Source organism: Enterococcus lemanii (assembly GCF_016909125.1).
In the GTDB taxonomy this organism is placed as follows: Bacteria; Bacillota; Bacilli; order Lactobacillales; family Enterococcaceae; genus Enterococcus_I; species Enterococcus_I lemanii.
In genome coordinates this window covers 1-55,703 of the sequence record NZ_JAFBFD010000017.1, presented here as the reverse complement: position 1 = coordinate 55,703, position 55,703 = coordinate 1, and the positions used below count along the sequence as shown (strand labels likewise).

At 38.6% G+C, this 55,703-nt stretch carries 43 protein-coding genes, 1 pseudogene and 1 other annotated feature; of the genes and pseudogenes, 30 read left to right on the top strand and 14 right to left on the bottom strand.

The window, feature by feature from the left end; translation table 11 throughout:
* Positions 1-90: 90 nt before the first annotated feature.
* The 3 genes from JOD14_RS06405 (at position 91) to lacC (ending at position 3,524) form a co-directional block, all read left to right on the top strand.
* The gene (locus tag JOD14_RS06405) at positions 91-1,452 is read left to right on the top strand and encodes an IS4 family transposase (protein ID WP_420827552.1); all 1,362 of its coding nucleotides are present in this window, start codon (positions 91-93) and stop codon (positions 1,450-1,452) included.
* Between the two features lie 376 nt (positions 1,453-1,828).
* Positions 1,829-2,569: a GntR family transcriptional regulator gene (locus JOD14_RS06400; RefSeq protein WP_204654012.1), complete on the top strand. Its 741-nt coding sequence runs from the start codon at positions 1,829-1,831 to the stop codon at positions 2,567-2,569.
* Between the two features lie 16 nt (positions 2,570-2,585).
* On the top strand, positions 2,586-3,524 hold the full coding sequence (gene lacC / locus JOD14_RS06395; protein ID WP_204654011.1) for a tagatose-6-phosphate kinase: 939 nt from the start codon (positions 2,586-2,588) through the stop codon (positions 3,522-3,524).
* A 167-nt stretch (positions 3,525-3,691) separates the two neighbouring features.
* On the opposite strand, the gene JOD14_RS13620 is transcribed toward lacC, so the two are convergent.
* Both JOD14_RS13620 and JOD14_RS06385 read right to left on the bottom strand, forming a co-directional pair.
* A complete protein-coding gene (locus JOD14_RS13620; protein ID WP_204654010.1) occupies positions 3,692-3,793 on the bottom strand; it encodes an IS3 family transposase in 102 nt (33 codons plus the stop codon).
* The gene (locus JOD14_RS06385) at positions 3,786-4,610 is read right to left on the bottom strand and encodes a helix-turn-helix domain-containing protein (RefSeq protein WP_204654009.1); all 825 of its coding nucleotides are present in this window, start codon (positions 4,608-4,610) and stop codon (positions 3,786-3,788) included. The genes JOD14_RS13620 and JOD14_RS06385 overlap by 8 nt, the downstream gene beginning before the upstream one ends.
* A gap of 632 nt (positions 4,611-5,242) precedes the next feature.
* Between JOD14_RS06385 and JOD14_RS06380 the strand changes: the two genes are divergently transcribed.
* A complete protein-coding gene (locus JOD14_RS06380; protein ID WP_204654008.1) occupies positions 5,243-6,025 on the top strand; it encodes a sulfite exporter TauE/SafE family protein in 783 nt (260 codons plus the stop codon).
* Positions 6,026-6,066: 41 nt separating this feature from the next.
* Here JOD14_RS06380 and JOD14_RS06375 read toward each other — a convergent pair whose 3' ends face one another.
* Complete coding sequence (locus JOD14_RS06375; protein ID WP_204654007.1) at positions 6,067-7,209, bottom strand: trans-sulfuration enzyme family protein; 1,143 nt, start codon at positions 7,207-7,209, stop codon at positions 6,067-6,069.
* Positions 7,210-7,575: 366 nt separating this feature from the next.
* On the opposite strand from JOD14_RS06375, the gene JOD14_RS06370 reads away from it, so the two are divergent.
* From JOD14_RS06370 to JOD14_RS06355, 4 genes are all read left to right on the top strand, one after another.
* Positions 7,576-7,938 carry a Rid family detoxifying hydrolase gene (locus tag JOD14_RS06370; protein ID WP_204654006.1) on the top strand — a complete coding sequence of 121 codons (363 nt, stop codon included), beginning with the start codon at positions 7,576-7,578 and terminating at the stop codon, positions 7,936-7,938.
* A gap of 63 nt (positions 7,939-8,001) precedes the next feature.
* Entirely contained in the window at positions 8,002-9,336 is a 1,335-nt protein-coding gene (locus tag JOD14_RS06365) for a CoA-disulfide reductase (RefSeq protein ID WP_204654005.1), read from the top strand.
* A 15-nt stretch (positions 9,337-9,351) separates the two neighbouring features.
* Positions 9,352-10,770, top strand: coding sequence for a cation:dicarboxylate symporter family transporter (locus JOD14_RS06360; protein WP_204654004.1), 1,419 nt, complete (start codon positions 9,352-9,354; stop codon positions 10,768-10,770).
* A 188-nt stretch (positions 10,771-10,958) separates the two neighbouring features.
* Complete coding sequence (locus JOD14_RS06355; protein WP_204654003.1) at positions 10,959-13,919, top strand: right-handed parallel beta-helix repeat-containing protein; 2,961 nt, start codon at positions 10,959-10,961, stop codon at positions 13,917-13,919.
* A gap of 66 nt (positions 13,920-13,985) precedes the next feature.
* On the opposite strand, the gene JOD14_RS06350 is transcribed toward JOD14_RS06355, so the two are convergent.
* Complete coding sequence (locus JOD14_RS06350) at positions 13,986-14,654, bottom strand: helix-turn-helix transcriptional regulator (RefSeq protein ID WP_204654002.1); 669 nt, start codon at positions 14,652-14,654, stop codon at positions 13,986-13,988.
* A gap of 469 nt (positions 14,655-15,123) precedes the next feature.
* Between JOD14_RS06350 and JOD14_RS06345 the strand changes: the two genes are divergently transcribed.
* The 4 genes from JOD14_RS06345 to JOD14_RS06330 are packed head-to-tail and all read left to right on the top strand — an operon-like array spanning position 15,124 to position 18,893.
* Entirely contained in the window at positions 15,124-16,347 is a 1,224-nt protein-coding gene (locus JOD14_RS06345; protein ID WP_338031674.1) for a sulfatase-like hydrolase/transferase, read from the top strand.
* Between the two features lie 18 nt (positions 16,348-16,365).
* Positions 16,366-17,331 carry a D-2-hydroxyacid dehydrogenase gene (locus JOD14_RS06340; protein ID WP_204654001.1) on the top strand — a complete coding sequence of 322 codons (966 nt, stop codon included), beginning with the start codon at positions 16,366-16,368 and terminating at the stop codon, positions 17,329-17,331.
* Between the two features lie 26 nt (positions 17,332-17,357).
* Positions 17,358-18,500, top strand: coding sequence for a glycerate kinase (locus JOD14_RS06335; protein ID WP_204654000.1), 1,143 nt, complete (start codon positions 17,358-17,360; stop codon positions 18,498-18,500).
* 30 nt (positions 18,501-18,530) lie between these two features.
* Positions 18,531-18,893 carry a cupin domain-containing protein gene (locus JOD14_RS06330; protein ID WP_204653999.1) on the top strand — a complete coding sequence of 121 codons (363 nt, stop codon included), beginning with the start codon at positions 18,531-18,533 and terminating at the stop codon, positions 18,891-18,893.
* 159 nt (positions 18,894-19,052) lie between these two features.
* Here JOD14_RS06330 and JOD14_RS06325 read toward each other — a convergent pair.
* Positions 19,053-20,079: pseudogene (locus JOD14_RS06325) on the bottom strand (aldehyde dehydrogenase family protein).
* Between the two features lie 197 nt (positions 20,080-20,276).
* Positions 20,277-20,444, bottom strand: coding sequence for a hypothetical protein (locus tag JOD14_RS13195; RefSeq protein ID WP_239576114.1), 168 nt, complete (start codon positions 20,442-20,444; stop codon positions 20,277-20,279).
* A 564-nt stretch (positions 20,445-21,008) separates the two neighbouring features.
* On the opposite strand from JOD14_RS13195, the gene JOD14_RS06320 reads away from it, so the two are divergent.
* Both JOD14_RS06320 and JOD14_RS06315 read left to right on the top strand, forming a co-directional pair.
* On the top strand, positions 21,009-21,218 hold the full coding sequence (locus tag JOD14_RS06320) for a heavy-metal-associated domain-containing protein (RefSeq protein ID WP_204653998.1): 210 nt from the start codon (positions 21,009-21,011) through the stop codon (positions 21,216-21,218).
* Positions 21,219-21,231: 13 nt separating this feature from the next.
* The gene (locus JOD14_RS06315; RefSeq protein ID WP_204653997.1) at positions 21,232-23,688 is read left to right on the top strand and encodes a heavy metal translocating P-type ATPase; all 2,457 of its coding nucleotides are present in this window, start codon (positions 21,232-21,234) and stop codon (positions 23,686-23,688) included.
* A 60-nt stretch (positions 23,689-23,748) separates the two neighbouring features.
* On the opposite strand, the gene JOD14_RS06310 is transcribed toward JOD14_RS06315, so the two are convergent.
* From JOD14_RS06310 to JOD14_RS06295, 4 genes are all read right to left on the bottom strand, one after another.
* Positions 23,749-24,528, bottom strand: coding sequence for an endonuclease/exonuclease/phosphatase family protein (locus tag JOD14_RS06310; RefSeq protein ID WP_204653996.1), 780 nt, complete (start codon positions 24,526-24,528; stop codon positions 23,749-23,751).
* A gap of 72 nt (positions 24,529-24,600) precedes the next feature.
* A complete protein-coding gene (mnmM, locus tag JOD14_RS06305; RefSeq protein WP_204653995.1) occupies positions 24,601-25,176 on the bottom strand; it encodes a tRNA 5-(aminomethyl)-2-thiouridylate-methyltransferase MnmM in 576 nt (191 codons plus the stop codon).
* Positions 25,177-26,142 (bottom strand): tRNA modification radical SAM protein MnmL/YtqA, encoded by a 966-nt coding sequence (mnmL, locus tag JOD14_RS06300; RefSeq protein ID WP_204653994.1) that lies wholly within the window; start codon positions 26,140-26,142, stop codon positions 25,177-25,179.
* Positions 26,143-26,158: 16 nt separating this feature from the next.
* On the bottom strand, positions 26,159-26,815 hold the full coding sequence (locus tag JOD14_RS06295; RefSeq protein WP_204653993.1) for a phosphatase PAP2 family protein: 657 nt from the start codon (positions 26,813-26,815) through the stop codon (positions 26,159-26,161).
* Positions 26,816-27,035: 220 nt separating this feature from the next.
* Here JOD14_RS06295 and JOD14_RS06290 point away from each other — a divergent pair, with 220 nt between their 5' ends.
* The gene (locus tag JOD14_RS06290) at positions 27,036-28,826 is read left to right on the top strand and encodes a LysM peptidoglycan-binding domain-containing protein (RefSeq protein WP_204653992.1); all 1,791 of its coding nucleotides are present in this window, start codon (positions 27,036-27,038) and stop codon (positions 28,824-28,826) included.
* Positions 28,827-28,877: 51 nt separating this feature from the next.
* Positions 28,878-29,095: a binding site (T-box leader), on the top strand.
* A gap of 57 nt (positions 29,096-29,152) precedes the next feature.
* Positions 29,153-31,567: a leucine--tRNA ligase gene (gene leuS, locus JOD14_RS06285; RefSeq protein WP_204653991.1), complete on the top strand. Its 2,415-nt coding sequence runs from the start codon at positions 29,153-29,155 to the stop codon at positions 31,565-31,567.
* Positions 31,568-32,498: 931 nt separating this feature from the next.
* On the opposite strand, the gene asnB is transcribed toward leuS, so the two are convergent.
* The 3 genes from asnB to murE all read right to left on the bottom strand — a co-directional run bounded on the left by asnB (position 32,499) and on the right by murE (position 36,387).
* On the bottom strand, positions 32,499-34,397 hold the full coding sequence (gene asnB, locus JOD14_RS06280) for an asparagine synthase (glutamine-hydrolyzing) (RefSeq protein WP_204653990.1): 1,899 nt from the start codon (positions 34,395-34,397) through the stop codon (positions 32,499-32,501).
* Positions 34,398-34,543: 146 nt separating this feature from the next.
* A complete protein-coding gene (locus JOD14_RS06275) occupies positions 34,544-34,774 on the bottom strand; it encodes a hypothetical protein (RefSeq protein WP_204653989.1) in 231 nt (76 codons plus the stop codon).
* A gap of 116 nt (positions 34,775-34,890) precedes the next feature.
* The gene (gene murE / locus JOD14_RS06270; protein WP_204653988.1) at positions 34,891-36,387 is read right to left on the bottom strand and encodes a UDP-N-acetylmuramyl-tripeptide synthetase; all 1,497 of its coding nucleotides are present in this window, start codon (positions 36,385-36,387) and stop codon (positions 34,891-34,893) included.
* Between the two features lie 142 nt (positions 36,388-36,529).
* Here murE and JOD14_RS06265 point away from each other — a divergent pair, with 142 nt between their 5' ends.
* The 3 genes from JOD14_RS06265 to JOD14_RS06255 all read left to right on the top strand — a co-directional run bounded on the left by JOD14_RS06265 (position 36,530) and on the right by JOD14_RS06255 (position 40,122).
* On the top strand, positions 36,530-38,176 hold the full coding sequence (locus JOD14_RS06265; protein ID WP_204653987.1) for a putative polysaccharide biosynthesis protein: 1,647 nt from the start codon (positions 36,530-36,532) through the stop codon (positions 38,174-38,176).
* Between the two features lie 65 nt (positions 38,177-38,241).
* Entirely contained in the window at positions 38,242-38,958 is a 717-nt protein-coding gene (locus JOD14_RS06260) for a pseudouridine synthase (protein WP_204653986.1), read from the top strand.
* Positions 38,959-39,129: 171 nt separating this feature from the next.
* Complete coding sequence (locus tag JOD14_RS06255) at positions 39,130-40,122, top strand: M23 family metallopeptidase (RefSeq protein ID WP_204653985.1); 993 nt, start codon at positions 39,130-39,132, stop codon at positions 40,120-40,122.
* Positions 40,123-40,177: 55 nt separating this feature from the next.
* Here the strand turns inward: JOD14_RS06255 and JOD14_RS06250 are convergent, their stop codons facing one another.
* Positions 40,178-41,038: an RluA family pseudouridine synthase gene (locus tag JOD14_RS06250; RefSeq protein ID WP_204653984.1), complete on the bottom strand. Its 861-nt coding sequence runs from the start codon at positions 41,036-41,038 to the stop codon at positions 40,178-40,180.
* A gap of 481 nt (positions 41,039-41,519) precedes the next feature.
* On the opposite strand from JOD14_RS06250, the gene JOD14_RS06245 reads away from it, so the two are divergent.
* From JOD14_RS06245 to JOD14_RS06195, 11 genes are all read left to right on the top strand, one after another.
* Positions 41,520-43,676: a PBP1A family penicillin-binding protein gene (locus JOD14_RS06245; RefSeq protein ID WP_204653983.1), complete on the top strand. Its 2,157-nt coding sequence runs from the start codon at positions 41,520-41,522 to the stop codon at positions 43,674-43,676.
* A 67-nt stretch (positions 43,677-43,743) separates the two neighbouring features.
* Positions 43,744-44,088: a YlbF/YmcA family competence regulator gene (locus tag JOD14_RS06240; RefSeq protein ID WP_204653982.1), complete on the top strand. Its 345-nt coding sequence runs from the start codon at positions 43,744-43,746 to the stop codon at positions 44,086-44,088.
* A gap of 399 nt (positions 44,089-44,487) precedes the next feature.
* Complete coding sequence (locus tag JOD14_RS06235) at positions 44,488-45,675, top strand: metallophosphoesterase family protein (RefSeq protein WP_338031673.1); 1,188 nt, start codon at positions 44,488-44,490, stop codon at positions 45,673-45,675.
* 3 nt (positions 45,676-45,678) lie between these two features.
* The gene (locus tag JOD14_RS06230) at positions 45,679-48,336 is read left to right on the top strand and encodes an ATP-binding protein (RefSeq protein WP_204653981.1); all 2,658 of its coding nucleotides are present in this window, start codon (positions 45,679-45,681) and stop codon (positions 48,334-48,336) included.
* Positions 48,337-48,383: 47 nt separating this feature from the next.
* Positions 48,384-49,328, top strand: coding sequence for a 3'-5' exoribonuclease YhaM family protein (locus tag JOD14_RS06225; RefSeq protein WP_204653980.1), 945 nt, complete (start codon positions 48,384-48,386; stop codon positions 49,326-49,328).
* Between the two features lie 160 nt (positions 49,329-49,488).
* Positions 49,489-50,256: an ABC transporter ATP-binding protein gene (locus JOD14_RS06220; RefSeq protein WP_204653979.1), complete on the top strand. Its 768-nt coding sequence runs from the start codon at positions 49,489-49,491 to the stop codon at positions 50,254-50,256.
* Entirely contained in the window at positions 50,257-51,963 is a 1,707-nt protein-coding gene (locus JOD14_RS06215) for an ABC transporter permease subunit (RefSeq protein ID WP_204653978.1), read from the top strand.
* The gene (locus JOD14_RS06210; protein ID WP_204653977.1) at positions 51,875-52,858 is read left to right on the top strand and encodes an extracellular solute-binding protein; all 984 of its coding nucleotides are present in this window, start codon (positions 51,875-51,877) and stop codon (positions 52,856-52,858) included. Before JOD14_RS06215 ends, JOD14_RS06210 begins: the two co-directional genes overlap by 89 nt.
* 6 nt (positions 52,859-52,864) lie before the next feature.
* Positions 52,865-53,962 (top strand): 2-aminoethylphosphonate--pyruvate transaminase, encoded by a 1,098-nt coding sequence (gene phnW / locus JOD14_RS06205; RefSeq protein WP_204653976.1) that lies wholly within the window; start codon positions 52,865-52,867, stop codon positions 53,960-53,962.
* Positions 53,959-54,726 carry a phosphonoacetaldehyde hydrolase gene (gene phnX / locus JOD14_RS06200; RefSeq protein WP_204653975.1) on the top strand — a complete coding sequence of 256 codons (768 nt, stop codon included), beginning with the start codon at positions 53,959-53,961 and terminating at the stop codon, positions 54,724-54,726. The genes phnW and phnX overlap by 4 nt, the downstream gene beginning before the upstream one ends.
* 160 nt (positions 54,727-54,886) lie before the next feature.
* Positions 54,887-55,477 carry a cadmium resistance transporter gene (locus JOD14_RS06195; protein ID WP_204653974.1) on the top strand — a complete coding sequence of 197 codons (591 nt, stop codon included), beginning with the start codon at positions 54,887-54,889 and terminating at the stop codon, positions 55,475-55,477.
* Positions 55,478-55,703 lie beyond the last annotated feature (226 nt).

Genomic DNA, 55,703 nt, shown 5'->3' with positions numbered 1-55,703 from the left:
GTAAAATTGTCTTTGGTCATGTCGATACACTCCTATACTTTGGTTTAGTCGCTAATAAGTATAACGTATCGACATGACTTTTTTCTATTTATTTTTGTATGCACTTCATTTTACAACTTACCTAAAAATGAAATTTCATCATCAATTGATATTTTTTTTAAACGATTTAATTTATCAATGATTGCAAAGAAATCGAATGCACAAAAATCAAAAGGAGTGCCCTTTCTCGTTCTTTTTAGCTACCTTGTGACGACCATTTTTTCGAATCGTTCTGCTTTTCGTGATTTCCAACTCCACCATGATGATTTAAGCTTTTCAGATAAGACGTTTCGTAATCTACTAAATAATGGAAAAATCAACTGGCAACGCTTTTTGATTCTTTTGTCCAAAAGTGTCATCGGTTTTATCCGCCCTTTGACAAATGAGGACCGTAAAGAAGTGTTTATTGTAGATGACTCCATGTATGAGCGATTAAACGCGAAAAATGTCGAGCTTTGCGGTTGGCAATACGATCACGCCAACCATAAAAATAAGAAAGGCTTTCGTTTTCTTCAACTTGGCTGGAGTGACGGCAATACCTTTTTACCCGTTGCTTTTAGCCTGTTATCTTCAAGTAAGAAAGTCCGTGAAGCAGGGAAAGTTGATCATCGCACCCATTCTGGAAGAAGAAAAGCGCAGGCACAACGAAAAGGTACCGATGTCCTAGTTGAGCTTCTTCAAGCGGCTCTAAAAGAAGGAATAACAGCCAACTATGTCTTGTTTGATTCTTGGTTTTCAAGTCCAAAAATGTTTCATGCGCTACACAAGATGAAGCTTCATGCCGTATGTATGCTTAAACGCTCAAAGAAAGTTTATTATCGATACCATGGTGAGTGGGTTGATGTTAAAACCATTTTTCAAACAGAGAAAAAACGAAGAGGTCGTTCAAGATATCTGCTTTCTGTTTCTGTTGAGTCTGAAATGGATGGTCAAGTACTGCCAATTAAACTTGTGTACGTAAGAAACCGGAATAAGCGCAATGATTATCTCGTCCTAGCAACCACTGATATTTCTTTGAGTGAAGATGAAATCATTCAGTTATATGGGAAACGCTGGGCAATTGAGGTTTATTTTAAAATCTGTAAACAACACCTTCGTTTGTCCAAGTATCAAGGACTTTCTTATGACGGAATTTTTGCGCATACGATTACAGTCGCCGTTAGTTACCTTATTTTGGCTGTCCAACACCGTGAACAAACCGATGAACGAACGATGGGCGAGTTATTTTATTTGATGATTGAAGAATTATCAGATATCAGTTTTTCAGAAGCAATCAGCCAACTTCTCGAGCTTTTTAAAGAAGTATTTGCGAACGAAATGGTGCTTTCTGAAGAAACTTTAAATAACATCATGGACCAGTTTCTCCAAAAACTACCTCAAGCAACACAAAACCAGTTGAAGTTGGTTGCTTGAAACTAAATTATCGGGTTATTTTCTTGATATCATGGGATTCGTGTGCACTTTTTATGTTTCAAGTTTTAGTGAATTACACATTAAAATCCTTCAATATTGATAAAAGTTCATGATTTTCCATATTCTACCATTAAAAGCCATGCACTTATTATCTAAAATATTGAGGCCAAACATCGCTGTTTCAATTTTTGATTTAATCGGCAGACATTAAATAGGAGAAAATCTTATTTAATTGTATGGAAGTTTTTTTTTGAAAAGGCGAAAGATAAATAAATATGATGTAGGAAAACTTTGGCTAAGAATTGACAAAAGTCTGTTTCTATAGTAATCTAACGATGTGGTAGTAACCAGTTAAAAGAAGAAATGAGGTGGGTAAATGGAAAAAGGATTGAAAAAACAACCGCTTTATAATCAATTAGTTGATTTATTAAAAGAAAAAATTGAAATGGAAATGGAAGCAAACGACATGCTACCATCAGAAAGAGACTTGACTAATCGTTATGGACTTAGCCGGACAACGGTTCGTTTGGCATTACAAGAATTAGAAAAACAAGGTTACATTTATCGCCAACATGGGAAGGGGACGTTTGTTTCTGATTTAAGCAAACAGGCAACGAATTTATCAGGAACTTATAGCTTCACCGAGCAAATGATTTCGCTTGGAAAAGTACCAATCACAAAAATATTAGAATTCAAAGTAGTGGAGGCCAACAAGTATTTAGCCTCGCAATTGTCTGTTTCTCTAGGTGAAAGGTTATATAAATTAAAGCGTCTCCGTTCAGCAGATGGGCAGGCAATGATGGTCGAGCGTTCTTATTTACCAGTTAAAAAATTTATGACTTTGACACAAGAAATGCTCGAACAAAAACCATTGTATGATTTATTTTCACAGGATTTTGAACAAAAAATTCGAATTGCTAACGAGGAGTTTTTTGCAAGTATTGCCAAAGCCAAAGATGCCGCTCAACTTGAAATTCCAGAAGGCTCGCCCGTTTTAAATCTCGTGCGGACCACTTATAATACTGAAAATGAAATTATCGAGTTTACGCTAAGTGTGGCACGGGCCGATCAGTTCCGCTATAAAATTACACACGTGCGTCACCAAGAAAACACATAAAGGAGCCATTTTATTCATGATTATTACGGTAACAATGAATCCGTCAATTGATATTTCTTACCCGTTAGAAACGCTAAAGCTAGATACGGTAAACCGTGTCGTAAATACGAGCAAAACAGCTGGTGGGAAAGGTTTGAATGTCACACGAGTGGTTCATGAGCTTAGTGGACAAGTACTCGCTACGGGGTTATTAGGAGGTCACCATGGTGCGTTTATCCAAACGCAATTAGATCAAGAAGGCATTGCGCATGATTTTTCTGCGATTGCTGGCGAAACACGAAATTCAATTGCGATTTTACATGATAATGGGCATCAAACGGAAATCTTAGAAGCCGGTCCGAATGTAAGTGAAATTGAATTGGCGCAATTTGAAGAGAAGTTTGATTTGTTACTAAAACAAGCCAACTTGGTCACCTTATCAGGCAGCTTAGCAAAAGGCATCCCGACGACTTATTACAGTCATTTAATTGCTAAAGCGTATGAACAAGGCGTAAAAGTCTTACTTGATACTTCCGGTGCGAGTTTAAAAGCGAGCCTTGAAAGTCCGACCAAACCGTTCTTAATTAAACCCAACACAGAAGAGATTTTTGATTTAGTCGGCCAAACGCTTTCTTTAGAGGATTTACCCAATTTTAAAGCGGTTCTTAGCAGTGATTTGTTTGCTGGTGTCGAGTGGATCGTAGTCTCTTTAGGTTCAAAAGGTGCGTTTGTCAAACACCATAACCGTTTTTATCAAGTGACCATTCCTAAAATTGCCGTCGTAAATCCCGTTGGTTCCGGTGATTCAACGATTGCTGGTTTAGCTTATGCGATTGATCAAGGTAAAAATGACGAAGAAATCTTGCAATATGCGATGGTTTGCGGCATGTTAAACGCCCAAGAAGCAAAAACAGGTCACATTAATGTAGAAAACTTGCCGGCGTTAAAAGCACAAATTGTAGTTAAGGAAGTTTAATGAATCAATGGATCAACAACAGCACCTCACCGTTAATTGGTTTTGAGGTGCTGTTGTTTTTTAGCGCCCAACGGTACTTTTCGAATGCATTTTTTTAATAAAAAACTTAATGTTAAAGTAAGGTGATCCTCCCTGTCAAGGATAATTCAAAAAGAAACCAAAATCTATTATGTGGCGACTAGCTGGTATCGATAATCAATCGGTGCCAGTTTTTTCAAATTCCACTGTCTACGACCATTATTGTAATAATCTATAGAATCATTAACCATCACTTGTTTCAGCGATAAAAAACGAAGCTGAGGTGTACGGTGTGGCGGTCATGAATAGCTGGAGCCAAGTTGTTAATTCTTCTTGTGTGAAAAATGGTAAATAGTTCGCCAGTTGTTCGATTATTTTTATCGGTTCTTTTTTTAACAATTGTTGCCAAAAGTAGAGCCAACCTCGTTCGCTCAGTTGGTAGTTTGTTTGCTCTTCTTTTGCAAAAAGTTGAGCAAAAGGTAATTGATTGAAGGAGCAACCGACTGAAATTCGCTTTTCTTGAATCGATTCGATGCGTTGAATGAGTTCCTCTTTTGAATGGAAATCAAAAGGAGGATCGTTAATTAAATCAACAATAAGTGCTAAAAGCCGCAAATTAAATTCTGAACCAGATAAAATAGGTTTGTACTGGAAAGAAAGGTTTAATTGGAACGCGCTTAAGAACAATTTCAGCTTATTTATTCTTCGCTTAATAGTAGAACGACTGCAAAAAAAAGCTTGTCCTAACTCTTCAATTGAGCAGTAAGGAAAGTCTAATAAATAAGTCAGGATTTGAAAGGTTTCATTTTCTTGGTATAAAAACAAAATTAAAGAGATTGGTTGAGAAAAATATTCTGCTAAAAAACAATTTTTTTGTTGAATTATGACGGGAAAATAGCCAGCGTTTTGTTCATTGGTCAACCAAAGTGTTAAGTGACGTTCAATTGATCGTGTGTTTTTTTCAAGCTCGTGCGCAATTTGCTCAAAAGAAAAAGTGGGTTTCTTTTGAAATAAATATGCGAGCTGATAAATGACTTGTTCTGTCTCTTCTAGTAAATATGCAAACATCCTACTCACCTCGAACTGAAAATAACATGGCTAGTAGAAGATATCTTTTTTGAAAAAAGTGATGGAAGAGAGGGAAAAGCAACAAGGAACGTAAAATGACATAGAGGGGGGGAATTGCTCTTTGATTTTTCGTTTTTTTCAGCTAAAAAACGCCTACTTAAACGTTTTTCCTACTTTTTAAGCCGAAAGCCCGAGTGCATAGCCATCGTTCATGAAGAAAAAGTGTTGGAAAAGGCCGTGTTATCCGAGTGAATAACCCAACGAATGACCAAAATGACTTGGTTTTGCTACCAGATGCGCCAAAATGACTTGGAAGGGGGCGTTTTGACATTTCTTTGTGAATCGTCTGGTTCAAAACGCTTATAGAACAATGTTGTTGAAAAGTCAACTTCACAAACGATGGCTAAAAGCGCTTGTTTTCTTCGTTTTTCGCTGTTTTATGTCAAAACCAAATTTGCATTTGATTTCTTGACTTGTTATAATAAAGAGTTTTTTATTATTTATTAATTCGTTGGTTTTGTTTTAAAGGCGAATCTTATGAAGAAATGCAGTATAATAAGAATGGATAACACAAAGTTTCAAATCGCTAGTATGATTTGAATACGAAAATCGTAAAAGAGGAGGAGAGTACTTTGTATATCGGAATTCTTTACTTTTTCATCATTGTCATTGCCAACACGATCGGTGCGATTTCGGGGATGGGTGGGGGCGTTATAATTAAGCCGGTTTTCGACCTGATTGACGTTCATTCGGTGGCGGCGATTTCATTTTATGCAGCAGTGGCTGTTTTTGTCATGGCCCTTGTTTCGACGTATCGCCAAGTGAAAAATGGGATTCAAATTAATTGGTATTTAGCAGGTTGGGTTTCTTTAGGTGCCGTTTTAGGAGGCGTAGCGGGTAACAGCGTTCTGGATTGGCTTTTAAGTTTTTTTGCGAGTGAAGAACAGGCGAAGCTTATTCAAATTAGTTTGACCATTTTATCTTTGCTTTTTGCTTTCTTGTATACTCGTTATCAGTGGAAAAGTTTTTCAATGCATCAAGTGTACTGGTATATTTTATGTGGCTTAACGTTGGGTTTTTTAGCAAGTTTACTAGGAATTGGCGGTGGGCCGATTAACGTGTCTTTACTTGTTCTGATGTTTTCTTTTCCAATCAAGGAAGCAACGGTCTACTCAATTTGTACCATTTTCTTTTCACAATTGGCGAAGCTCGTGAGTATCGCTGTCACGACAGGATTTGCGAACTTTGATTTATCCATGCTTTTTTATATCATACCAGCAGCCATGATGGGTGGTTTTTTAGGTGCACATTTAAGTGGTGTGATTTCGACAGATAAAGTAACTATTGTTTTTCAAAGTGTGATTATCATAGTGATGTTAATTAATTTCTATAATGGCCTCATGCTTTTTTTATAAAAAAAGAAAAAACCGTTCGGATTTGAACGGTTTTTTTGGTTTTATCCATTATTTTCTAGCGCTTGTTCTAAATCAGCAATTAAATCTTCGACATCTTCAATGCCACAAGATAAGCGCACTAAAGTTGGTGTAACACCCGTTTTTAGACGTTCTTCTTCCGGCATGGCCGCATGTGACATTAACCATGGCAATGATAAAATCGATTCAACGCCGCCTAGACTAACCGCTACGATTGGTACTTGGCATTTTTTAAAGAATTGTTCGACTTGTTCTTGCGTTTCAAGTTCAAAAGAAAGAACCGCGCCGCCATTTTTGGCTTGTTTTTGGTGAATTTCATAACCAGGGTGTGTTGGTAAACCTGGGTAGTAAACTTGTTTCACTTGTTCTTTTGTTTGTAAAAATTCCGCGATTTTTTGGGCGTTCGTAATTGATTTTTCCATACGTAGTCCCATTGTTTTCACGCCGCGTAATAATAACCACGCTTCTTCCACTGCTAAAACGCCACCAAGTGCTTTTTGATGGATTTTTAATTGATTGTATAAAGTTTCATCATTCGTCGCAACAAGACCAGCAATGACATCGCTGTGACCATTAATGAATTTTGTACCAGAATGAATCACAATATCAATGCCTAAAGTCAATGTTTCTTGAATTAAAGGAGTCATAAAGGTATTATCACAGGCAGTTAAAATATTGTGTTTTTTTGCAACGTCTGTAACAGCCTTTAAATCAGTAATTGTGAGCAATGGGTTTGATGGTGATTCTAAATAAAACATTTTTGTGTTTGGTTTGATTGCCGCTTCCCAAGCGTTCACATCGGATTCGTCAACCCAAGTGACTTCAACGCCAAAACGAATTAAAAATTCATTGATACTCTGGAAAGTACCACCATAAATGTTTTTACCTAAAATTAAGTGGTCGCCTTTTGAAAGTAGAAATAACACCGCGTTAATTGCCGCCATACCAGAAGAAAAAGCGAGACCAAATTGAGCGTTCTCTAAGACTTTAATACATTCTTCGACTGCTGTGATCGTTGGGTTACCAAAACGAGTATAGTTATAGCCTTTGTGGTTAAAGACGTCTGTTTGATGGAATGTTGACGCCTGAAATTTAGGAATTGAAGAAGCACCGGTTTCGGGGCAAATGACAGGGTAGCCGTGTAAGAGTTTTGTATTGATATTCATGTAAATCCCTCCGAAGTAATAAAAATGCAAATAAATTATCAAATAAATAAAAAACTTTCACAATGAAAATAACATACATCGAAAGCGCTTGTCAAGAAAATGTGATAATATTTTATCATCTTTTAACACAACGTTTAAAATGTTAATTATTGAGCATACAAACGGTTGCAAAAACGATTATAGCTATGATTAGAATAAGATTACAATAAAACAAGATGTTCAATAAATTACAAAAAAAGGTTTGACAACGTTTTTATTACGTGGTAAATTTTTGTTGTAAAATATTATCTTAATAAAATTAATTTATCACACAGATAAAATTAATGAAAGATAATGAAAGAGAGAAAGAAGAAAGGAGCTTAATATATGGCAAAATTACCAACAGCAGTTGGTCCTTATGCGACGTATCGTCATGCAGGGGATTTCATTTTTGTATCGGGACAATTACCCGTGGATGGTGAAACAGGCAATTTCCCTTCAGATCAAATGACGGATCAAGCAAAACAAGTCATGGAGAATATCCAATTAGTCTTAACAGAATGCGAAGCAAATTTTGATCAAATCGTCAAAACAACTTGTTTTTTATCTGATATCCAAAACTTTGCGACGTTTAACGAGATTTATGGTCGTTACTTTGGAACAACTTTACCAGCGCGTTCAGCTTTTGAAGTCAGCAAATTGCCTAAAGGTGCTTTAGTCGAAGTAGAGTTTGTGATTTATAAGGGATAATTTTTCACAAAAAAATTGATAAAGAGTACAATAGAATTATCATTAGATAAAGGAGGATATCACGTGGAAATTGTCATTGTTGGAGGAATCGCAGCAGGAATGAGTGTGGCGGCCAAAGCGGTTCGTACAAATAAAGAAGCAGTGGTTACTGTTATTGAAAAAGAAAAATTTGTTTCTTTTGGTGCCTGTGGTTTACCATATTATTTAGGGAATCAATTTGATGACCAAAATGAAATGTTCGCTCGTACCCCTGAGCAAATGCGTAAAACAGGGATTAACATTTTGCTAGAACATGAAGTAACGGCGGTTGATTTTGCGACCAAAACAGTGACGATGACAGATTTAACTACTGGAGAAACCAAAAGTAAAGTCTATGATCGTTTAATGTTAGCAACTGGTGCGCAACCAATTGTACCCCCGATTCCAGGAATTGATGCAAGTAATGTTTATACGATTACCAAACCTGGACCGGTTGCCGAATTGAAAGCACGTTTACCAGAATTTCAAAATGTTGTCGTCATTGGTGGTGGCTTTATTGGCGTGGAAGTGGCTGATCAGTTAGCTATTCAAGGCAAAAAAGTTCATTTGATTGAAGCCGATACAGCAATTATGGGTGGCCCGTTTGACCCGGAATTCTCAGCGAAACTACAAACAGCGGTTGAAGCAGAAGGTGTGGTCATCCATTTAGAAGAACGCGCCCAAACGTTTGTGACAACCGATGGCGTTGTGACGAGTGTGAAGACGGATAAAGGGGAGTACCCAGCAGACGTTGTGATTGTAGCGGTTGGTTTTAGACCAAATACAGGCTTTTTAAAAGGTCAATTAGAAATGTTAGGTAATGGGGCAATTGTGATTGATGCTTATGGTCGTACTTCTGTGGAAGATGTTTTTGCAGCGGGCGATTGTGCAACCGTTCCACATCGTTTAGCAGGGAACGTTTATTTACCACTTGCAACGGTTGCCAACAAAATGGGTCGAATCATTGGTACGAATATTGCTGTTGCAAAAGAAGAAATGGAAGCTTTTGCTGGCGCGCTTGGTTCAAGTGCCATTAAAGCGGGCGAATATGAAGCAGCAAGTACAGGATTGACAGAAAAACAAGCCCAAAATTTAGGCTTAGATTATAAAACAACTTGTATCGAAACGAATAATCATTCAAATTATTACACGGTCCAAGAAAAAATTATGATCAAATTAGTTTATGATGCAAAGACACACGTGTTATACGGTGCACAATTATTCGGTAAAAACGAAACCGTCTTGCGTGCAACAGGGTTAACAACGGCCATTCATGCAGGAATGACCACAAAAGAGTTAGGATTTGTCGACTATGCTTATGCACCACCATTTGCTTCAACTTGGGAAGCAATTAACGTGGCCGCAAACACAGCCAAATAAAGGAGAAGAGTAAAGATGATTAATTCACCATTTTTTACCCAGTTTTTGAAAGTAAGTAATTTATTTACTTTAGCAGCCATTATTTTATTAGTTTTAGCTTTAGGCTTTATGAAAGTTTTAAAAGATAAAAGAACAAGTTTCTCAAAACGCATGATTATTGCTTTAGTTATTGGTCTTGGGTTAGGGATTGCACTGGATTTAGTTGGTAGTTCAAATCAAATCTTCATTGATCATGCGCGTACTGAAATCACTGTTTGGTACGGATTAATTGGAACAGGATTCTTAAAACTTGTACAATTATTAGCGATTCCGGTTGTCTTTTTATCAATCATTAAAGTAGTTGTGGATGTTCAAGGTGATCGAATTAAGAGTTTAACGGGTCGTACGTTTGTAACATTATTAGGTACGACTGCAATTTCATCAGTAATCGGTATTTTTGTTGTAAAATTATTTAATTTACAAGGTGTAAGTTTTGCTGCAGATTTAACGGCAGCTAAAGCAGACCGTATGACTCAAGTAGCAGCACAAAGTTTCCCAGAGTTTTTCTTAAACTTAATTCCAAGTAACATTATTCAAGTAATGGGTGACAACGGTAGTATCGTTTCAGTTGTAATTATCGCTGCAATGTTTGCCAGTGCGATTCGTTTCTTGAAAGTGAAAAAACCAGATCAAGTGGCTCCATTTGTAACGTTACTTGAATCATTAAAAGTAACGGTTAACTCAGTTTTAACAAACGTAATTAAATTAATGCCTTATGGGGTAGTTGCTTTAGTTTCAAATACAATCATTGCGAATGGTATTCAATCAATTTTAGGTATGTTAGGTTTTATTGCTGCTCTTTATACAGGCGTTATATTGATGATGTTAGTTTATGTTGTCATTTTAATCGGAGTAGGGGCAAACCCAGTTACTTTCTATAAAAAAGCTTTCACAACATTATTATTCGCGTTTTCTTCTCGTTCAAGTGTTGGGACATTACCATATACATTGAAAACATTAGAAGGTGAAATGGGTGTTTCTGGTGAGACAGCGAACTTTGTTGGAACACTAGGTACATCAATTGGAATGAACGGTTGTGCGGGTGTCTTCCCAGCAATGTTAGGTACTTTAATTGCCGGTGCTGTTGGAACAGAAATGAACTTCTCATTCTTTGTATTAGTAGTAGTGGTTGTTACAGTAGGCTCAATCGGAATTGCTGGTGTTCCAGGAACAGCAACGGTTGCAGCAACCGTAACATTAAACGGTTTAGGTTTCGGTCATACGATCTCTTCAATTGGTGCGATTTTTGGAATTGACCCAATTATTGATATGGGCCGTACCATGTTAAACGTTTGTGGTTCAATGGTATCAGCAATTGTTGTTGATAAATGGGATGGCACGTTTAACCGTGAAGCTTATAACGCACCAATGAAAGCTAGCTCAGACGAAGAATAAGAAAAACAATTGAAACAAGTCAAATTCGATGTTTTTGAATTTGACTTGTTTTTTTATTCTTGACTATTTTTCCGCCTATCGTATAATATAAGTTATGTGATGTGAGCGTTTTCAATTTAACGGCCGGCGAAATGTTAACGTGTGCATCAATAGGGGAGGAAAAAATAATATCTAGTGGAGGATTATGAATGAAAAAACAAGTTTCTGTTTTGATGGCAACACTGTTATTATCTCATCCAATTTTAGCGTTAGCAGATACGACAAGTACAACCAGTATGAGCGAAGAAGGTTCATTTTATGTCTCGACAGAGCAAGAACCAAATGAAACGAGTGCTTCTTTTGAGGAGCACGTACCATTTGTCGAAGGCTCCAAAGAAACAGCCGCAAGTTTGTTAACAGATACAACGGAAAGTGACGGGCAAAGTAGCGAGAGTCAAAAAATCCCAGTGATTCAAACAATTAATGAAGAAATAAAAGATTGGCAATTCGATCGCTTTGGAGAATCTGCTTCCGCCTCAAAAAATAGTATTACTTACAATCCGGATTCTACGGTAACAATTAGTAGTACGGGAAATGGTGGTAAAATTCAAACAAGTGGAAGTGACGGAATTTCGTACTATTATACCCAAGTTCCTAAAGAAAAGAACTTTGATTTACGCGCAACCATTCACGTTGATTCTTGGCAAATGACTAACGGACAAGAAGGTTTTGGTTTGATGGTTCGTGATAATGTGCCATCGTTAGGTAGTAGTGCGGGGAGTTCTGCTTTTACGAATTCCTTTTCTTTTTTAGGAACAAAATTTTCAACTGACGGTTATACGATGAAATTAGGATTAGGCACGCGTACGGTAACCGGTATCTTTAATAATAGCCCAGTTGCTGGAAGTGTTAAAATTGCAAATCATTCTTTTGAAAGTTATGCCAAAGACCATGAATTAGCTGGTACTACTTATAATGTGCTTGGCAATCGTTCAAATCCCAATGCAGAAGAAGACTTAGATCAAGTTGTACCTGGTTTTGAAATGTTGACGACTTTTGATATTCGGATGCAAAAAACGAACACAGGGTTTATTTGTACCTATTATGGACCGGAAGGACAAATTTTAGGGCAAGAAACAATGTATGATTGGGAAGACTTATTTATTCAAGAAGAAAATCATCTTTCTGTTGGATTTCTAGCGAGTCGAAATATGACAATTACCGTGAGTCAAATGACGATGACTTATTCAAATCCTGCGGAAGATGAAGCAGCTGACGAACGTCCAATTACGTTGATTACACCGGAACAAAAAATTACTTCTAGTCAAACAACTGGTACTTCAAGTTATGATTTTACTTTTACAGCCAATGCGGATGGTGTGGTCAGTGTAAGAAATACCGCAACGATGGCAACTTTGTTTGAAAACCAACCTGTTGTAGCAAATGAAGTATTTTCTTATCAATTAGCTTTAAATGAGGGAGAAAACCCACTGGAAGCAACGTTTGTGCCAAACCCAGATTTTATTCCTGGAGAATACCAAGCGATGGAAAACAGTGAAACACAAGTATTAAAACAAACGGTTCATTATAAAGAGCAAGTATTAAATACAATTTATGTTACTCCTACAGGGGCAGCAACCGGTGATGGGACATTGGCAAAACCACTTGATATTCAAACAGCTGTCAATTTTGCCGCACCAGGCCAAACAATTGTTTTACAAGGTGGTACATATGCGATGACGGCCCCAATTCAAATTCCAAGAAGTAGCCATGGGACCGCCGAAAAACCAATTACTCTTGTTGCAGAAAAAGCCAATCAACCTGCTATTTTTGATTTTGGTCAAAATAGTGCAGGGATTATTCATTGGGCAAATTATTGGAATGTCCGAAATATTCAAGTGACCAACACAAAAGATATGCAAAAAGGCATTCAAATTTCAGGTAGTTACAATACTTTTGAAGATATTGAGACTTATAGAAATGGGAATACGGGCTTACAGATTTCTGGTTTATCTACTGAATCTCCAAGTCTATGGCCAGCGCATAATCAAATCAAAAATAGTACTTCTTATTACAACGCGGACTTTGGATTTGAAGATGCCGATGGTTTTGCGGCCAAGTTAACAGTTGGCGAAGGCAATTTATTTGATGGTTGTATCGCTTATCATAATGCAGACGATGGCTGGGATCTATTTGCCAAAAACGAGACCGGTTCAATTGGAGCGGTGACAATTAAAAACTCCGTTGCGTATGGTAACGGCTTTATCCCAGGCGATCCGCTTGAACGCGAAGGGAATGGTAACGGCTTTAAAATGGGGGGTTCCTCTTTACCTGGAGGGCATATTTTAGAAAATAGTTTGGCTTTTAACAACTTAGCCAAAGGAATTGACTCCAATAGTGCTCCAGATATCAAAGTTTTTAGCAGTACTTCTTTTAATAATGGTTCTTATAATGTTGCTTTTTACACGAATTCCAACACGGCAACAGCCTTTTTAGCGCAAGGGATTCTATCTTTCCGTTCAAAAGGGGCGCCTTCCGTTAAAGAGCAATTAAACTTTATTACGCAAAGTGAAAGTGACGTCATCAATGATTCGAATTATTATTGGAACGTTGAAAAAGCGGGGACTTTTAACCAATCAGGCGTTCAAATTAAAGAAGACGCCTTCCAATCATTGAATACAGAAGAAGGCATCATTGGGCGTTATGAAAATGGTAGTATTAATGTAAATGGCTTAATGGCACTAACAAAAACAGCGAAAGAATCATTAAATAAAGCCAAAGACAGTCAACAGCCAATCCAAATCGGTGCCTTTTTTGATGGCAATACCTCAGTGGCTAGTGCGTATCCAGTATTCGAATTCGCAAAAGACGATGAGAAGCCCGAAGACGACGAAACACCGAAAGATTCAGAAAGTACAACCGAATCTAGTAGCTCAGAAGCTGCAACCAATACAGAAGATTCAACGAGCACCACGGATTCGAGCGTAACCAAAGATTCGACAGATACAAGTGATTCTAGTAAAACAGACGCAACCAGTGAAGCGACAAAAAAAGAGAATTTACCTAAAACAGGTGACCGCGTTAGCATACTTCCGATCCTTGTCGGGACGATTTTATTAGGAATGACTTTTATCGGAATGAGTTATCGTTGGGTGAAAAAGAGACGGTAAAAGAATAAACGAATAAAAAGAAAGAATCCTTTATTGTTAACAAACAATGAAGGATTCTTTTACTACTTAAGCTTTGGTTTCGACCATTTTAATATAACGATAAACGCTTGGTTCAGAAATATTCAAAATTTCTGAAACGCGAGCGACGGCACCTTTAATTTGAAAGACGCCTTTTTCATTTAAATTTCGAACAATTTCAACTTTTAATTCTTTACTTAAAAGAATTTTTTGGTCGAGTAATTCTGGTGAAACAATCGAATAAACGATCCCTTCAATTGAGTCATCTAAGATTTCAACTAAGTCAGGTGTCGCGGCTTCTTCAGTAAATTGCATCGTTGCTGGTGCGGTACTCGAAAGATTCGCTAAAGCTAAAATGTCTTGGGCGAGTTCTTCATAACGACTCGTGTCTTGGTTAATACAAAGCATCCCTTCTAGGCGGCCATTGTTCCCTTTAATAAAAAAGGTCGAGCCTTTTAAGCTTTTTCCATTAATCGTTTGTGCTTTGTAGTTTAAAACGTAATCTTGGGTCAAGTGTTTTTTTGATTGAATTAGTTCTAAAGCGAAACCAGTAATCGGTGAGTTCAAACTGCGTCCACTAACATGGCTGTTTTCGATTGCTGCAATATGGAAATTACCAGAATCTAAAACGTGTAAGATTACTTCATATTGGGTTCCAAGTGTTTTTCCTAAAAATTTGGCTAAGGCAGTGTAAAATTTTAAATTCTCTTGGTTCATAAATGCCTCCTAATAATTTTTTATCATGATAAAAGAATACCATATTATTGATTTTTTTTCATTAGAAAAAAGAAATCACAAGACATTTTTTAGAAATAAGCCTTTAAATAAAACCTATTAGCAAGAATTCAAGAACGATTTTTATTATGGATTGAGAAACTACTTCTTTGTGATGTCTATCGACTGACTCTCCCTGAAAAATAGCGGTAGAACACGGAAAATCGTGCACGTAGGAAACTTTTAATGTATCACCCACAAATTTACACGCAACTTGCTTTTGCAGATTTTGATCAACCTGTTTGTTTAAAAAGAAACCCTGAAAAGTGTTGGATTAAAAAAGCGGTTCGTATTCCTTGGATAAGGGGATAGGAATGAAACAAAAAATTTGCATGATGAATAGCAGTATTTTCCATTGTTCGGTTAGAAAGGAGATGCTAGATTTAAAAGGTGAGAAAGGAAGCGAGTAAAGGTGAAAAAACCCAATATTGTTTTAATGGTAGTCGACCAAATGCGTTTTGATGCACTTGGAGCCAATGGCAATCCGGTTATCTCAACACCTAATTTAGATATGATGGCGCAACAAGGCTACAATTTCAAACAAGCTTATACGGCCGTTCCAACTTGTATTCCATCAAGAGCAGCTCTATTAACGGGGCTCAGCCAAACAAATCATGGGCGGGTTGGTTATCAAGATGGCGTGCCGTGGCAATATGAAACGACTTTAGGGAAAGAGTTTACCAAGCGTGGTTATCAAACGCAAGTCGTCGGTAAAATGCATGTTTATCCAGAAAGAAATCGTTTAGGCTTTGATGCTGTTGAGCTACACGATGGGTATTTACATGCTTCAAGAAACCAACGAGGAATTTATCAAAGTCAATTTGTGGCGAGCGATGACTATTTGCGTTGGTTAAAAGAACAAAAAGGCTATACAGCAGATTTAATTGATGATGGGCTAGATTGCAATTCTTGGGTTGCTCGTCCGTGGATGTATGAAGAGTATTTACATCTCACGAATTGGGTGACAACAAAATCAATTGAATTTTTAGAACGTCGCGATCCAACGGCCCCTTTTTTCTTAAAAATGTCTTATGTGCGTCCACATTCCCCGTTAAACCCACCACCGTATTATTTTAAAATGTACGAAGATTTAAGTGCAGAGTTTGATGAAATCGCTATCGGAACGTGGGCTAAAGATTTGAGACAAGCAGCGAGCGACTCAACCATTGCTTTAAAAGGACGCTTGAAAAAACGTGAACTGGATCGAATGCGAGCCGCTTACTATGGGTTAATTACGCAAATCGATCATCAAATTGGGCGATTTTTAATGGCGTTAACCGAGCATCGTTTGGATTACGAACCGATAGTTGTTTTTTTATCAGATCATGGGGACCAATTAGGTGATCATCATCTTTTCCGCAAAGCTTATCCTTTACTTGCTCAGTCTGGTTTACGGGTAAGGTATGGCGCGCAACCGCGTCTCCTTGGCCCGGGTTTAAATCCAAACGATTTAAACGAAGAAGGACGTTTAGCTGCTGAAAAAACGTTAATAGAAGCCGTGGATGAAGCGGAATATTTAGGTGCAAAAGGGATTGCCTTTTTAGCCGGTAAATGGGAAGAAGCAACAAAAGAAGAAGCTTATGCTCAATTGTTAAAAACAACCATTAACCGTGCTTGGGCACTATTAGAAGATTAAAGGAAGGGGCATTCATCAATGAAAATCGTTGTTTTAGATGGTTATACAGAAAACCCAGGAGATTTATCTTGGGAAGGGTTTGAAAAATTAGGTGATTTAACGGTTTACGATCGCAGTAAATTATCTGAAAGTGAGCTGATTGAACGAATTGGCGAGGCGGAGTTAATTTTAACGAATAAAACACCACTAACCAAAACGGTGATCGATGCCGCTCCTGCTTTAAAATACATTGGTGTTTTGGCAACAGGCTATAACGTTGTTGATACACAAGCAGCCAAAGACAAAGGGATTGTTGTAACGAATATTCCAACTTATGGCACGGATGCCGTTGCCCAATTTACAATTGCTTTGTTATTAGAGCTTTGTCATCATGTCGGTGACCACTCAGCAAGTGTCAAAAAAGGCGAATGGACCAATAATGCTGACTGGTGTTACTGGTTGCACCCATTAGTCGAGTTGTCGAGTAAAACGATGGGAATCATTGGTTTTGGTCGTATCGGTCGACGTGTTGGCGAAATCGCTCAAGCATTAGGGATGAACTTGGTCGCAGTTAATCATAGTCATGTGCCTGGTGACACAGAAGATGGCGTAAAATTTGTTTCATTAGATGAATTGTTTGCGGCATCAGACGTGATTGCGTTGCATTGTCCACTGTTTCCAGAAACAGAAGGCATGATCAATCAAGAAAACATCGCTAAAATGAAAGATGGCGTGATGATTGTGAATACTTCACGTGGGCAATTAATTAACGAAGCCGATTTGGCACAAGCTTTAAATGATGGAAAAGTAGCTGGTGCAGCCGTTGACGTCGTATCGACAGAGCCAATCACTGCAGATAACCCATTATTGCAAGCGAAAAATATGATTATCACACCACACATTGCTTGGGCATCAAAAGAAGCACGCAGCCGTTTAATGGCTATTGCCGTTGACAATGCGACGGCGTTTATTGCGGGTAAGCCAATCAACGTGGTGAATGCATAAGAAATCTAGACAAAGGGGGAAAAATCGTGAAAGTCGTTGTTGTAATGGATTCCTTTAAAGGCAGTGTGACCTCGATGGAAGCAGGCGAGGCAGCTAAAAAAGGCATTGAAAAAGCTTATGAAAAGTCAAAAGCACCAAGCGTTAAAGTGTTATCGATTGCAGATGGAGGAGAAGGAACCATTGAAGCGATTTTTTACAAAACTCCTGAAAAAATCCAAAAAAGTCAGGTGCATGGGCCTTTATTTGGCGAAAAAGTTTGGGCGAAATATGGTCAACTTGATGAAAAAGTAGTGTTAGAAGTTGCAGAAACTTCGGGGATTCTCTTAGTCGAAAAAGAACAACTAAATCCGTGGGAAGCGACAACGTATGGTTTAGGTGAACAAATTGCACAAAGAATCAAGGCGGGGGCACGCGATTTTCTTATTGGTTTAGGTGGCAGTGCAACAAACGATGCCGGCATGGGAATGCTTTATGCTTTGGGGGTACGCTTTTTAGATAGTAATCAGCAATCGTTAGGTTATCAATTAAAAGACATGGCCTCCTTAGCGCAAATCGATGTAAGTCAAATCTTACCAGAGTTAGCTAGTTGTAAGTTTAAATTAGCGAGCGACGTGACCAATCCTTTGCTTGGGGAGCAAGGGGCGACTTATATTTTTGGTAAGCAAAAAGGGGTAAAATTGAGTGAAATGGCAGAAATCGATCAATTGCTACAAAATTTTAGCAAATTAACGAAAGAGGTCACCCACACCGATTACGTAAATTATCCCGGAGCGGGAGCAGCTGGAGGAATTGCTTTCTCGTTTTTAAGTTATTTGAATGCAGCACTTGTTTCAGGTTTTGACGAAGTTGCTGGATTGATTCATTTAGAAGAAGAAATTGCGAAAAGTGACTTGGTGATTACAGGTGAAGGGCTACTAGACGCGCAATCGTTAATGGGCAAAGTACCGATTGCGGTCGCTAAAATGGCGCAAGTCTATCAAAAACCTGTGATTGCGCTCGCAGGTGGCACGTCAAAAGATGCGTATAAATGTAATGAAATGGGAATTCAAGCCTTTTTCCCAACCATTCGACGCATTGCTTCAGAAACAGAAACTTTACAAACAGCAACGACACTTGCAGCGATTCAAGAAGCTGCAGAACAACTCTTTCGATTCGCTCAACTATTTTAAGATTCAGATTTTGAAAGGATGGTTTGACCAATGGGGGATACAACAATGAAGCAACGTTTATTTAAGATTAAAGATGTGAGCAACTTTAGTGATAAAGCGGGCAAAAAAACCATCTTTTACGAAACTGAAAAAATAGCCGGCGCATTATGGTGTTTAAAACCAGGGCAAAGTGTTTTTACACATGCGCATATGACTTCTGATGACTTATGGATTGTTATAAATGGAACCGGGACATTCTTCCCAGAACCAGGCAAAGAAGTCACAATTACACAAGGGGATATGATTATTTCTTACCCAGGCGAGCAACATGGGATGAAAAACACGGGAGATGAAGATTTTATCTTTGTAGGCGTGGCCGGCCCAATTCCAATGGATTTAATTTGTTACGATTAATGATCAAGCAATCATCATAAAGAAGAGCGAAAACGGTAAAACCCGTTTTCGCTCTTCTTTATCGTTAAGTAACTATTGAATAACGAACAAACAGTATGATAGAAGTTGCACTTGCTTATTTCTTGTAGAAGGCTCTTTTGGCACTCACTGTCTGCTGTTTTATTTCATAAACCGTTTGACTAAATTAAATTTTTTAACTGTATAAGGCGCATAAAGCATGGTAAGTGGCAACCATCGATTTTTTTTCACAATCGCTTTTTGATGGGAAAAAGTAGTGAAACTATATCGACCATGGTAATGACCCATGCCGGATTCACCCACACCACCAAAAGGCAAATGCGGGTTGGATAGGTGAAGAAGTGTATCGTTAATGACGCCACCGCCAAATGATAGTTGTTGCAAGACGGTTTGTTCAATTTTTTTATCGTTGGTAAATAGATACAAGGCGAGTGGTTTTTCACGGGCGCGAATGGGGGTGATCACTTGGTTAGGGAATTGATCCGCTTGATAAGTCAAAATAGGCAAAATCGGTCCAAATAGTTCTTCTTGCAAGTGCATCTTCCCAATCCATATTAGTTACAATCGTTGGAGCAATGTATCGTTGCTCAACGGCTACTTGACCGCCTAAGACAATGGCTCCTTGCGTTTGTTTGAGTAAAGTTGCTAAGCGCTCGGTGTGTCGAATCGTTGCTAGACGGCCATAATCGGGGCTTTCTTGTGGTTGTTCGCCATAAAAGGCCACTACCGCTTGTTTGAGCTCCTCTTTAAAGGTGGTAACCACTTGCTCATCCACTAAGAGATAATCAGGTGCGACACAGGTTTGGCCTGTATTTAAAAATTTCCCCCATGCAATTTTAGTAGCCGCTTCTTTGAGGTTGGTATTTGCCGTCACAATTGCGGGACTCTTTCCACCTAGTTCTAAAGTAACAGGGGTTAAAAATTGGCTAGCCGCGGCCATGACCAACTTGCCGACTCGAGGACTCCCCGTAAAAAAGAGATGATCGAAACGTTGAGCGAGTAAGGCAGTTGTTTCATCAATTCCTCCAGTAACCACCGCCACGTATTCTTCAGGGAAAATCTGAGTGAGCATCTTTTCAATTACTTTTGTAACGTGCGGGGTCAATTCAGAAGGTTTTATCACAGCTGTGTTCCCAGCAGCTAAAGCTCCAATTAATGGTTCAATCACTAATTGGAACGGGTAATTAAAGGACCGATAATCAAGACGGTTCCATAAGGTTCAAAGAGTGAGTAACTCGTTGAACCAAATAAAAAAAGTGGATTTCTAGCTTTTTTTGGTTTCATCCAGCGATGTAATTTCTTTTTCACTTCTTGAATACTTTGGAGAACAATGCCAATTTCCGTCGCATAGACTTCAAAAGCTGATTATTGTAAATCTTGCCAAAAAGCATTCGTGAGCTCCTCTTCGTAAAAGCGGATTGCTTGTTCCAATTTGGTGAGTTGAGAAAGTCGGTAGTTTAAATCACGGGTTGTATCTGTTTGAAAAAAAGTACGCTGTTTTTTAATAATATTCGGTAGAGTTATCATAGTCATCCTCATTTCTTTTAATTATCAGTGGAGCGAATGATTGGATTGGATTGTTTAAAGGACAATAAAATCGAGTAGAATAGGCGACCCAAAGCAATCAGTGGGTTGTTTTTCTCGTATAAATTTTTACTTCTGTTGATAAAAAGCAAAAAAACGTTTAGTTAAAATAAGCAACTATAAGGTCACTGCAAATAGCAAGAGCGCTATAAAAAATGACTAGTCGGTAGCGTCAGTTGCGAGAATCATTTTCCTTTATTCTACTAGTAAAAAAGAAGAAAGCCCACCTGATTCTTGAAAATAAGAAAAAATCTCTCGGACAATTTTAAAGCTAAAAATAAACGCCTATACCTCGTTAAGTAAATGCTTTATAATCTTCTATCATACATAGAATCAGAAAAAACAAGAGATATTTAGACTTGGCCGATGACGAGATTACCCTATTTGGCATTTATTCAGTAGACATTATACAGCTTAAAAAAATCAGATAAATTGACAAGTCTTAAAAAGAAGCTTATAGTATGAATAACAAAACGTTTACGTATGTAAATTTAAAAATTGGAGGAAATTAAAATGGAACAAATCTATTTTGTTGAAAATATGAAGTGTCAAGGATGCGTTAGTAATATTCGTCAGGCAGTGACAGAATTAGTAGGGGTAGAATCTTTTTCAGCTGATTTGCCTGAAAAACTAGTCACCGTAACTTTTGATGAGAAGCGGATTGATGAACAGCAAGTATTAACTGCGATCCAATCAGCAGGTTATCAAGCACAGTTGAAGTAAGGGAGGGACAAGAATGAAAAAAGAAACCTTTGCTGTTGAGGGCATGAGCTGTTCTTCTTGCGCTCAAACAGTTGAAAAAACGGTGCAAAAATTACAAGGTGTAAAAGAAGCCACCGTAAATTTAGCGACAGAAAAATTAACTGTTCAATACAATGAAAAACAACTAGATGAAGCCGCGATTCGCGAAGCAGTTGAAAAATCAGGGTATACGATTGCGACGCCTCAAGTCCAAACAACTTTTGCAATTGAAGGGATGAGCTGTTCTTCTTGTGCACAGACCGTCGAAAAAACGACGCAAAATTTAGCAGGAGTGGAGTCAGCGGTTGTAAACTTGGCAACTGAAAAAATGACCGTTGTCTACCAGTCAAGTCAAATCACCCCGCAAGCCATTATTGACGCGGTAGAAGCGGCTGGTTATGAAGCGAAAGTTTTTGAGACTAGTCAAAAGGCAGCAAATGATACAGCAGAAAAAAAAGCGGAGCATTTAAAAGACATGTGGCATCGCTTTATTGGTTCAGCCATTTTTACGGTTCCGCTATTATACTTAGCGATGGGCGATATGATTGGTTTGCCAATTCCAGCTTTTATAAATCCAATGGAACAAAGCGTGATCTTTGCGACGACGCAACTGATTTTAACGTTACCGGTACTTTATTTTGGCCGTAGTTTCTATTTAAATGGCTTTAAAACGCTCTTTAAAGGCCATCCGAATATGGATTCCTTAGTTGCTTTGGGAACAAGTGCTGCTTTTGTCTATAGTTTGTATCAAACCGTGTTAGTCTATCAAGGCGATGCACATGCGGCGATGGGACTGTATTATGAATCAGCAGCCGTGATCTTAACTTTGATTACTTTAGGAAAATACTTTGAAGCTGTTTCAAAAGGAAAAACGTCTGAAGCAATAAAAAAATTAATGGATTTAGCACCAAAAACAGCACGGGTTATTCGGCTTGGCGTTGAGGTCGAATTACCAATTGAACAAGTCAAAACAGGTGATATCATTGTTTTACGACCAGGAGAAAAAATACCAGTTGATGGCATCATTGTCGAAGGGCATTCAGCCGTCGATGAATCGATGTTAACTGGGGAAAGTTTGCCGGTTGAAAAACAAGTCGATGATTTAGTTGTTGGTGCAAGTATTAATAAAACAGGTTCATTCAAAATGAAAGCAACGAAAGTCGGTGAAGATACGACGCTGGCTCAAATTATTCAACTGGTTGAAGAAGCGCAAGGATCAAAAGCGCCAATTGCTCAACTGGCAGATAAGGTTTCCGGCGTTTTCGTCCCAATTGTGATTGGACTGGCACTATTATCGGGCTTGGCTTGGTTCTTTTTAGGACAAGAGTCATGGGTCTTTGCTTTAACGATTACGATTTCGGTTTTAGTGATTGCTTGTCCGTGTGCGCTTGGGTTAGCAACACCAACTGCAATTATGGTTGGAACGGGGAAGGGTGCTGAAAATGGCGTTTTAATTAAGAGTGGTGACGCGCTAGAAACGACGCATAAAGTTCAAACGATTGTCTTTGATAAAACCGGCACCATCACCGAAGGCAAGCCAGTCGTAACCGATATTCTGGCTTATGCAGGTAAGAGTCATCAAGAGGTCTTGGCTTTGGCGGCAGCGGCAGAGGAAGGTTCCGAACACCCCCTTGCACAAGCGATTTTAGAAGAAGCAAAAAAAGAAAAATTAGCTTTGCCAACGGCCGTTAATTTTGCGGCAATCCCAGGTCATGGCATTCAAGTGACGATTGCAAACGAATTATTATTTTTTGGGAATCAAAAATTAATGACCGAGCAAAATATTGAGATATCCACTGAAGTTGCACAGGCGCAAAAACTAGCCAGTGAAGGGAAAACACCGATGTATCTGGCATACCAAGGTCAATTGATTGGTTTGATTGCGGTTGCTGATACGGTGAAAGCAAGTAGCCAAAAAGCCATTGAACGTTTGCATCAAATGGGCTTAGAGGTCGCAATGATTACCGGTGACAATCATCAAACAGCCCAAGCGATTGCCAAGCAAGTTGGGATTGATCGTGTATTAAGTGAGGTATTACCTGAAGATAAAGCGAAAGAAGTCCAAAAATTACAACAAGAAGGAAAAAAAGTTGCCATGGTTGGCGATGGGATTAACGATGCGCCTGCCTTAGCTCAAGCCGATGTCGGGATTGCGATTGGTACCGGGACGGACGTCGCGATTGAATCAGCGGATATTGTCTTAATGCGCGGCGATTTAAATGACGTCCCAACGGCGATTGAATTAAGTCGCGCAACGATTAAAAATATTCGTGAAAATCTTTTTTGGGCGTTTGCCTATAATGTCTTAGGAATTCCTGTGGCGATGGGCGTACTCCATGTATTTGGTGGCCCACTTTTAAACCCAATGATTGCTGGCGCGGCGATGAGTTTTAGTTCGATTTCGGTTGTCTTAAATGCGCTACGCCTGAAACGCTTTAAAGTAAAACATTAAAATAAAATCAACCATTTGACCCCTTCGTGACAAGTTGTTTGCTTCACGAAGGGGTCATTTTTAAGGCAGTTCAACGAGTGCTTCGACAGGGAAATGGTCAGAAGGGAATTTGTTTTCCCAAGTATTCGTTAAGATTCCGACCTTTTTCACTTGAATGTCTTTTGAGACAAAAATAAAATCAATTTCTTCCATTTTTTCCCAACGCATGGAGGTATCAAAGGCTTGGTAAGTTCCTTTTGGCCCATAAACGAAAGCACCATCGGCAAAACGGCTATCTTTTAAGTGGTCAGTTAAGAGTTGATAAGCTTTTTCACTAGGGTTTGCGTTAAAATCACCGACTAAAAAAAGTGGATAGTCTTTAAAAGCCGTTAGTCCTTCTTCAATGATGACTTTGGCTCCAAGTTCTCGTGCTTTTTCCGAAACATGGTCTAAGTGTGTGTTGGCAAAGACAAAGCTTTTTCCACTTTCTTTTTCTTTAAACAAGCCACATACACAAATGCGATGGCAACCGGCTTCTGGGTGAATACTAGGGACATCTGGCGTTTGTGAAAGCCAAAAAAATTTCTGGTCAATTTGTTCAAAGCGTTCTTTTTTATAGAAAATGCCGTTGTATTCGCCGCTGTTTTTGCCGTCTTCACGAGCAGTTCCGACAAAGGCATATTCGTTCAGTGTTTCAAAATCCGTTAATTGATGCGGTAAAACTTCTTGGACACCAAATAAATCCCAATCGAAATAGCGAATGATTTCAAAGACATGTGGACGACGAGCTGCCCAAGTCCAAGGTGCATCTTCGTAAGCATCCATTCGGATATTATAAGTGGCCACTTTTAATTGTGTCATGATTTTGTAATCCCTTTCTTTTTTACTATTGCTATTTTGCCTGAAAAAAAACCGAGAAGCAAGGGAAAATCCTTAGTTTCTCGGTTTTTTCTTTTCAATACAAAATAAAATGGGTGGTTGGTTTTTTTGATTAATAAATTGGTAATTTAAAACATTGTATTTCTCTTGCGGTAAAGCTTCACAATATTGACGGACCGTCTGTAGCTCGCGCTCGCCGCCTTCATGGCCATAGTAAGCAACGATGACAATTCGTCCTTTTGGTACAAGACGTAGCAATAATTCATCGAGTGCTTTTTTTGTTGTTTCAGGTAAAGTAATGACGGTTTTATCACTTTTTGGTAAATAACCCAGGTTGAAAATAGCGGCTTTAATCGGAGTTTCAAGCGGTATGTAGTAAGGTAAATTTTCGTGACCATCATAAATGAGTTGCACCGATTGTTCCCAAGGTGTTTCATATAAACGTTTTTTTGTATTTTCGACAGCAGTGATTTGAACGTCAAAAGCATAGACGAGGCCGGTGGTTCCAACAAGCTCGGCTAAGAGTAAGGTGTCGTGGCCATTCCCCATGGTTGCATCCACAGCGATATCACCAGTTTGTAAGACTTCTTTTAAAAGTTGGCGACTATAATGAAGTGCCGTTGGTAACATTTATTTCCCCTCACTTTTACGAACGTTATATTTTCCTTGGAACGAGTCGCGCTGTTTTAATTCTTGATCAATCGCGTTTAAGACTTCCCATTTTTGTAAACTCCACATTGGGCCGACGAGAGCGTCACGAGGAGCGTCGCCTGTTAAGCGATGAATAATTACCTCTGCAGGAATCATTTCTAGTTGGTTACAAACGACTTGCGTATAGTCATCTTGGCTCATTAATTGTAAACGTCCTTCATGATAATCACGCAGCATTCGTGTATTACGCATTAAGTGAAGTAAATGCAGTTTGATTCCTTGAATATCGGAATCTAGGATGGTCCGACGAACGTTTTCTTCCATCATCGCGGTGGTTTCACCTGGTAAGCCGTTAATTAAATGGGTGCAAACACGAATGTTGTGTTTGCGTAATTTTGCTACCCCATCAAGGTACACTTGGTAATCATGGGCTCGATTGATTAGACGACTAGTACTTTCAAAAGTGGTTTGTAGGCCAAGTTCGACCCATAAATACAAACGTTCGTTTAATTCTGCTAAATATTCGACGACGTCATCTGGCAAGCAGTCTGGCCGAGTTCCAATTGATAGGCCAACCACGCCAGGCAAGTGAACGACTTGTTCGAAACGCGCTTTAATAACAGATAATGGGGCATGGGTGTTGGTAAAATTTTGAAAATAAACAATATACTGTGTGACATCTGGCCATTTTTTGTGCATCATTTGAATTTCTTTTTGAAACTGTAAGGGAATGGGGTCTTCAGGTGCGACAATCATATCGCCTGATCCTGAAACGCTACAAAAAGTACAGCCACCATGGGCGACCGTGCCATCACGGTTTGGGCAGTCAAAGCCGCCATCAATCGGCACTTTAAAGATTTTTTGACCAAATTCTTGTCTCAAAGCGTAATTCCAAGAGTGGTAGCGTTTATTTGGGTCTTGTGTGTATGGAAAAATGACAGTCATATTTAACTCATCCTTCTTAGTGTTGTTTGTTTTGAAAACGCCAAATGAAGCGTTTTTCTTGATAAATTGGAAACGTTAGCAAAAGCCAACTTAAACTTAACGAAAATCCGCCGATAATATCAGTAGGGAAGTGAACCCCTAAATAGATACGGCTAACGCCAATCGAGAGAATAATCAGCACTAGTAAACTACGTAACGCGTACTGAAGGAACTTTGAATCAATAAAAAGCGGTAACAAGAAAAATAAACTACCATAAAGCACCATACTAGCCGTCGCATGTCCGCTAGGGAAACTTAAGCTATGTTCGGTAATGAGCGGGGCAAGTATGCTAGGCCGTGTCCGATTAAAAAATAATTTTAATAGTGGATTTAGTCCCCCGGCAATACCAATGACCCCACCGCTAAGCCAAATAACTTCTGCATATTGTTTGCCATAAAGCAAAACAAATAAAAGCGTAAGACCTAATAAAACGACGGTTAGAGGGTTAGCAAATTGGGTAATCCAAAGGAAAAAAGCGGTCAATTGTGGGCGCAAGCTACCGATTTGTTCAATCACCCAAGTGTCAAAAGGTTTTAACCATTGCGGGTAAAATTTAACAGTGTAACCTAAAAAAGTAAAAAATAAAAGGAAACAACTGCCAGCAAATTGATAGTAAAGTTTGTTTTTTGTCATGGATATAATCCTTTCATTTCAAATTAAAATGCTTTTTTTAGTATACAACAGTCCGCTAGAATGGCAAAGGCCTCATTTGTATAAAAAAGGCGTAAGTGCGACGGTTTAATTACATTGAGGTTACAAATGATTAATAAAATCGATTTAATCTTTTCTTAACAAATGATTCAATGTATACTAAGCTAGGATAAGTATTTAGATAAATATCGGAGGTTAGAGAATGGGGACGTTTTTATCACGGAAAGAACAACGAAAAATTGAAGAACAACGAACATTTTATCGCAATATGAAAAAAACTGCTGCTGTTTTAGGAACCACTGTAACAGCTGTTTCAACGGTTGCACCACTAGCACCAGTGGTTACAGTTCTGGCAGATGAACCGGACTCGGCTGTTCAACTCACAGATGAGACTACGGTAAATATCACAAACGAAACAACTGAAGCAAGCAGTGAAACAACGACTGAAATAAATAGCGAAACAACTCAAATACCTGAAGAAACGCAAGCAACGGTTGAAGGAAGCGAAGACACGTCGTCTTTGGCGGAAGAAACAAGTACAACCGAATCGATTGCGAATGAAGTAAAAGAAGTTTTAACGCCTTTTGCACAGTCACCTTTAGCGCGTACTGGCTCAGCAATTTCTCCAAGTAATTTTATTGAGATGGTGGCACAACATGCGACAAATATTGCCCAAGCCAACGATTTATACGCTTCTGTCATGATTGCTCAAGCGATTATTGAAAGTGGTTGGGGCCAAAGTACCTTGTCACAAGCCCCTTATTATAATTTATTTGGAATTAAAGGCAGTTATAATGGCCAAACGGTTTATATGAATACGCAAGAATATTTAAATGGTCAATGGGTAACAAAGAGTGAACCATTTAGAAAGTATCCTTCTTTTGCTGAATCTTTTGCCGATAATGCCTATACGTTAAGAAATGTGAGCTTCCAATCAGGTGTCTACTACTACTCAGGCGCTTGGAAGAGTAATACGAGTAGTTACCGCGATGCAACAGCTTGGTTAACCGGGCGATATGCAACCGATCCAGGTTATGCTGGGAAACTAAATTCAACTATTGAAACTTATGGGTTGACTCGTTACGATACGCCAAGTACGGGTGGAAATGTAACTGAGCAAGCTCCAAATACCAATCAAAATAATTCAGTGGAATCAAATTCAACTGAAAATAAATATTATACCGTAAAATCCGGCGACTCCATTTGGGGGATTTCAAATAGTCATGGCATTTCAATGGATCAATTACGTAGCTGGAATAATTTAACCGGCGATTTCATTTATCCAGGCCAAAAATTAATTGTTGGAAAAGCAGCAACGTCAACCACAACGCCAACGCCACCGGTTGAGCCAGAAGTAGAGGTAAAACCCGAAGTAAAACCTGAAACGAATCAGAATCAAAATATAACGTCACCTCAAGCAACGTATTACACCGTAAAATCGGGGGACTCAATCTGGGCTATTTCAAACAAACATGGCATTTCAATGGCTCAATTACGCAGTTGGAATAACTTAAAGAGTGATTTAATTCATCCAGGTCAAAAGCTAATCGTAAGTAAAACGTCGAATACCCAAACGACGCCAACAACGCCAAACACAAATACGAATACAAACCAAAATAATTCGAGTACGTCAACAACAACCAATGCACAGTACTACACAGTGAAACCGGGTGATTCGGTTTGGGCAATTTCGAATAAATATGGTATTTCAATGGACCAATTACGTAGCTGGAATAAGCTGTCTGGGGATTTGATTCATCCAAATCAAAAATTAATTGTAAAACTTGGATCAAATGCAACCGAGAAAAAACCGGTAACCAATACGCAAGTAAGTACGAATACGTCAACGAACCAAAAAACACATACGGTAAAAAGTGGCGATAGTTTATGGGCACTTGCGCAAACTTATGGCGTAAGTATCCAGCAACTAAAAACCTTAAATGCATTAAAATCAGATACGATTTACATTGGTCAAGCACTAAAAGTTAGCTAAAAGGATTGAAAAAAAGCTGAAACTTTGCTAGTATACACATAAGTTCAAATCATACCCACATTTGAGAAGGAATAGTAAAAAGTCATTCTTTACTTAGAGAGTACATGGTCGGTGAAAATGTACAAAGAAACTTTTGAACTCGCCTTTGAGTGTTGCTTTTTCTGAAAATTAAAGTAAGAAAGCACGGTGACGATCGTTAAAACGTTGAGGCTAGTTGATTTTTATTTACTAGTAAATTTAGGTGGTACCACGTCTATTACGTCCTATAAGAAGCAATTCGTTTCTTATAGGACTTTTTTTATGATTAAAAGGAGGAGAAATTTACCGTGAATTACAATCACAAAGAAATTGAAAGAAAATGGCAAAAGTATTGGGCAAAACACAATAGCTTTAATACAAAAGAGGCTTCAGACAAACCCAAGTTTTATGCGTTAGATATGTTCCCTTATCCATCTGGTCAAGGCCTACACGTGGGGCATCCAGAAGGGTATACCGCAACAGACATTTTATCACGGATGAAACGTAGCCAAGGATACAATGTTTTACATCCAATGGGTTGGGATGCATTTGGCTTGCCAGCAGAACAATATGCACTCGATACAGGGAACGATCCTGCTGAATTTACAAAGAAAAATATAGAAACATTCCGTCGCCAAATTAATTCTTTAGGCTTTAGTTATGATTGGAATCGTGAAATTAATACAACCGATCCAGAGTATTACAAATGGACACAATGGATTTTTACGAAGCTTTATGAAAAAGGTTTGGCCTATGAAGCAGAAGTAGCGGTTAACTGGGTACCTGAGTTAGGGACTGTGATTGCCAACGAAGAAGTCATTGATGGTAAAAGCGAGCGCGGTGGTTATGATGTTATTCGTAAACCGATGCGCCAATGGATGTTAAAAATTACGGCTTATGCGGATCGTTTGTTAGATGATTTAGAAGACTTGGATTGGCCAGAGAGCATTAAAGAAATGCAAAGAAATTGGATTGGTCGTTCTGTTGGAGCGAACGTTACTTTTAAAGTTGCACAACATGAGGCAGAGTTTACCGTCTTTACAACACGCCCAGATACGTTATTTGGGGCGACTTACTGTGTCTTAGCACCAGAATTAGCTTTAGTTCAAGAAATTACGACACCAGAGCAAAAAGCAGCAGTTGAAGCATATATTTTAGAAGCAAGTAAAAAAACCGATTTAAACCGAACGGATTTAGCAAAAGAAAAAACAGGCGTCTTCACAGGAGCCTATGCGATTAATCCAGTTAATGGGAAACAAATTCCAATTTGGATTGCCGATTATGTGCTAGCTTCTTATGGTACAGGGGCAATTATGGCGGTTCCTGCTCACGATGAGCGCGACTATGACTTTGCCAAAACATTTAATTTAGAAATTATCCCAGTCTTAGAAGGTGGCGATGTAACAAAAGCAGCTTATCTAGAAGATGGGAAACATATCAACTCCGACTTTTTAGATGGAATGGATAAAGAATCAGGCATTGCCGCGATGGTTACTTGGTTAGAAGAAAAAGGAATCGGTAAAAAAGAAACAAGTTATCGTTTACGCGACTGGCTATTTTCTCGTCAACGTTATTGGGGCGAGCCAATTCCAGTTATTCACTGGGAAGATGGCACGAGCACGACATTGCCCTTAGAAGAACTCCCACTACGCTTGCCCAAAACCAACGATATTCACCCAAGTGGGACGGGCGAATCCCCACTGGCGAACATTGAAGAGTGGGTGAACGTGGTTGATCCAGTTACTGGCTTAAAAGGACGCCGCGAAACCAACACGATGCCACAATGGGCGGGCAGCTCTTGGTACTTCTTGCGCTTTATTGATCCGCACAATAAAAAAGAAATCGCTGACTTTGAAAAATTAAAACGTTGGTTACCAGTTGATATTTATATTGGTGGTGCCGAGCATGCGGTCTTGCACTTGCTTTATGCACGATTCTGGCATAAATTCTTATATGACATTGGCGTTGTTCCAACGAAAGAACCGTTCCAAAAACTCTTTAACCAAGGAATGATTTTAGGCGAAAATAACGAAAAAATGTCGAAATCACGTGGCAATGTCGTCAATCCAGATGACGTGGTTCGCAAGTATGGTGCGGATACTTTACGCCTATATGAAATGTTCATGGGACCACTTGATGCAGCGATTGCTTGGAATGAAAATGGGTTAGAAGGTAGTCGTAAATTCTTAGACCGTGTCTGGCGTTTAATCGTGGATGAAGAGGGCAAAATGCGTGATCGCATTACGACCTTTAATGATGGCAAATTAACAAAAGTTTATCACCAAACAGTGAAAAAAGTTACCGAAGATATGGAAGCTTTACGCTTTAATACCGCTATTTCACAATTAATGGTTTTTGTTAATGAAGCTTACAAAGTCGATGCCTTACCTTATGAGTACTTAGAAGGATTCGTGCAATTACTAGCGCCAATCACGCCACATATCGGAGAAGAATTGTGGGCAATTTTAGGCCATGAAGAAAGTTTAACCAATGTTGCTTGGCCAACGTATGAAGAAGCTGCTTTAGTTGAAGACGAAATTGAAATCGTTGTTCAAATTAACGGAAAAGTTCGTAGTAAGCTAATGGTACCAACGGCAGCAACGAAAGAAGAACTTGAGGCTTTAGCTAAAGCGGATGAAAACATTCAAGAACAACTTGAAGGAAAAACAATCCGTAAAGTGATTGCCGTACCGAAAAAATTAGTGAACATTGTCGCTAATTAATGTCTGCCGATTAAATAAAAAACATTGAAACAGCAGGTTTAAAATGGCCCCATAGCGAAGGATCGTTTGAAAAAAACACCTTAGCTATTGGGTCTATTTTTGTGTACACTAAATGTAACAAGTGTAAGACTTTTAATGCTAGAACACGGAAAACCGTGCACTTTTATCAATATGAGAGGGTTCTAACGAATAAATTACAAACTTATGCGCAACTTACTTTCCAAGATTTTAATCAATCTGTGGGCTTAAAAAATAATCTCTGAAAATCGTTGGATAAAAAAAGCGACTCGTATTCCTTGTATAGAGCTGGAAAAGGAATATGTTAAAAAAATCATTAATAAAAAAGCAATGTTAGCAACCTTTACGAATGGCTATAGGTGCCTTACTAAATCAAAAAAAATAGTGCTTCAGTGTTGAAGAGAGCGTTATGCAAATTCAAGAAAATCCTTATTTTTAGTCCTTCATTTGACGAAATCACCCAATTTGTTAATTGATACTCGTTATTCATTATTTTTTTAATAAATTGATTTCTATTCTTTTGTTAAAAAAGTTTTTATGCATCTATTGTTGATTTCTCTATACAAGCGAACCGAAGAGAATCATTGGCGCCGGAGCCGTGTCAAAAGATTCGATGTGAATTACGGAAGCTTGGTGCTTTAGCAACTAGCTCTCCGTTTGAAGCTCGAAAGCTGAGAGACTACAGGAAAAATGAACAACGTTTCGCTGACGCTCAACCTTGTCCCGCATCCGTAACTCACTAGCGTTCGAACGGCTTCGTCATCACGGCCCCTTAAGCCAATGAATTCTCGTAGGTGAGCGGCGCTTACAAATGAAATTGGGCACGTTATGAATATTTGGTAGTTATTCAGTAGACATCAATCAAGACTAAAATGAAAAGACGTAAAAAGCTTAGGCTTTCTACGTCTTTTTTTTACAATGTTTCATAAGTGATTTTTTCAGCTTTCGGAACCTCGGTGTCAATAAAGAAGACTTTATACCAAGTTAAGAAAGTATAAATCGCCCAAATTTTGCGCTGTAAGTCGGCTTTGTTCTCATGATGCGCTTCAACAAGTTCTAAAATTTTAGCTTGGTCAAAGAATTCGGTGACAAAATCCATTTCAAATAAAGCTTTAACTTGTAAATAACCTAAGTCTTCACGCAACCAAGCTTTGATTGGCACGGGGAAGCCAAGTTTCTCGCGGTTGGCCCAAGCTTCTGGCAAATGGCGATTTGAAGCTTGACGGAATACATCTTTCGTATTGTGTTGGTTAATTAAGTATTTTGTTGGGATGCTTTGTGCAAGCTTCATCATTTCAATGTCTAATAAAGGAACACGAGCTTCTAAAGAGCTAGCCATGGTTAGTTTGTCGGCTTTTAATAAAATGTCTTTTGGCATCCATTGATGAACGTCTAAATATTGCATTTTATTGACTTCTTCTTTGGCTTGTTTGTCCGCCTTCGCATAATGTGGCGCGACAATTTCAGCGACACTTGGTGCTTGTTGGTAAGGCTTGGTTAAATAAGTGTTACTTTCTGCTTCAGTAAAAATTTCAGCATGGCCAATAAAATATTCACGAGCAGGAGCCGTCGCTGCGTATAAATGCATCCGGCCATGGAAGTTTTTCATTTTACCTAAAGAACGACCAATTGAATAGCGGATGCCTTTTGGTAATTTTCTTAAGCCTTGTGCGACAACGCGAATCATTTTAGAATTGGTATGTAAACCGTAAGCGTTGTAACCGGCAAATAATTCGTCAGCTCCTTCACCAGATTGCACCACACGAACATGTTGTGCTGCTAAATTTGATAAAAAGTAAAGTGGCACACAAGAAGGGTTGGCATCGGGTTCATCTAAATGGTATTGAATTAAAGGAAACGCCTTAAATGACATTTCACCATTGATTACCGCAGCCGTATTATTTAATTCAAGCATTTTCGTTAATTTACGGGCTTCAATCGCTTCATTGTAAGTTTTGTCGTCAAAACCAATTGAAAACGTGTGGTCTGGACGTAAAACTGCCGCGACATAACTAGAATCGACCCCGCTTGATAAAAAGGAACCAACTTCGACGTCGGCATTTTTATGGATGGCAACGGACTCTTGGACGGCTTGATCAATTTTTTCGATCCACTCTTCACGAGAGAGGTTTTCTTTTTGATTGTAGTCCGCATCCCAGTATTCTTTAATAGTTAAGACGCCTTCTTTATAAGTATAATAATGCCCTTCTGGTAATCGGTGCACACCTTTAAAGAAAGTCTCACCGTTTAAAGGCGAATATTGGAACGTCAAATAGGGTTTTAAAGCTTCTTTATTGAGTTCTTTTTTAAAGTCTGGATGTGGTAAGAAACTTTTAATTTCAGAGCCAAACATAAAAGTATCATTCATTTGCGCAAAGTAATAAGGTTTGATGCCAAAATGGTCTCTAGCACCAAAAAGTTCTTGTTTTTCAATATCCCAAATTGCAAAAGCAAACATGCCCCGAATTTTTTGTAACAAAGCGGTTCCCCATTCTTCGTAGCCGTGTAATAAAACTTCGGTATCGGCTTGCGTTGTAAAGGTATGGCCTGCTTGAATCAAAGCTTCGCGTAATGGTTTGTAATTATAAATTTCACCGTTAAAAATAATGACCTTGCTTTGATCTTCATTATAAATCGGTTGGGTGCCACCTTCTAAATCAATAATAGAAAGGCGACGAAACCCTAAAGCGATTTGTTCGTCAATATATTTTCCTGAACTATTGGGCCCGCGATGGACAATTCGTTCCATCATTTCTTCAATAATTGCTTCTTTTTGTTTCGTTGTATTTACAAATCCAACAATTCCGCACATAATTTCACGTCCTAATGATTAAATTTCGTTAAACTCATTCGTTTTTCATCATACCACAAAAGCCTCTACGCTTAAATTATAAAAAAAGATGTTAAAAGAAAATAAAGGAAAGTTCTCTAAAAAATAGAAAACTTTCCTTTGAATCGTTATTTTTTCCAAGAAATACCAGCAAATAAAGTACAAGTTGCTAGAATTGGGATTAAAAAGACAAAAATAAATCCGTAAGACGAACCTGCACGGGTGTAACTTTTAGGCGCCAGTTGGTTTAAATTAATGATGCCAAAAGTTAGTAACATTTTCCAAATAAAAAGACCTAAAACCAAACCAATTAAAGCGACAGTCGTTATTGCTAAATATTTTTTACGCTGTTTGTTCACGAACCTTACCCCTTTTACTGAAATCTACCCCGTTATTATAGCCGAAGTTTGTTCAAAAAAGTACAATAATTTAATAACGTAATGTTTGTCATTAAATTGAAATATTCGTGTTTTGTTTAGTTTTTTACTTGTTGGTCAATCCATTGTTTCGCGAAGTATAAATCGCCTTGGTAAGGCACGTCTTGACCTGCTTCTTTCATCGTTGGTTCAGTCCCTTTGCCGGCTAAAATAACGATATCTTCGGGTTTAGCGAGTGAAAGAACGAGAGCGATTGCCTTGTCCCGTGCCATTTCGTGGTAGACTTTCACGTCAGGATTAGTAATATGACTTTGAATCTCAGCAGCAATGGCAGCAGGATCTTCAAAATTAGGGTCATCCCGTGTTAAAACAACCAAATCGTAGACTTCGCTAATTGCTTGGCCCATATCTTTGCGTCGTGAAATGGCTTTGCCTCCTGCACTACCGGTTAAAAGTAAAGCCCGTGCATTTGGTCGAATTTCTTTGGCCATTGTCCCCATTGATTTTAAACTTAAATAATTATGCGCAAAATCGACAAAAACGAGCGTGCCATTCGGAAGTTCAAGCATGTTCATGCGTCCTGGAATCGTACAATGAACGAGGCTTTCTTTGTAATTTGTCGAAGGTGCGTGTAAGAAGGCGGCGGTCATTAAAGCCGCCGTCGCATTTCCATGATTAAAAGAACCGAACATGGCTAGTGTATAAGTGTCATTTAAATTGAGTGGATCTTTCGAACTATTTAAAGCAAACTGCCGTGGCTCCGATTGCGGTATAATCGGATAATCGGCATGAAGATCCCCATAGGTAAGAAAAGGAATCTGGTTTTCTTGGCATAGTCTTTGTAACGAATCAAAATGATCACTTTGTTGATTGATTATCATCTGTTTACTATGCAAGAGTAATTGCTGCTTGCAGGAAAAGTAATCAGCAAAATCTTCGTGTTCAATTGGACTAATGTGGTCGGGGCTAATATTTAAGAAAATCCCTACTTCAAAAGTTAAGCCAAAGACACGTTTGGTTTTATAGGCTTGCGAAGAAACCTCCATCACTAAGTGTGTTAAACCATTTTCGACGGCTTGTGCCATTTGTTGGTACAACACTAAAGCTTCAGGGGTGGTTAATTTAGATGGGGCGTAATTTTTTCCGTCAATGGTCGTTTCTTCAGAAGAAAACAAAGCAATTTTTGGTCCAAAGGCATCTTTTAATAGTTGGTGTAGTAAATAAGCCGTCGTTGTTTTTCCTTTTGTTCCTGTGATTCCGATTTTAGTTAACTTTTCTTGTGGGTGTTGATAAAAAGCTTGGGCAACAACGGCCATTGCTTCACGGATATCGGTCACTAAGATTTCTTGTGCCGTGGTCTCGTAAGTCACTTCGGTTAAATAAGTGGTGACCCCTTTTGCAAGTGCGTCTAGTAATAATTCTTTTTTGAAATTTAAACCTTTACAAAAAAATAAGGTATTTGGTTGGATATCACGCGAGTCATAAGAAAGGTGCGTGAATGTTTGGTTTGCTACATTCGTTAAATCAACGGCTTGTGCTAGGAGTTGGTGTTGTTGTAATAATTGGTATAATTCTAACGTGGTCATCGTATACATCGGTTTATCCCCTTTTTTAGCTACAAAATTCATTGTTAATTATAGCATAGTCTTGTTTAAACAAAAGAAATAGATTGCGGCAAAAGTCTTTAAGCATTAAAATAGACAATATGTATATAACAGAAAGTTGGGAATGCAAAGAATGGAAAAACAAATCAATCCACAAAAGCCTGAATTGACCAATGAAGAGAAAATGGCCCATGGCTCTGCTTGGTTAACAGCCGGCAATATTGGTTCGCGCTTACTGGGCGTCATTTATGTGATTCCTTGGTATTATTGGCTTGGCGAAAATGCCGATGCATCAAACACGTTGTTTAATATGGGATACAATATTTATGCTTTGTTTATTATGATTTCAACCGCCGGGATTCCAGCGGCCATTGCCAAACAAATTGCATTTCATAATTCACGAGGGGAATACCGAACCAGCAAGCGTCTTTTTTATCGCTCCATTCAAGTGATGCTTGTCTTTGGGGTCATTAGTGCCATCATTATGTATCTTGCTTCACCGGCGTTATCTTATGGTGCAGGCGGTGGCGATGAGCTCGTTCCGGCGATGCGTTCGTTAAGCGTGGCTATTTTAGTCATTCCTTTTATGAGTGTTTTTCGGGGCTATTTCCAAGGGACACAAAATATGGCTCCTTATGCTATTTCACAGCTAGTTGAACAATTCGCACGGGTTATTTTTATGTTAAGTGCGACGTTTATGATTATGAAAATGGGTAGCGGTGATTACGTTGCGGCAGTCACCCAGTCAACGTTTGCGGCTTTTATTGGCGCTTTAGCTGGAATTGGTGTCTTACTATATTACTTTAAAAAAGAAAAAATAAAAATGGATATCTTAGCCGAACAAAGCCAAGAAGAAGAAGGATTAAATACCGCGACTTTATTAATTCGGACAATCAAAGAAGCCGTTCCTTTTATTATTATCGGTGCGGGGATTACCATTTATAAGTTAGTCGATCAATATACGTTTATTCGTACAATGAGTAGCTTTACGAATTATACAAATAAACAGTTGATGAGCTTAATGGCCCTTTTTAGTGGGAATCCAGACAAATTAACGATGGTGGTCATTGGTCTTTCAACCGCCATGGCGCTAGTAGGACTGCCGTTAATTACGGAGTCTTATGCAAAGGGGGATCGTGTAGGTTTAGCAAAACTAGTTTCAAACAACCTCCAATTGTATTCTTTTGTAATGTTTCCGGCCACATTTGGCATGATTATCTTAGCCTATCCGTTAAACACCTTATTTTATGTACCAAATGCTCTAGGTGCACGATTGTTAATTGTTGCTTGTTTATCAGGGCTCGTTTTAGGTTTATTTATGATTAGTGCAACGATGCTCCAAGGAATTTATGAAAATACGTCTGCAGTCGTCTTTTTTGGTATCGGATTAATTGTAAAAATTGTGACGCAGCCAATTTTTATTCGGTTGTTAGAATCATATGGACCGCTCGTTTCGACAAGCATTGGTCTAGGCGTGACGTGCTACTTTAATTTACGTAAACTGCATCAAAAAACAGGCTTTAATCACGTTCTTGTTTTACGTCGTAGTCTTTTGATTTTCTTGATGACGATGGTGATGTTTCTCTTAACGGCACTGACAAAAGGGGTCTTTGGGTTATGGTTAAGCCAAGAACGAAAAGTGCAGTCGTTTTTCTTAATTTTAATTGTCGCAGCTGTTGGGGGCTTCGCCTATATTTATATGGCTTTAAAAGTCCGCTTAGCTGATAAATTATTAGGGGCTCGCATGCAACAATTGCGTCAAAAACTACATATTAAATAAATAAAAATAAAGAAGTTGTGACGAAAAAGTCACAGCTTCTTTTTGAAAGAAAGCAGGAGAAAAAGATGCGTTTAGATAAATTTTTAGCCGATATGAATTTTGGCTCTAGAAAAGAAGTCAAACAATTAATCAAAAAAGGCTGGGTTGAAGTAAATGGTCAAGTGATTCGTTCCGATAAATATCAAGTCGATGAAAATAAAGATCAAATAAAAGTCGATGGGGAACAAGTAAAGTATCAAAAAGATTATTATTATTTATTAAATAAACCAGCTGGTGTCGTTTCAGCAACGGTGGATAATTTTGATGAAACCGTTCTTGATTTATTTTCCGATGAAGATTTCCGTGAAGATTTATTTCCGGTCGGGCGTCTTGATAAAGACACCGAAGGCCTACTTTTAATTATGAATGATGGGCAATTGTCACATCGCTTGTTATCACCAAAGCAACACGTTGACAAGGAATATTATGCACAAGTTGCGGGTATCATGACGCAAGAAGACGTCCAAACCTTTGCGCAAGGGATGACAATCGATGGTGGCGAAAGTTGTTTACCGGCAGAGCTTTCGATTGAAGCGGTTGATGAAGTCAAACAAACATCTGAGATTCGCTTGATTTTACATGAAGGGAAATTTCACCAAGTAAAACGCATGGTTCAAGCCGTCGGAAAAGAAGTAACCTACTTAAAACGTCTACGGATGGGGCAATTGTGGCTAGATGAAACCTTACCGCTAGGGGCGTATCGACCACTCACACCGACCGAACGCGCCTTACTTGAAAATTAAATAACCGTAATGGTGTAATCTAATTGTGATAATCGTCACTAAAAAAGAAAACGAGGCCTCTTTTGTAAAAAGAATCTTCTAATTGACACGATTTTGTTGAGGAATTGTTACCCTAAAGACCAAACAATCGTGCTAAAGTAGCAAAGGATTAAATGAAGAGGAGCGCTTTACTTGAAATTAAAGAAATTATTATTACTAGCGGGCGTGGGGAGTTTATTTTTCTTTTCCCAAAACACCTTCGCACAAGAAATAAACGAAGCATTAGCCAAACAACAAACGACGATTGCTACTTTAGAAAATCAATTAACGGAAATTCAAAAAGAACAAATCATAGCAGCTACTAAAGAAGAACAACAAACGGCGAGTCTAAAAGAGATAGAAACAAGAATTGAGCAGTTAGGTCTTGAAAAGGTAACTTTAATTAAAAAAATTGAATCAAAAGAAACGTTGATTCAAGCCGTGAAAGACAACCTTGCAAAGAGTGGTACATCTGATACGGAACATTCTTTTGCAACGGCACTTTCCGTTTTAATAAAGCAACATAAGCAGTTAGAAACAGAATTAGCAACAATCGAAAAGAAATGGCAACAACAAATTACTGATCAAACGACACTTTTAGAAGAAAAAGCCAGTCAAGCACAAGAGCAAACAGCCTTAATCGAAGAAAATGCGCATGTTCTTGCAACACTTGAAACAGAAAAAAACAAGTTAACCGAATTAGAACAACAAAAACAAAAAGAAGAAGAACAAGCAGCTGCTTTGGCTAGAACCGGCTTTTTATCACCGTTAACGATTCCCCTAAATGTCAGTAGCCCATTTGGTTACCGTGTAGACCCAACTGGCTATTCAGGCAATCAACATGACGGCATTGACTTGACCGGCAGTTACGGGACACCGATTTTAGCCGCTCGTTATGGTACGGTGGTTGAAGCCGGGTATCAAGCAAGTGCGGGTAACTATGCGATTATCCAACATGATAATGGGTACTACACGTATTATATGCACATGACAGAATTATTTGTTAGCATCGGTCAAAGTTTAGAAACATCCCAGCAAATCGGCACAATGGGCACAACCGGTAATTCAACGGGGGTTCATTTGCATTTTGGTATAGCAACCGGGATATGGAGTGGGTTTGTAGACCCAGCTAGTTTTATTTTATAATCAAAAAAGCACTAGCAACCCCTAAGTACGCGGGGTTGCTAGTGCTTTTAATTTTTTAAAGCGACCATAATCCAGGAAGTGCTTTGACGGCCATTTGTTCTTTTGTAAATGGATGAAGGAAATGCATTTCATAAGCATGGAGCATCAATCGGTCTGCTTTTTTGGTTTGATAAAGCGGATCGCCGACAAGTGGATGTCCAAGACTAGCTAAGTGCACCCGAATTTGGTGCGTTCGTCCCGTTTCCAGAACACAATAAATTTGGGTCGTTTGCGTCCCGATTTTGGCTACTTGAACATGCGTAATCGCCATTTGACCACCTTTTGGATCAATGACGCGCTTACGGCGATCGTGGCGGTCACGCCCAATTTTTTTACGAATCGTCAAGTCTTGCTTTAAACGGCCATGCACAACGGCTTGATAGCGCCGATAAATTAATTTTTGTTCTAATAAACGACCTAAAATTGGTAAAACAAAAGGATTTTTAGCAAACAAAATGGCACCACTCGTTTCTTTGTCTAAGCGATGGACGACGAATGGTTGCTGTTGTTTTGGTGCTAAATAAGCAGCCAGATGGTTGAGTAAAGTAGTCGTTTCATCCGGTTGATTAGGATGCGTTTTAATTCCACCAGGCTTATTGACGATGATGAGGTGTTCGTCTTCAAAAAGTACCTCCACTTGACTAGCATCGCCTAAAATGACCGGTTTGAACGCATAGTCACTTTCTTCTAACGATAGTGTGATTTGGTCGCCGGCACGAATGACTTGATGTAACATGGCCACCTCACCATTTAGCCGAACCCCTTTGCGAACGCGTAAAAAATGGCGGACCTTTCGTGGCACGAGCCATTCATTTTCTAAGAGCTCACGAATGGTCATCTCGGTTTGTGTTTTAGGTAGAGTAAGAGTATATTCCATGAAAAAATCGTTTCCTTTCAAATAATAAGCAGTAAAGTACTGAATAATAAAAGTGAATAAAAAAAGGTGCCGAATATTGATTCATAAACCGGCTGTTTTTGTCATAATAATAATTGCAAATAAGGATTTTCTTGAATTTGCATAACGGTTTCTTCAGCGTTGAAGCCATATTCCCTTTCTAGCTCTGCCCAAGGAATACGATCCGCTGTTTCAATGTTTTTTATTTAATCGGTACACATTAATGATATTATACCCGATTTTAGATTTTCTTAATCAAAAATCAACAGTTTTTCACAAAATGAGTGGTAAAATGAACGAGGCGCGAAGTTACAACCTTGGCCCTATGGAAAAAAAGCAATCATTTGTTACACTAAGTAAAGTTGGGGTACTCTTTTTATGTACGACAAAGATGCATACGAATCTATGAAATAACTGAAAAAACGATTAGGGGATCAAGCGACAACCAAACAAGGAGAAGACGATGGATTTTAAAAAAATAATGGAAAAAATAAAAATAGGATTGAAGCAATTTTGGGTTTGGCTAAAACCACATTTAATCACATTTAAACAACACTTTACCCGTTTATGGAAAAAATACCATCTAACGAAAGTGGTCATTTTACTAACGTTAGTTTTGACATTAATCATGAGTACTTATTTATTTTATTTAGCCAAAACAACAAAAGTCGAAGATCTAGCTTCGGGTTTAAAAGAAGCGTCTGTAATTTATGATCAAGTAGATGAAGAAGCGGGGCGTTTCCAAGCGCAAAAAGGCAACTACATTGAATACGAGCAGATTTCGCCGTATGTGATTGATGCCCTCATTTCGACCGAGGACCGGCGCTTTTATGAGCACCACGGCTTTGATTTGAAAGGAATTGCACGGGCAGCGGTTCGAGTCTTAATTAATCGTAGTACGGTCGGCGGTGGCGGAAGTACCTTAACGCAACAGCTAGCTAAAAATGCGTATTTAACACTCGATCAAACGTTTAGTCGAAAAGCCAAAGAATTATTTTTAGCAATTGAAATTGAAAAAAAATATAGTAAGAACGAGATTTTAACCATGTATTTAAATACCGCTTACTTTGGCAATGGGGTATGGGGCTTGCAAGATGCTTCCCATAAATATTTTGGAGTGGATGCGCTGAACTTGTCACTTGGTGAAGCAGCGACTTTAGTTGGGATGTTAAAAGGGCCTTCAATTTATAATCCAATTGATCATTTAGACAATGCCATCAATCGTCGCGATACGGTTTTACAAGTGATGGTTGATAACCAAAAACTAACCCAAGAAGAAGCCAATGCCGAACAACAAGTGGCGTTAGGTGATTTGCTTTATGATACTTACAACCCTGCCAATTCTGGTTACCGTTATCCTTATTATTTTGATGCCGTAATTGATGAAGCGGTTCGTCTATATGGTTTAGATGATGAAGATATTTTAAAACGTGGTTACAAAATTTATACCGGATTAGATCAAAACTATCAAAGTAATTTACAAAGTATTTATGCTGAAAATGGTTATTTTCCACCAAATAGCACAAGTGGCGATCTGGTTCAATCGGCAACGATCGCTTTAAATCCAAATAATGGCGAAATTCAAGGTTTAATTGGTCGTCGAGGGGATTACACGTTTCGTGGTTTTAACTTAGCGGTTGACATGGAACGGTCGCCAGGGTCAACCATCAAGCCACTTAGTGTATACACGCCGGCTTTAGAAGCAGGTTACACGCCTGATCAAATTTTAAAAGATGAACCACAATCGTATTATGAGGCTAAAAACTTTAATGGGACGTACCAAGGGGAAGTTTCAATGTATCACGCGGTCGCTCAAAGTTTGAATTTACCCGCTGTTTGGCTATTACATGAAATTGGCTTAACAAAAGGTTTCAATAAAGCCCTTGAGTTTGGGTTGCCACTAACTGAAAATGATAAATACTATGGTTTAGCCCTTGGAGGATTAGAACACGGGACTTCTCCAGCAGTGATGGCCAGTGCGTACGGTGTTTTTGCTAATGGTGGGACACTTTATTCACCACACCTCATTCGAAAAATTGTCGATTCAACCGGTGCAGTCATCGTTGACAAAACGCAACCAAAAGGAAAACGAATTATTTCAAAACAAACGAGCGATGAAATGACAAGTATGCTTTTAGGGACTTTTTCAAACGGAACCGCCGTAAATGCTGCCTCTTATAATTACACATTAGCTGGGAAAACAGGAACCACTGAAAGTAGTTATGATACAAGTAAAAGTAATGACCAATGGATTATTGGTTATACGCCAGACGTGGTTATTTCAACTTGGATTGGTTTTGAGCAACCAAGTGCCGAAAATGTAATTAGTGGAACCGGTGGCGAAAACATGGGCGCTTTATTCCGGGCGCAAATTGATGGTATCTTACCGTATACCGCGCAGACACCATTTACTGTAGCAGATGCTTACGTAACTGGCGGGCAAGTGATAGCCGCGGAGGATGTCCCAGAAGGAAATGACTTGCTGAAAAAAGAGTTACAAGAAAAACTAGATCAAGTAACCGAAAAAGCCAAAGAAGAAGTAAAAAATATTGGTGGGAAAGTTATCGAAAAATCAAAAGAACTTGTCCGCGAGATTTGGAATCGCCTGCCCCGACCATAATGGTATCGCAATCAAAGAAAAAGCGTGATACAATAACTAAGGTAAGCAAATAAGAGGAGGATTTTATATGTCAGCAAATTTATACGATACAGCCAACCAACTAGAAAGAGAAATTCGTGAAGATGCAGCTTTCCAAGCATTAAGTGCATCATTCAAACGCTTAAAAGAAAACGAAGAAGCGTATGGCTTATTTAAAGAATTCCAAACATTCCAACAAGAACTACATCAAAAAATGATGTCTGGTGAAGAACTATCAGATGACGATGCACAACAAGCACAAGCATTAGCAGAAAAAGTTCAAACCGAAGAAATCATCAGTGACTTAATGAAACACGAGCAAGCGTTTAGCTTAGTGGTGAATGACTTAAACCGCATTATTATGAACCCATTACGTGAGTTATACGAAGGATAAGAAAAAAGATACCTACTTTATAAGGTTTCAGACCGTAGACAAAGTCTCAAAAGAGATGAAGTCTACGGTCTTTTTTTTATTATTTTTGAATGCTTAAATAATAGCTACCAATTCAATAAAAAACATTGAAACAACGGTGTTAGAGCGCTATATTTTATAGAACAAGTGACAGACTTGTAACGGCAGAACACGAAAAAACCATGCACTTTTATCAATATTGGCGACTTCTAATGTATAAATCACAAATTTAGACATAACTTACTTTTGCAGATTTTGATCAACCTGTTGGTTAAAAAGATTTGAAAGTAGTTGTATAAATAAAAGCGAACAAACTTTCGTATAATACTGACTTTTATCATTAAGAATGTTAAAATAAAAAGAAAAAAGGAGGGGAAAGCCGTGATTCGCTTTCTTCATTGTGCGGATTTACATATTGATCGTCCTTTTGAAGGACTGCATTTATTAGAAGACAATAGCAAAATTTTGTCTAAAGCCAATGCCAAAGTGCTTGAAAAGATTGTTGATGAAGCGTTGAGCCAAGCGGTTGACTTTGTTCTTTTAGTTGGTGATACGTTTCATCAAAACCGTCCGAGTTTAAAAACCCAACACCATTTTTTTCAACAAATGAATCGTTTAAAAGAAGCGGCGATACCAGTTTATTTAAGTTTTGGTAATCATGATTATTATGACCCACAGCGGTATTGGTTTGAATTTCCTGAAAATGTTCACTTATTTGCGAAAGAAAACGTTGAAACGTTTGAAGGCCAAGCAAAAGATGGGAGTACTTATCAAATTAGTGGTTTCAGTTATCAAAGTCAGTGGTTAGCGCAGTCGAAAGTTCCGGAATTTCCTCCGCGTCAAAGTAGTTACCATATCGGGATGTACCACGGTGATTTGAATGGCGATCGTTACGCGCCTTTTACCTTGCAAGAAATGAAACAAAAAAATTATGCGTACTGGGCGTTAGGGCATATTCATGTCCCCACGGTTTTGGCGACGGAACCACCGATGCTTTATCCTGGCGCGCCTCAAGGACATACTCAAAAAGAAACACAGACACCAGGCGTCTTACTTGTGACACTTACGCCAACGCAAGCGAGCTGGGAAGCTTTATTTGTGGCAGAGGTTGTCTGGCAAGAAATGACTTGTTCGTTAAAAGGTGTGCGCCAAGTCAAAGAAGCTTTAGAAGCGGTCGAAGCTCGTTTTTTATCATCAGAAAAAAGCTTAGTCAAAATTACCTTTACGCAAACCGATGACTTACCAGAAAACTGGCTAGGTGAGGAAGATAAACTCGAAATGATTGCGTACTTAAATAAGAGATTTGCCCAAAAAGGTTTTTTACAACAAATTTACCAAGTCGAACTGCAAGCAAACGCTAGCAATCGTTCGATTCTGTTACAAGGTAGTCGTGAATTAAGAGAACATTTATTAAAGCAATATGAAGCAACGAGTTATTTTACACAAGTTATGGAGGAACTTTGGTCACATAAAGTACCAAGTCAGCTTTATTCACTGACTAATTTTCAAGCAGATGTTTTAAAACAAACCAAAAAAAGACTAGATGAAGAATACCAATGGAGAGAGTAAAAAATGAGATTGATTCGAGCAGAAATTAGTGGGTTTGGTTATTATCGACAACAAAGCTTTGATTTTTTAGCCGGGAATCAATTGTTTTATGGCGAAAATGAAGCAGGGAAGTCAACGTTGTATCATTTTATTCAAGCGATGTTGTTTGGCTTTCCTAAAAGAGGGAAAAAAAAGCGCGATTATACACCAACGGATGGCGCCGCTTATGGGGGCAAATTGTGGATTGACCACCCGCTTTATGGAGAGGTTTTAATTGAGCGTTTTAAACAAGGAACACAAGTCAAGACGAAAGTGCAGGTCGGCGACACTACTAGCGACGAGGAATGGTTGACTCAAATCCTGGCGCCACTAACGTTAGAGACGTTTCAAGACGTGTTTACCTTTCAACAAGAACAGTTATCAGAAATTGACCGTTTGCAAGAAAAAGAATTACAAGAAGCCCTGATTTCATTAGGAATTAGTGGTAGTGCTCAGATGCGTCAACAAAGAGTGCAATACGAAAAAGAAAACCAAAAACTTTACAAATTAAAAGGACAAGTCTTGCCATTAAATCGTCAGTTAAAAGAATGGCAACAATTAAAAGAAAAAATCGAACAAAAAGAACAACAAGAAGCGACTGTCCAACAAAGTCATCGTCAAATATTAGAAGTTGAAAAACAAGTCCATGAAAAAGACCTTCAACGGGCAAATGATCAACAAGCTTTGCAACACTTAAAGCAGCAAGCATTGAATTTTGATTTATATGAGGAATGGCAAAGTTTAGCACAAGTCGTCGATCCACGGGCACAAAGTCAGCAAGCCCAGGAGCTAGCGCACTTTTATCAACGTTATCAACAAATAACCGAAGAAATTCAAAAAAAAGAAACAGAAATTGCTCGACTGGAATCAGGTGGCATATCCGATCGTTATTTCTTTTTTTTGGAACAAGAAACCCAAATTCAGCAATTATTAAAAGAAAAAACCGATGCCTTTCGTAAGCAAGACGAATACCAACGCTTAAATCAAAGTGTACAAGACAAACAAAGCCAGTATCAAATATTGGCACAAAAATGGGGCTGGCAAGGGAAAACGCCAGAGTTAAGCGATCCTAAGATACCAATAAAAATTGAAGCTTTACAAGCCAATGAAGTAAGTTTACAAAACGAACAATTGCGTTTGGAATGGCTAGATGAACAAATTCAAACATTAGAAGAAGAAATAAAAGCCCTGGAACAACAATTACCAGAACTTTTACAAAATAAATCATTGAAACAAAAATTAAGTTGGGCGTGCTTTGGTTTGGCTGGACTAATATTGACGCTTAGCTTTTTAGTAAACGGTCAGCTAAAAGGAATCAGCTGGGCTTTTTCTATCGCGAGTTTGTTACTGGGTCTGTTTTTTTCGCAACAACAAAACAAAGCAAAACAACAAAAACCATTATGGCAAGAAAAGCTAGCCAAAAAAAGCGAATTAGCATTTGAACGGGCAAATAAACGTGAAAAAGTAACACAAATAACGCAACAAATACTCGTCGAAAAAAACCAGTTGCAACCGCTCTTTGGGCAAGAAACGCGTGTTGAAAAGTGGCCAGCAATGTTAGACGAATACAACCAAGCGGTCACTTTATTTCTGGCTTTAAAACATGAACTTCAAGAACTTGCGCCACAAAAAAAAGCCTTGAGTGCAGCTTTAGAAGAATACGCCGCGGCTTTTACCGATTACCAAGCGTGGTTACCATTAGCTGGGAGTGATTTAAGTGAGCGTTATCAACTGCTAGAATCATTTAACGATGAAATGCAAGCAATGAAATTAGAACGGGCACAAAACCCGGCAACCATCTTAGCTGAACAATTGCGGCGTCAAAAAAATAATCGCGAAGAATTATTTGTTAAATTCGCGCCTTTGTTAAGAACATTTGGCCTAACAAGTCCGCTAGACGTCCCTTTATGGAGTAAACAATGGCAAGAAAAAATTCAAAAGTTTGAACGGAAAGAAGAATTAAGCAAACTTTTACAACCGCTCTTTCCAAAGAAAATTACCCGAAGACAACTAGAACAACAGATTCATGAGCTAACCGAAAAACAAGCACTCTTGCAAGAAGATTACCAAGAAGATTTGGAAACAAAACAACGTCTAAAATTACAACTGGAACAACTTCAAGCAGATGGGACACTCGATGAACTTTATCAAGAAGAAACAAAATTAAAGTCACAAATCGAAACAGCCATGGTGAAGTGGGGCACCAATCGCTTACTCAGTGTCTTTTTAGAAGATTTAGCAAATGAATTATCCGAACAGCAATTACCAGAAATGTTACACCAAGCAACGCACTATTTTAATTTATTAACGAGTCAACGCTACGAGCAAGTCACTTTAAATGACGGTCAACTCGAAGTGCTACAAAATGGGGAAAAACAAACGATTTACCAACTATCAACCGGGACAAAAGACCAGTTAATTATGGCTTTGCGTTTTGCGTATTTGAGCTTACAAAAAGACCGGATTCTTTCACCAATCATTATTGACGACGGTTGGTTGCATTATGATCGGAAAAGAAAGCGCCAATTGGCCGAGCTTTTCGTTACGTTTGGACAAGATTATCAAATCATCTGTTTGTCTTCTGATCAAGAAATGGTAAGCTATTATCAAGAGTTCAATCAAGCCGTTAAAAATATGAAGTAAAGGATGTGAAAGAAGAGGTTGTTTGCATAAGTAACCTGTTCTAAAAGATGAAAAAATTACGTGAGTTAACCGTAGAAGAAGAATTTCAATTATTTGTTTTAATTAAAAATGCCGATGTTCGAATGGCAAAAAACGGCAAACCGTTTATCGCGTTTACTTTCCAAGACACAACGGGCACGATTGACGGGAAATTCTGGGGCGCGACAGAAGAAGAAATTGCACGTTATGAAGCGGGGCGTGTTGTCTTGCTGGCTGGGAAAAAAGAGCTGTACCAAGGCAATCCCCAAGTAAAAATTACGCAATTACGCTTAGCTCGAACAGAAGAGCCAAGCGAACCGACCCTATATATGGAACGCGCACCATTAAAAAAAGAAGAAATGGAAGCGGAAATTAGTCAAACGCTTTTTGAAATTACCAACCCGCATTGGAACCGGATTGTTCGTTATTTATTAACTAAGTATCAAAAAGAGTTCTTTGACTATCCTGCAGCGAAACGGAATCACCATGCATTTGCTTCAGGTTTAGCCTTTCATACGATTACGATGCTGCGTTTAGGCAAAGCTTTGGTCAAAGAATACCCAGAGTTAAATGCTTCTTTACTTTATGCGGGGATTATTTTACACGATTTGGGCAAAGTAATCGAACTAAGTGGTGCGATGGCGACCGAATATACTTTGGTTGGTAATTTAGTCGGACATTTAGTGTTAGTCGATGAAGAGATTACGAAAGCTTGTTTAGCACTAAAAATTGATGACCAAGCCGAAGACGTAGTGGTCTTGCGTCACATGGTCTTAGCCCATCACGGGTTATTAGAATACGGCTCTCCTGTTCGTCCGCGAATCATGGAAGCAGAAATCTTACACCAAATTGATTTAATGGATGCCTCTATGCAAATGATGTTAACTTCGATTCGTCAGACGGCGCCTGGTGAGTATACCGAAAGAATTTTTGGCATGGATAACCGCAGTTTTTATGTTCCAAAAGATATTTAAAAAAAAGCTTGTTAAACATGAAAAAATGTTTAACAAGCTTTTTTTTGCTTCTCTTAAATTTACACAATTCTTACAAAGGCGTACAAAGTCTTTACAGGAAGTCTATTTAAAGTTTACGTCGTTTGCCTATACTGAAAAGCAGATAGGGGGAAGAACGAACATGTTAGAACTACAAAATATTGTGAAAGCATATGATCAGCAGACCATTTTAAATGGTGTTGATTTGAAAGTCGCACAAGGAGAAATCGTCTCCATTTTAGGTGCGTCAGGTTCGGGGAAGTCAACGTTGTTAAAAGTCATTTTGGGCTTAGAAACACCAGATGCAGGCAAATTATTTTATGAAGGCCAAGATTTGACGCAATGCCCGATGGAAAAGCGTCCTTTTAATATTGTTTTTCAAGATTATGCTTTGTTTCCGAATTTAACCGCTTATGAAAATTTAACGTATGGCTTAAAAAAGAAGCGTCAATTAACAACGGAAGAAGAACTGCAAGAATTTATTGACTTGCTTGGATTAAAACCACATTTACAGCAACCGATTCATCGTTTATCAGGTGGTCAAAAACAACGGGTAGCCTTGGGACGCACCCTTGTTATGAAACCGAAAGTCTTATTATTAGACGAACCGTTAAGTGCATTAGACGGTGTCATTAAAGAATCCATTAAAACACGCATTCAAATGATTGCAAAAACTTTACAACTAACGATTTTAATTGTTACTCATGACCCAGAAGAAGCGATGACGCTATCTGATAAAATTTTAGTGTTAAATCAAGGCGAAATTGCCCAATTTGGTACGCCGCAACAAATTATCCAACAAAGTGCGAGTCCTTTTGTCGAAGAATTTATTGTCAAACAACTAGAAACAAAGCGCCATAATATCGAAGCCATTTTTCAACCAAAACGGCCGCAACTTGCGGTGATTTAGATGAAGAAAAATTGGACCTTACCGTCAATCATCGCGATTGTTTCGCTTGTTTTTTTTGCCAACTTTTTATTCATTCCGCTAATTGAAGTGGGGCGTCGAGCGTTTTTTATCGATGGCATTCTTTCGTTTGCCGCACTTAAACAAGTCGTGATGGAAACGAATTTTACTTTGGCTTTACAAAACAGTTTGTTTTATGCCGTTATAACTGCTCTATTAGCAACTTTTTTTGGTTTTTTATTTGCGTATAGTCTCTTTTTTACCCAAGTACCAAAATGGTTAAAAGCGACGACTCATTTTATTTTGACCTTACCGATGCTACTACCGACGATTACGTATGGCTTTGTGATTATTTACTCCTTTGGCAAACAGGGACTTTGGAGTCAGCTGACACACAGAACGTGGTTTTCAATTTATGGTAGCCCGGGTTTATTTTTAGGTTTCTTAATTTATACGATTCCCATTACCTTTATTTTAATGAGCGATGGAATGAAATATTTAGATACAAAAATGTTGGTCGTTTCTCGCTTGATGCGTGACTCTTTTTGGCGCGGTTTTTACTTAACCATTTTGTATCCATTGCGAAAAGTTTTTTTAATTGCTTTTATTCAAGCTTTTTTTATGGTTTTTACGGATTTTGGGATCCCCGTCGCACTTGGCGGGCAAAAAACATTGATTACAACGTTGCTCTATGAAAAGTTTATGGGCGGTTTACCTGACTTTGCGGCAGGGTCAGTTATTGCACTCGTGATGTTATTGCCCTCTTTTATTAGTGTGTATTGTTTGCAACGTTTAAAAAATGAAGAAGGAAACCAAGTGAATCAAGAAGCCGTCATTTTACGTCAAAACAACAGTCGAGATCTCTTCTTTGGTTTGTTTAATCTCAGTAGTGTTTTCCTAATATCAGGCGTTTTTTTAGTCTTGTTGATTGCTCCTTTTGTCGCTGCTTGGCCTTACGATTGGCATTGGAGTACTCAACATTTACAAAACTTTTTGGCGGACCCTAGTTTGTTACGTACACTGAAGAACGGCTTGTTTGTTGCTTTTTCGACGGCATTACTAGGGACAACGCTTGCCTATTTGACTGCCGTTTTAGTGGCTCGTACAACGAAAACTTCTCGACTCCTTTTGCTACTGGATAGCATGGCAAGTGTGACGAACTCCGTACCAGGGATGGTTTTAGGGATCTCCTTTTTATTAGTTTTTAGTGGAACGGCCATTCACAATACATTTGGGATTTTAATCTTTGTAAATGTTGTTCATTTTTTCGCGACACCGTATCAAATGAGTAAGGTTGCGCTCTTGAAAATGAATGCCCATTGGGAAGATACGGCCCGTCTATTAGGTGATCGCTGGTTTGATACGTTGTGGCGTATTTTAATTCCCAACTCAAAAACAACTTTAATTGAAATGTTTAACTACTATTTTATTCAGTCAATGGTCACAATTAGTGGCGTTGTTTTTTTAACGAGTACCAAGACAATGATTATGACGACTAAGATGAAAGAATTACAACATTTCGGTAAATTCAATGATATCTTTTTACTTTCAATTTTATTATTAATGATTAATTTTACCATGCGTTTGGTGACGCAAAAAATGATAAGGAGTGTTTCAAAAAATGAAAAATCGAGTATTCAAAAAAAGAATGATGGGCGCTTTACTAGGTCTCGCTATGTTTCTCGGGGCATGCAGTCAAGGATCCGCTAGTACAAAAAATCCAGTTGTCATTTATACAAATGCGGATGATGAACCGATTCAAGAAATTCAAAAAGCGTTAGATGAAAATGGCTTTAAGGATCAATATTTATTACAAACGTTTAGCACTTCAGAACTTGGAGGCAAACTTTTAGCAGAAGGAAGTAATATTGAAGCGGACTTAGTCACAATGAGTACCTTTTATGCCACTAGTGCACAAGAAAAAAATCAGCTTTTTCAAAAACTGGATCACTTTGGAAAAACTTTACAAAGTACACCAGAGTATGCGGCACCATTTACTAGTCAAGAAGGCGTCATTTTTTACAATACCAAAGCATTAGCCGAGGCAAATTTAGCGAAACCGACTTCCCTAAAAGATTTAACCAAACCAGAATATAAAGGGGCCATTTCGATTTCGGATATTAAGCAGTCGTCAACGGCGTGGCTATTATTTCAAGCGCTCGTCGATACATACGGTGAAAAAGAAGCCAAAGAAATTTTACAAGGTATCTATGCGAATGCGGGAGACCATATCGAACAATCAGGTTCGGGTCCTTTGAAAAAGGTTCGTGTCGGAGAAGTGGTCTTTGGCTTTGGGTTACGCCACCAAGCGGTTAAAGATAAAAAAGAAGGCCAACCAATTGATGTCATTGAACCAACCGAAGGCACCTATTCATTAACAGAATCTTTAATGGTTATTGATAAAGGGGAAAAAACCAATTCAAAAGCACAAGAAATGTTAGCGGTGATTATTGAAAAAGCCCGTCCAGAGATTTTGAAAATTTACCCAAATGCTTTGTATGAAGAAGAAGACGTATCTGGTTTAGAAGTAGCAAACGAGCCTAAAGTCTTTCCAGAACCGTTAACTGCCGAATTATTGGAACAACATAAAAAATTAGTGGAGTAGAAAAAAATGACCTATAAATTACTAACACCAGGACCTTTGACAACGAGTGTGACCGTCAAAGCAGCGATGCAAGAAGACCATTGTACATGGGATGAGGGCTATAAAACGATTACCCAATGGATTCGTAGTCAATTATTAGAGTTAGCAGAAGTTTCAGCGGAAGAGTATACGGCCGTTTTAATGCAAGGTAGTGGGACGTTTGGCGTGGAGTCAGTCATTAGTTCCGTTTTAAGACCAGACGAAACACTTTTAATTTGTGTCAACGGGGCTTACGGGCAGCGTTTAGCGCAAATGGCTGCCAGACATCAAATTCCAACGGTTGTTTATGAGGTTCGTGAAGATCAAGTATTTGATTCCAAAGTTGTGGAAGAACTGCTAAAAAAACATCCTGCGATTCGAGCACTAGCGGTCGTACATAGTGAAACGACGTCGGGGATTTTAAATCCATTAACAGAATTAAGTCAAATTTGCCAAGCCCATCAATTAACTTTTATTGTTGATGCGATGTCTAGCTTTGGTGGGATTGCCATTCCCGTCGCCCAGTTAGGGATTCACTATTTGATTTCAAGTGCGAATAAATGCATCCAAGGTGTTCCCGGCTTTTCTTTTGCCATTTGCCAAAAAGAACACTTAGAAAAAACACAAGGCCTAGCGCGGACGTTAAGTTTGGATTTATATGATCAATATGCAGTGATGGAAGCCGATGGTGGCAAATGGCGTTATACGTCGCCAACGCATACGGTATTGGCTTTTGCACAAGCACTAAAAGAGTTAGCAGCAGAAGGTGGCATTCAAGCCCGCTATACTCGTTATGCTCGCAATAACCAAATTTTACGTCAAAAAATGCAAGAATTAGGATTTGAAACGCATGTTAAAACGCATCAAGGCCCTTTTATTACTGCTTTTTATTATCCAACAGACCACCAATTTTCATTTCCTTCTTTTTATGCCTACTTAAAAACAGCCGGTTATGCGATTTATCCAGGGAAAATTAGTGATGTGAATTGTTTTCGAGTTGGAAACATCGGCGAAATTTATGAAGAAGATATGCTAAACTTAACGCAAGCGATTCAACAGTATTTAATAAGGGGGATAAATGAATGATTCGTGCGGTAATTTTTGATTGGGCGGGTACAACGGTTGATTTTGGCTGCATGGCGCCGGTCGATGCTTTTGCACAGGCTTTTGCTGCCGAAGGAATTCAAGTAACCGAGGCGCAAATTCGTCAGCCAATGGGAATGAAAAAACTCGATCACATCCAGATGATTCTACAAATGCCAAATATCCAAAAACAATGGCATCAACGCTTTAGCCAAGAACCAACCAGTGAGGATATTGCGCGGATTTATGCACGATTTGAGAAGGTATTATTTAAAGATTTAATTCAATACGCAACGGTCAAAGAAGATCTTATCGAAACAATTACCGCCTTGCGTAAAAAAGCAATTAAAATTGGTAGTACTACCGGTTACACGGCTGAAATGATGCGAGTGGTGGCGCCTGAAGCCAAAGCACAAGGGTATCAGCCAGACGCATTAGTGACGCCTGATGACGTGAATGGCAAAGGCCGCCCAAGTCCAGAAATGATTTATGAAAATATGCGTCAATTTGGCATTACTGATTGCCAAGAAGTAATAAAAGTCGGAGATACGTTATCAGACATTGCAGAAGGGAAAAATGCTGGGGTATATACGATAGGTGTTATTGAAGGTAGTTCTTTAGCAGGTTACAGTGAAGCCGCGTATGCCAAATTAACCCAAACAGAAAAAGAACAAGTCATTGAAAAGACACGGCAAGCTTATTTAGCAGCCGGGGCCGATGCCGTCGTTTTAAGAATCAGTGAGTTAATTGATTTCGTTGCTTGTTAAATATTCCAAATACGATGAAAGGGCATCGCTAAGATTGGTCTTTCATCGTATTTTTTTATTAGGATAAACGAAAATAGTAATCAAACGAATTGCAAGCGCTAGTGAAACTTGGTACCATTGAAGCAATCAGAAAGCGAGTTTAACAGTTAAGGAGAAAAAGATGCGATTAATAGTAGAAGCGGCCGTGACATTTATTGGTACGAATATGGATGAACTTTTTATTTTAATGACACTTTACTTAAGTGTCGGTGCACAGCTGAAGAAACGAGAAATTATACTAGGGCAGTTTTTCGGACTGAGTACTTTGATTTTATTAAGCTTACTAGGTTCGATGGGTACGAATATTTTACCCACCCAATATTTATCCTTATTCGGTTTGATTCCCATTTATTTAGGGATGAAGGGGTTAATGGCCTACTTTGATCAGCGGAAAAAACAACGAAAGACGCAACCAACCTCCCCAATCACTGAAACAAAAGAAACAAGTAAACAAGGCGTTTTAAAAATTACGACGATTTTTATTGCGAGTGGTGCCGATAATATTGGCTTGTATCTTCCTTTATTTACGAAGCAAACAAAAGAAGAAATATTTTGGACCATCTTGGCTTTTTTTGCTTTACTCCCCGTTTGGAACCTCTTTGCACAAAGCCTAGCGAATTTGCCGCTTTTAAAGAAAACGATTCATCAATATAAAAATATTCTCGTTCCTGTCATTTTTATTCTTTTAGGCCTATATATTTTATTGAATTGAATGAGAGAAGTACACCCCTTGAAAGTGTTTAAGGGGTGTATTTTGCCAGAGCCAATGGTACTCGACAAACGAAGAAAAGGATAAAAAAAGAAGAGCCGAAGCCCTTCTTTGTTGTATCGCTCATAAAAATAGGGTCTATAATATTTGGTGTTGTTACTAAGAAATTGGTAAGAACACCCTTTTTCTTTCTATAACAAAAAAGCATCTGTTTCCCTTATAATTAAGT

Excerpts from the sequence above, each read along its gene's own strand:
- JOD14_RS06350 (WP_204654002.1), bottom strand. The coding sequence starts at position 14,654 with ATGAACCAAGAGAATTTAAAATTTTACACTGCCTTAGCCAAATTTTTA.
- mnmM (WP_204653995.1), bottom strand. The coding sequence starts at position 25,176 with ATGTTACCAACGGCACTTCATTATAGTCGCCAACTTTTAAAAGAAGTC.
- murE (WP_204653988.1), bottom strand. The coding sequence starts at position 36,387 with ATGTATACGATGACCACGTTAGAATTATACCAATTATTACAACAACAC.
- JOD14_RS06320 (WP_204653998.1), top strand. The coding sequence starts at position 21,009 with ATGGAACAAATCTATTTTGTTGAAAATATGAAGTGTCAAGGATGCGTT.
- JOD14_RS06315 (WP_204653997.1), top strand. The coding sequence starts at position 21,232 with ATGAAAAAAGAAACCTTTGCTGTTGAGGGCATGAGCTGTTCTTCTTGC.
- phnX (WP_204653975.1), top strand. The coding sequence starts at position 53,959 with ATGATTCGTGCGGTAATTTTTGATTGGGCGGGTACAACGGTTGATTTT.
- JOD14_RS06250 (WP_204653984.1), bottom strand. The coding sequence starts at position 41,038 with ATGGAATATACTCTTACTCTACCTAAAACACAAACCGAGATGACCATT.
- JOD14_RS06295 (WP_204653993.1), bottom strand. The coding sequence starts at position 26,815 with ATGACAAAAAACAAACTTTACTATCAATTTGCTGGCAGTTGTTTCCTT.
- JOD14_RS06215 (WP_204653978.1), top strand. The coding sequence starts at position 50,257 with ATGAAGAAAAATTGGACCTTACCGTCAATCATCGCGATTGTTTCGCTT.
- JOD14_RS06360 (WP_204654004.1), top strand. The coding sequence starts at position 9,352 with ATGATTAATTCACCATTTTTTACCCAGTTTTTGAAAGTAAGTAATTTA.
- JOD14_RS06245 (WP_204653983.1), top strand. The coding sequence starts at position 41,520 with ATGGATTTTAAAAAAATAATGGAAAAAATAAAAATAGGATTGAAGCAA.
- JOD14_RS06340 (WP_204654001.1), top strand. The coding sequence starts at position 16,366 with ATGAAAATCGTTGTTTTAGATGGTTATACAGAAAACCCAGGAGATTTA.
- JOD14_RS06260 (WP_204653986.1), top strand. The coding sequence starts at position 38,242 with ATGCGTTTAGATAAATTTTTAGCCGATATGAATTTTGGCTCTAGAAAA.
- JOD14_RS06290 (WP_204653992.1), top strand. The coding sequence starts at position 27,036 with ATGGGGACGTTTTTATCACGGAAAGAACAACGAAAAATTGAAGAACAA.
- JOD14_RS13195 (WP_239576114.1), bottom strand. The coding sequence starts at position 20,444 with ATGACTATGATAACTCTACCGAATATTATTAAAAAACAGCGTACTTTT.
- JOD14_RS06375 (WP_204654007.1), bottom strand. The coding sequence starts at position 7,209 with ATGAATATCAATACAAAACTCTTACACGGCTACCCTGTCATTTGCCCC.
- JOD14_RS06225 (WP_204653980.1), top strand. The coding sequence starts at position 48,384 with ATGAAAAAATTACGTGAGTTAACCGTAGAAGAAGAATTTCAATTATTT.
- JOD14_RS06230 (WP_204653981.1), top strand. The coding sequence starts at position 45,679 with ATGAGATTGATTCGAGCAGAAATTAGTGGGTTTGGTTATTATCGACAA.
- JOD14_RS06195 (WP_204653974.1), top strand. The coding sequence starts at position 54,887 with ATGCGATTAATAGTAGAAGCGGCCGTGACATTTATTGGTACGAATATG.
- JOD14_RS06240 (WP_204653982.1), top strand. The coding sequence starts at position 43,744 with ATGTCAGCAAATTTATACGATACAGCCAACCAACTAGAAAGAGAAATT.
- JOD14_RS06355 (WP_204654003.1), top strand. The coding sequence starts at position 10,959 with ATGAAAAAACAAGTTTCTGTTTTGATGGCAACACTGTTATTATCTCAT.
- JOD14_RS06265 (WP_204653987.1), top strand. The coding sequence starts at position 36,530 with ATGGAAAAACAAATCAATCCACAAAAGCCTGAATTGACCAATGAAGAG.
- mnmL (WP_204653994.1), bottom strand. The coding sequence starts at position 26,142 with ATGACTGTCATTTTTCCATACACACAAGACCCAAATAAACGCTACCAC.
- JOD14_RS13620 (WP_204654010.1), bottom strand. The coding sequence starts at position 3,793 with ATGGTTAATGATTCTATAGATTATTACAATAATGGTCGTAGACAGTGG.
- lacC (WP_204654011.1), top strand. The coding sequence starts at position 2,586 with ATGATTATTACGGTAACAATGAATCCGTCAATTGATATTTCTTACCCG.
- phnW (WP_204653976.1), top strand. The coding sequence starts at position 52,865 with ATGACCTATAAATTACTAACACCAGGACCTTTGACAACGAGTGTGACC.
- JOD14_RS06220 (WP_204653979.1), top strand. The coding sequence starts at position 49,489 with ATGTTAGAACTACAAAATATTGTGAAAGCATATGATCAGCAGACCATT.
- asnB (WP_204653990.1), bottom strand. The coding sequence starts at position 34,397 with ATGTGCGGAATTGTTGGATTTGTAAATACAACGAAACAAAAAGAAGCA.
- JOD14_RS06310 (WP_204653996.1), bottom strand. The coding sequence starts at position 24,528 with ATGACACAATTAAAAGTGGCCACTTATAATATCCGAATGGATGCTTAC.
- JOD14_RS06370 (WP_204654006.1), top strand. The coding sequence starts at position 7,576 with ATGGCAAAATTACCAACAGCAGTTGGTCCTTATGCGACGTATCGTCAT.
- JOD14_RS06330 (WP_204653999.1), top strand. The coding sequence starts at position 18,531 with ATGGGGGATACAACAATGAAGCAACGTTTATTTAAGATTAAAGATGTG.
- JOD14_RS06210 (WP_204653977.1), top strand. The coding sequence starts at position 51,875 with ATGAAAAATCGAGTATTCAAAAAAAGAATGATGGGCGCTTTACTAGGT.
- JOD14_RS06400 (WP_204654012.1), top strand. The coding sequence starts at position 1,829 with ATGGAAAAAGGATTGAAAAAACAACCGCTTTATAATCAATTAGTTGAT.
- JOD14_RS06385 (WP_204654009.1), bottom strand. The coding sequence starts at position 4,610 with ATGTTTGCATATTTACTAGAAGAGACAGAACAAGTCATTTATCAGCTC.